The organism is Brevundimonas sp. UBA2503, from assembly GCF_002341485.1.
GTDB lineage: Bacteria > Pseudomonadota > Alphaproteobacteria > Caulobacterales > Caulobacteraceae > Brevundimonas > Brevundimonas halotolerans.
In genome coordinates, this window is the sequence record NZ_DDOD01000016.1 from 3,781 (window position 1) to 58,362 (window position 54,582).

General features: G+C 67.8%; 60 protein-coding genes (1 of these 60 only partly in view). 22 read left to right on the plus strand and 38 right to left on the minus strand.

The genetic code is table 11. The features are described 5' to 3' along the window. Nucleotides 1-54 precede the first annotated feature (54 nt). Together glyS and B4K74_RS07505 are read right to left on the minus strand one after the other, a co-directional pair. Nucleotides 55-2,364, minus strand: a complete 2,310-nt coding sequence (glyS, locus tag B4K74_RS07500; RefSeq protein ID WP_286692419.1) for a glycine--tRNA ligase subunit beta — start codon at nt 2,362-2,364, stop codon at nt 55-57. Beyond that, the gene (locus B4K74_RS07505; RefSeq protein WP_286692420.1) at nt 2,364-3,251 is read right to left on the minus strand and encodes a glycine--tRNA ligase subunit alpha; all 888 of its coding nucleotides are present in this window, start codon (nt 3,249-3,251) and stop codon (nt 2,364-2,366) included. The genes glyS and B4K74_RS07505 overlap by 1 nt, the downstream gene beginning before the upstream one ends. Nucleotides 3,252-3,357: 106 nt before the next feature. Between B4K74_RS07505 and B4K74_RS07510 the strand changes: the two genes are divergently transcribed. Continuing rightward, complete coding sequence (locus B4K74_RS07510) at nt 3,358-4,119, plus strand: polysaccharide deacetylase family protein (RefSeq protein WP_286692421.1); 762 nt, start codon at nt 3,358-3,360, stop codon at nt 4,117-4,119. Nucleotides 4,120-4,228: 109 nt separating this feature from the next. On the opposite strand, the gene B4K74_RS07515 is transcribed toward B4K74_RS07510, so the two are convergent. The 4 genes from B4K74_RS07515 to B4K74_RS07530 all read right to left on the minus strand — a co-directional run bounded on the left by B4K74_RS07515 (nt 4,229) and on the right by B4K74_RS07530 (nt 9,665). Beyond that, nucleotides 4,229-5,152, minus strand: a complete 924-nt coding sequence (locus B4K74_RS07515; protein WP_286692422.1) for a hypothetical protein — start codon at nt 5,150-5,152, stop codon at nt 4,229-4,231. Nucleotides 5,153-5,187: 35 nt separating this feature from the next. After that, entirely contained in the window at nt 5,188-6,066 is an 879-nt protein-coding gene (locus B4K74_RS07520; protein ID WP_286692423.1) for a 4-(cytidine 5'-diphospho)-2-C-methyl-D-erythritol kinase, read from the minus strand. Nucleotides 6,067-6,071: 5 nt separating this feature from the next. After that, nucleotides 6,072-7,790, minus strand: coding sequence for a tetratricopeptide repeat protein (locus tag B4K74_RS07525; RefSeq protein WP_286692424.1), 1,719 nt, complete (start codon nt 7,788-7,790; stop codon nt 6,072-6,074). 117 nt (nt 7,791-7,907) lie between these two features. Then, nucleotides 7,908-9,665, minus strand: coding sequence for an electron transfer flavoprotein-ubiquinone oxidoreductase (locus B4K74_RS07530; RefSeq protein WP_286692425.1), 1,758 nt, complete (start codon nt 9,663-9,665; stop codon nt 7,908-7,910). 126 nt (nt 9,666-9,791) lie between these two features. Between B4K74_RS07530 and B4K74_RS07535 the strand changes: the two genes are divergently transcribed. Beyond that, nucleotides 9,792-10,655 carry a uracil-DNA glycosylase gene (locus tag B4K74_RS07535; RefSeq protein ID WP_286692426.1) on the plus strand — a complete coding sequence of 288 codons (864 nt, stop codon included), beginning with the start codon at nt 9,792-9,794 and terminating at the stop codon, nt 10,653-10,655. A gap of 127 nt (nt 10,656-10,782) precedes the next feature. Continuing rightward, nucleotides 10,783-12,435: a lytic transglycosylase domain-containing protein gene (locus tag B4K74_RS07540; RefSeq protein WP_286692427.1), complete on the plus strand. Its 1,653-nt coding sequence runs from the start codon at nt 10,783-10,785 to the stop codon at nt 12,433-12,435. A gap of 183 nt (nt 12,436-12,618) precedes the next feature. Here B4K74_RS07540 and B4K74_RS07545 read toward each other — a convergent pair whose 3' ends face one another. After that, entirely contained in the window at nt 12,619-13,272 is a 654-nt protein-coding gene (locus tag B4K74_RS07545; RefSeq protein ID WP_286692428.1) for a glutathione S-transferase family protein, read from the minus strand. A gap of 92 nt (nt 13,273-13,364) precedes the next feature. Between B4K74_RS07545 and purB the strand changes: the two genes are divergently transcribed. Together purB and B4K74_RS07555 are read left to right on the plus strand one after the other, a co-directional pair. Continuing rightward, on the plus strand, nt 13,365-14,663 hold the full coding sequence (gene purB / locus B4K74_RS07550; protein WP_123287224.1) for an adenylosuccinate lyase: 1,299 nt from the start codon (nt 13,365-13,367) through the stop codon (nt 14,661-14,663). Nucleotides 14,664-14,816: 153 nt separating this feature from the next. Then, a complete protein-coding gene (locus B4K74_RS07555) occupies nt 14,817-15,404 on the plus strand; it encodes a fasciclin domain-containing protein (RefSeq protein WP_123287226.1) in 588 nt (195 codons plus the stop codon). 142 nt (nt 15,405-15,546) lie between these two features. On the opposite strand, the gene B4K74_RS07560 is transcribed toward B4K74_RS07555, so the two are convergent. Beyond that, on the minus strand, nt 15,547-15,870 hold the full coding sequence (locus B4K74_RS07560) for a DUF1476 domain-containing protein (protein WP_123287228.1): 324 nt from the start codon (nt 15,868-15,870) through the stop codon (nt 15,547-15,549). 281 nt (nt 15,871-16,151) lie between these two features. Between B4K74_RS07560 and purC the strand changes: the two genes are divergently transcribed. From purC to B4K74_RS07575, 3 genes are all read left to right on the plus strand, one after another. Continuing rightward, the gene (gene purC / locus B4K74_RS07565; protein ID WP_123287230.1) at nt 16,152-16,910 is read left to right on the plus strand and encodes a phosphoribosylaminoimidazolesuccinocarboxamide synthase; all 759 of its coding nucleotides are present in this window, start codon (nt 16,152-16,154) and stop codon (nt 16,908-16,910) included. Next, the gene (gene purS, locus B4K74_RS07570) at nt 16,910-17,143 is read left to right on the plus strand and encodes a phosphoribosylformylglycinamidine synthase subunit PurS (protein ID WP_123287232.1); all 234 of its coding nucleotides are present in this window, start codon (nt 16,910-16,912) and stop codon (nt 17,141-17,143) included. The genes purC and purS overlap by 1 nt, the downstream gene beginning before the upstream one ends. A 63-nt stretch (nt 17,144-17,206) precedes the next feature. After that, complete coding sequence (locus B4K74_RS07575) at nt 17,207-17,671, plus strand: YbhB/YbcL family Raf kinase inhibitor-like protein (RefSeq protein ID WP_286692429.1); 465 nt, start codon at nt 17,207-17,209, stop codon at nt 17,669-17,671. Nucleotides 17,672-17,679: 8 nt separating this feature from the next. Here the strand turns inward: B4K74_RS07575 and B4K74_RS07580 are convergent, their stop codons facing one another. Further along, nucleotides 17,680-18,048 (minus strand): hypothetical protein, encoded by a 369-nt coding sequence (locus tag B4K74_RS07580; protein ID WP_286692430.1) that lies wholly within the window; start codon nt 18,046-18,048, stop codon nt 17,680-17,682. A 143-nt stretch (nt 18,049-18,191) separates the two neighbouring features. Here B4K74_RS07580 and purQ point away from each other — a divergent pair, with 143 nt between their 5' ends. From purQ to B4K74_RS07605, 5 genes are all read left to right on the plus strand, one after another. Next, nucleotides 18,192-18,854: a phosphoribosylformylglycinamidine synthase subunit PurQ gene (gene purQ, locus B4K74_RS07585; protein WP_286692431.1), complete on the plus strand. Its 663-nt coding sequence runs from the start codon at nt 18,192-18,194 to the stop codon at nt 18,852-18,854. 44 nt (nt 18,855-18,898) lie between these two features. Further along, complete coding sequence (locus B4K74_RS07590) at nt 18,899-19,708, plus strand: hypothetical protein (RefSeq protein WP_286692432.1); 810 nt, start codon at nt 18,899-18,901, stop codon at nt 19,706-19,708. A gap of 33 nt (nt 19,709-19,741) precedes the next feature. Beyond that, nucleotides 19,742-21,937 carry a phosphoribosylformylglycinamidine synthase subunit PurL gene (gene purL, locus B4K74_RS07595; protein WP_286692433.1) on the plus strand — a complete coding sequence of 732 codons (2,196 nt, stop codon included), beginning with the start codon at nt 19,742-19,744 and terminating at the stop codon, nt 21,935-21,937. 4 nt (nt 21,938-21,941) lie between these two features. Then, a complete protein-coding gene (locus tag B4K74_RS07600; RefSeq protein ID WP_286692434.1) occupies nt 21,942-22,295 on the plus strand; it encodes a DUF305 domain-containing protein in 354 nt (117 codons plus the stop codon). 574 nt (nt 22,296-22,869) lie between these two features. Beyond that, nucleotides 22,870-24,438: an alkaline phosphatase D family protein gene (locus tag B4K74_RS07605; protein WP_286692435.1), complete on the plus strand. Its 1,569-nt coding sequence runs from the start codon at nt 22,870-22,872 to the stop codon at nt 24,436-24,438. A gap of 10 nt (nt 24,439-24,448) precedes the next feature. Here B4K74_RS07605 and B4K74_RS07610 read toward each other — a convergent pair whose 3' ends face one another. The 17 genes from B4K74_RS07610 to B4K74_RS07690 all read right to left on the minus strand — a co-directional run bounded on the left by B4K74_RS07610 (nt 24,449) and on the right by B4K74_RS07690 (nt 37,456). Further along, nucleotides 24,449-25,357 (minus strand): DMT family transporter, encoded by a 909-nt coding sequence (locus tag B4K74_RS07610; protein WP_286692436.1) that lies wholly within the window; start codon nt 25,355-25,357, stop codon nt 24,449-24,451. A gap of 72 nt (nt 25,358-25,429) precedes the next feature. Beyond that, nucleotides 25,430-25,921, minus strand: coding sequence for a single-stranded DNA-binding protein (gene ssb, locus B4K74_RS07615; protein ID WP_286692437.1), 492 nt, complete (start codon nt 25,919-25,921; stop codon nt 25,430-25,432). 90 nt (nt 25,922-26,011) lie between these two features. Next, entirely contained in the window at nt 26,012-26,455 is a 444-nt protein-coding gene (locus B4K74_RS07620) for a hypothetical protein (RefSeq protein WP_286692438.1), read from the minus strand. Further along, nucleotides 26,452-27,117: a hypothetical protein gene (locus tag B4K74_RS07625; RefSeq protein ID WP_123287253.1), complete on the minus strand. Its 666-nt coding sequence runs from the start codon at nt 27,115-27,117 to the stop codon at nt 26,452-26,454. Before B4K74_RS07625 ends, B4K74_RS07620 begins: the two co-directional genes overlap by 4 nt. 88 nt (nt 27,118-27,205) lie before the next feature. After that, complete coding sequence (locus tag B4K74_RS07630) at nt 27,206-29,929, minus strand: transcriptional regulator (protein WP_286692439.1); 2,724 nt, start codon at nt 29,927-29,929, stop codon at nt 27,206-27,208. Between the two features lie 267 nt (nt 29,930-30,196). Next, nucleotides 30,197-31,030: a flagellin gene (locus B4K74_RS07635; RefSeq protein WP_286692440.1), complete on the minus strand. Its 834-nt coding sequence runs from the start codon at nt 31,028-31,030 to the stop codon at nt 30,197-30,199. Between the two features lie 134 nt (nt 31,031-31,164). Continuing rightward, complete coding sequence (locus B4K74_RS07640; protein WP_123287258.1) at nt 31,165-31,446, minus strand: flagellar protein FlaG; 282 nt, start codon at nt 31,444-31,446, stop codon at nt 31,165-31,167. A gap of 92 nt (nt 31,447-31,538) precedes the next feature. Further along, nucleotides 31,539-32,369 (minus strand): flagellin, encoded by an 831-nt coding sequence (locus B4K74_RS07645; RefSeq protein WP_123287260.1) that lies wholly within the window; start codon nt 32,367-32,369, stop codon nt 31,539-31,541. A gap of 210 nt (nt 32,370-32,579) precedes the next feature. After that, the gene (locus tag B4K74_RS07650; protein WP_260155146.1) at nt 32,580-32,702 is read right to left on the minus strand and encodes a hypothetical protein; all 123 of its coding nucleotides are present in this window, start codon (nt 32,700-32,702) and stop codon (nt 32,580-32,582) included. Further along, a complete protein-coding gene (locus tag B4K74_RS07655; RefSeq protein WP_286692441.1) occupies nt 32,689-33,183 on the minus strand; it encodes a hypothetical protein in 495 nt (164 codons plus the stop codon). Before B4K74_RS07655 ends, B4K74_RS07650 begins: the two co-directional genes overlap by 14 nt. After that, nucleotides 33,180-33,566, minus strand: a complete 387-nt coding sequence (locus B4K74_RS07660) for a M15 family metallopeptidase (protein ID WP_286692442.1) — start codon at nt 33,564-33,566, stop codon at nt 33,180-33,182. The genes B4K74_RS07655 and B4K74_RS07660 overlap by 4 nt, the downstream gene beginning before the upstream one ends. Then, nucleotides 33,563-33,838: a hypothetical protein gene (locus tag B4K74_RS07665; RefSeq protein WP_286692443.1), complete on the minus strand. Its 276-nt coding sequence runs from the start codon at nt 33,836-33,838 to the stop codon at nt 33,563-33,565. The genes B4K74_RS07660 and B4K74_RS07665 overlap by 4 nt, the downstream gene beginning before the upstream one ends. Continuing rightward, the gene (locus B4K74_RS07670) at nt 33,835-33,999 is read right to left on the minus strand and encodes a hypothetical protein (protein WP_164461923.1); all 165 of its coding nucleotides are present in this window, start codon (nt 33,997-33,999) and stop codon (nt 33,835-33,837) included. The genes B4K74_RS07665 and B4K74_RS07670 overlap by 4 nt, the downstream gene beginning before the upstream one ends. Further along, a complete protein-coding gene (locus B4K74_RS07675; RefSeq protein ID WP_286692444.1) occupies nt 33,996-35,390 on the minus strand; it encodes a DUF2793 domain-containing protein in 1,395 nt (464 codons plus the stop codon). The genes B4K74_RS07670 and B4K74_RS07675 overlap by 4 nt, the downstream gene beginning before the upstream one ends. A 256-nt stretch (nt 35,391-35,646) precedes the next feature. Further along, nucleotides 35,647-36,363, minus strand: coding sequence for an anti-sigma factor domain-containing protein (locus B4K74_RS07680; protein WP_286692445.1), 717 nt, complete (start codon nt 36,361-36,363; stop codon nt 35,647-35,649). Beyond that, nucleotides 36,360-36,917 carry a sigma-70 family RNA polymerase sigma factor gene (locus B4K74_RS07685; RefSeq protein WP_123287266.1) on the minus strand — a complete coding sequence of 186 codons (558 nt, stop codon included), beginning with the start codon at nt 36,915-36,917 and terminating at the stop codon, nt 36,360-36,362. The genes B4K74_RS07680 and B4K74_RS07685 overlap by 4 nt, the downstream gene beginning before the upstream one ends. An 80-nt stretch (nt 36,918-36,997) precedes the next feature. Next, the gene (locus B4K74_RS07690; RefSeq protein ID WP_286692446.1) at nt 36,998-37,456 is read right to left on the minus strand and encodes a DUF4112 domain-containing protein; all 459 of its coding nucleotides are present in this window, start codon (nt 37,454-37,456) and stop codon (nt 36,998-37,000) included. A 51-nt stretch (nt 37,457-37,507) separates the two neighbouring features. On the opposite strand from B4K74_RS07690, the gene B4K74_RS07695 reads away from it, so the two are divergent. Further along, nucleotides 37,508-38,485, plus strand: coding sequence for an endonuclease/exonuclease/phosphatase family protein (locus B4K74_RS07695; RefSeq protein ID WP_286692447.1), 978 nt, complete (start codon nt 37,508-37,510; stop codon nt 38,483-38,485). Here B4K74_RS07695 and B4K74_RS07700 read toward each other — a convergent pair. From B4K74_RS07700 to B4K74_RS07725, 6 genes are read right to left on the minus strand one after another with little or no spacing between them, the layout of a single operon-like run. Further along, nucleotides 38,470-39,690: a CCA tRNA nucleotidyltransferase gene (locus tag B4K74_RS07700; protein ID WP_286692448.1), complete on the minus strand. Its 1,221-nt coding sequence runs from the start codon at nt 39,688-39,690 to the stop codon at nt 38,470-38,472. The two genes, B4K74_RS07695 and B4K74_RS07700, sit on opposite strands and share 16 nt — an antisense overlap. Further along, a complete protein-coding gene (locus B4K74_RS07705; RefSeq protein ID WP_286692449.1) occupies nt 39,687-40,310 on the minus strand; it encodes a CoA pyrophosphatase in 624 nt (207 codons plus the stop codon). Before B4K74_RS07705 ends, B4K74_RS07700 begins: the two co-directional genes overlap by 4 nt. Before the next feature lie 14 nt (nt 40,311-40,324). Next, entirely contained in the window at nt 40,325-40,885 is a 561-nt protein-coding gene (locus B4K74_RS07710) for a DUF1285 domain-containing protein (RefSeq protein ID WP_286692450.1), read from the minus strand. Nucleotides 40,886-40,926: 41 nt separating this feature from the next. Beyond that, nucleotides 40,927-41,439: a GNAT family N-acetyltransferase gene (locus tag B4K74_RS07715; RefSeq protein ID WP_123287276.1), complete on the minus strand. Its 513-nt coding sequence runs from the start codon at nt 41,437-41,439 to the stop codon at nt 40,927-40,929. Nucleotides 41,440-41,490: 51 nt separating this feature from the next. After that, nucleotides 41,491-42,255: an enoyl-CoA hydratase gene (locus B4K74_RS07720; protein ID WP_286692451.1), complete on the minus strand. Its 765-nt coding sequence runs from the start codon at nt 42,253-42,255 to the stop codon at nt 41,491-41,493. A 5-nt stretch (nt 42,256-42,260) separates the two neighbouring features. Beyond that, a complete protein-coding gene (locus B4K74_RS07725) occupies nt 42,261-43,382 on the minus strand; it encodes an MBL fold metallo-hydrolase (RefSeq protein WP_286692452.1) in 1,122 nt (373 codons plus the stop codon). A 142-nt stretch (nt 43,383-43,524) separates the two neighbouring features. Between B4K74_RS07725 and B4K74_RS07730 the strand changes: the two genes are divergently transcribed. From B4K74_RS07730 to B4K74_RS07745, 4 genes are all read left to right on the plus strand, one after another. Beyond that, complete coding sequence (locus B4K74_RS07730; RefSeq protein WP_123287282.1) at nt 43,525-44,508, plus strand: hypothetical protein; 984 nt, start codon at nt 43,525-43,527, stop codon at nt 44,506-44,508. Between the two features lie 103 nt (nt 44,509-44,611). Continuing rightward, entirely contained in the window at nt 44,612-45,391 is a 780-nt protein-coding gene (xth, locus tag B4K74_RS07735) for an exodeoxyribonuclease III (RefSeq protein ID WP_286692453.1), read from the plus strand. A gap of 2 nt (nt 45,392-45,393) precedes the next feature. Next, nucleotides 45,394-45,909 (plus strand): hypothetical protein, encoded by a 516-nt coding sequence (locus B4K74_RS07740; protein WP_123287286.1) that lies wholly within the window; start codon nt 45,394-45,396, stop codon nt 45,907-45,909. A 100-nt stretch (nt 45,910-46,009) separates the two neighbouring features. Beyond that, on the plus strand, nt 46,010-46,933 hold the full coding sequence (locus tag B4K74_RS07745) for a cobalamin biosynthesis protein CbiG (protein WP_286692454.1): 924 nt from the start codon (nt 46,010-46,012) through the stop codon (nt 46,931-46,933). Here the strand turns inward: B4K74_RS07745 and scpB are convergent. The 5 genes from scpB to B4K74_RS07770 all read right to left on the minus strand — a co-directional run bounded on the left by scpB (nt 46,930) and on the right by B4K74_RS07770 (nt 51,508). Continuing rightward, on the minus strand, nt 46,930-47,625 hold the full coding sequence (gene scpB / locus B4K74_RS07750) for an SMC-Scp complex subunit ScpB (protein WP_286692455.1): 696 nt from the start codon (nt 47,623-47,625) through the stop codon (nt 46,930-46,932). The two genes, B4K74_RS07745 and scpB, sit on opposite strands and share 4 nt — an antisense overlap. Continuing rightward, a complete protein-coding gene (locus B4K74_RS07755) occupies nt 47,622-48,461 on the minus strand; it encodes a segregation and condensation protein A (protein ID WP_286692456.1) in 840 nt (279 codons plus the stop codon). Before B4K74_RS07755 ends, scpB begins: the two co-directional genes overlap by 4 nt. Then, nucleotides 48,458-49,504, minus strand: coding sequence for a beta-N-acetylhexosaminidase (gene nagZ, locus B4K74_RS07760; RefSeq protein ID WP_286692457.1), 1,047 nt, complete (start codon nt 49,502-49,504; stop codon nt 48,458-48,460). Before nagZ ends, B4K74_RS07755 begins: the two co-directional genes overlap by 4 nt. Nucleotides 49,505-49,510: 6 nt before the next feature. Continuing rightward, on the minus strand, nt 49,511-50,221 hold the full coding sequence (locus B4K74_RS07765; protein ID WP_123287293.1) for an SPOR domain-containing protein: 711 nt from the start codon (nt 50,219-50,221) through the stop codon (nt 49,511-49,513). Between the two features lie 78 nt (nt 50,222-50,299). After that, nucleotides 50,300-51,508, minus strand: coding sequence for a deoxyguanosinetriphosphate triphosphohydrolase (locus B4K74_RS07770; RefSeq protein WP_286692458.1), 1,209 nt, complete (start codon nt 51,506-51,508; stop codon nt 50,300-50,302). Between the two features lie 34 nt (nt 51,509-51,542). On the opposite strand from B4K74_RS07770, the gene erpA reads away from it, so the two are divergent. The 4 genes from erpA (at nt 51,543) to B4K74_RS07790 (ending at nt 53,940) form a co-directional block, all read left to right on the plus strand. Beyond that, on the plus strand, nt 51,543-51,932 hold the full coding sequence (erpA, locus tag B4K74_RS07775; protein ID WP_123287297.1) for an iron-sulfur cluster insertion protein ErpA: 390 nt from the start codon (nt 51,543-51,545) through the stop codon (nt 51,930-51,932). 76 nt (nt 51,933-52,008) lie between these two features. Next, nucleotides 52,009-52,299 (plus strand): metalloregulator ArsR/SmtB family transcription factor, encoded by a 291-nt coding sequence (locus B4K74_RS07780; RefSeq protein ID WP_123287299.1) that lies wholly within the window; start codon nt 52,009-52,011, stop codon nt 52,297-52,299. Continuing rightward, entirely contained in the window at nt 52,292-52,975 is a 684-nt protein-coding gene (locus B4K74_RS07785) for an SdpI family protein (RefSeq protein ID WP_286692459.1), read from the plus strand. Before B4K74_RS07780 ends, B4K74_RS07785 begins: the two co-directional genes overlap by 8 nt. 29 nt (nt 52,976-53,004) lie before the next feature. Beyond that, complete coding sequence (locus tag B4K74_RS07790) at nt 53,005-53,940, plus strand: alpha/beta hydrolase (RefSeq protein WP_286692460.1); 936 nt, start codon at nt 53,005-53,007, stop codon at nt 53,938-53,940. Here B4K74_RS07790 and B4K74_RS07795 read toward each other — a convergent pair. After that, a protein-coding gene (locus B4K74_RS07795; protein ID WP_286692461.1) for a dihydroorotase crosses the window boundary here: on the minus strand, nt 53,937-54,582 show its end. The gene runs 692 nt beyond the window's last position; the window shows 646 of its 1,338 coding nt (coding positions 693-1,338); the start codon falls outside the window, past its right edge — the gene reads right to left on this strand; the stop codon is at nt 53,937-53,939. The genes B4K74_RS07790 and B4K74_RS07795 overlap by 4 nt on opposite strands.

Consider the following 54,582-nt stretch of genomic DNA (forward strand, 5'->3'; position numbering starts at 1 on the left):
GCCCCCTCATCCGTCTCGCTCCGCGAGCCACCTTCTCCCCCGAGGGGAGAAGGATCAGCCCCCCACCTTCCCGAAGTCGGCGACGCGGCCCATGACGGTGCGGACCTGGCCCAGCAGTTTCAGGCGATTGTCGCGCTCGGCGGGAACGTCGGAGTTGACCATGACGGCGGTGAAGAAGGCATCGACCGGCGCGCGCAGGTGGCTGAGCGCGGTCATGGCGGCGGCAAAGTCCTCGGTGGCCAGCGCCGCATCGACCTCGGTTCCGGCCTTCGACACGGCGGCGATCAGGGCGGTTTCCTCAGGCGAGGCACCGTCCAGCGCGACGGGTTCGCCCTCGGGCAGCGGGCCCTTCTTGGCCTCGGCCCGCAGGATGTTCGACGCCCGCTTGTAGCCCGCCAGCAGGTTCTCGCCGTCCTCGGTCTCGAGGAAGGCCCCCAGCGCCTCGACCCGCCGCACGATGCGGACCAGATCGTCGTCGCCCAGCGAGAACACCGCGTCCACCAGATCGTGCCGTTGGCCTTGGTCGCGGAGGAGGACCTTCAGGCGGTCGGCGAAGAAGGCGAGGAGTTCGGCCAAGCTTTCATCGGAAACCGGGGGAATGTGATCGTATCGAACCTCTACTGTCGGATCAAAGCCCGGTTTGCGCACGGCCAGCCCCCGCTCTCGCGCTTGATCAGCGGCAACATCGTCGCGTGCTTCTTCAGCGTATTCGGCAGCCATCCTAACCAGCACCGACGCCATCAGAACGACCCTTGTAATAGGAACCCGCACCCCATTCTCCAGCACCAGCCGGATCACGCCGAGCGCCGCCCGCCTCAGGGCGAAGGGATCCTTCGAGCCCGTCGGCTTTTCGTCGATGGCGAAGAAGCCGACCAGGGTGTCCAGCTTGTCAGCCAGCGCCACGGCCACGGTCAGGGGCGCGGTCGGCACCGCATCGTTCGGGCCCTGCGGCTTGTAATGGTCGCGGATGGCGTCGGCGACGGCGTCGCCCCACCCGTCCGCTTCGCGGCCACCCTCCCCATCAAGGGGAGGGAGATCGGCGCCGTCTCCCTCCCCCTTGTGGGGAGGGTCCGCCTGAAGGGCGGGGGTGGGGGCAAGGCGCGCATAATACCCGCCCATGATCCCCTGCAGCTCGGGGAACTCGCCCACCATGCCGCTGGCCAGATCGGCCTTGGCGAGGCGGGCGGCCTGTTCGGCCTGAACGGCGTCAGCGCCGACCAGCGGGGCGATCTCGCGGGCCAGGGCGGCGATGCGGTCGACCCGCTCGGCCAGCGTGCCCAGTTTGGCGTGGAAGGTGACGCCCTCCAGCTTCTTCGCCCAGACGTCAAAGCCGACCTTGCGGTCCTCGTCCCAGAAGAAGCGGGCGTCGTTCAGGCGGGCCGACAGCACGCGGGCATTGCCGGCGGCCAGCGCCGTTCCGCCATCGCTGGCCTCGACATTGGCGACGACGACGAAGTTCGGGGCGAGTCGCTGCGCGCGTCCGCCCCCCTCCCCGCCTTCGGCGGTACTCCCCCCGCTTTGCGAGGGGAGAGAAACCGCGAAATACTTCTGGTGCACCTTCATCGACAGGCGCACCACCTCGGGCGGGAGGTCGAGGAAGGCGGGGTCCATCTCGCCCAGGATCGGCGTCGGCCATTCGGCCAGCCCGGCGACCTCGTCCAGCAGGCCGTCGTCGTCGACCAGTTCCAGACCGCGGGCCTGGCACACCGCCCGCGCCGCCTCCAGAATCTTCAGCCGCCGGTCGGTAGCATCCAGCAGCACATGCTCGCGCTCCAGCCGGGCGCGATAGTCCGCGAAATCCTTGACCCCAAACGGCTGGCCCGAGCCCATGAAGCGGTGGCCTTCGGTCACATCGCCGCTCGCGATGCCGTCGATGGCGAACGGCACCACGGCCCCGTCGAACAGGCAGACGATCCGCTTCAGCGGCCGCACCCAGCGCAGCGTGCCGGTGCCCCAGCGCATCGACTTGGGCCAGGGGAAGTCGCGCACGATCCGCTCGACCATCTCGGGGATCAGGGCCGCAGTCGCCCGCCCCTGCTCCGAGATCACGGCAAACAGCACGCCGTCCCGCTCGACCAGCTGGTCGCGGGCGAGACCCGTCTTGCGCAGGAAGCCCTCCAGCGCCTGTTCGGGCGCGCTGGTCTTCGGGCCTTTGATCTCTTCCTCGCGGTCGGGCGTCGCCGCCGGCAGTCCCTCGACCACCAGCGTCAGCCGCCGCGGCCCGGCAAAGGTCGTCAGCGCCTCGAACGTCAGGCCCGCCGCCTTCAGCCGCTCGGTCGCCATCCGCTCCAGATCACGCGCCGCCCCGCCCTGCATGCGGGCCGGGATCTCTTCGGAAAACAGTTCAATGAGGAGTTGGGGCATTACGCACGTCCCCTTTCCTGCTCGACCCATTCGGTGGCGCAGGCCTTACAGAGATCCCGGATGCGGCCGATGTAGCTTTGTCGCTCGGCGACCGCGATGGCCCCGCGCGCATCCATCAGATTGAACAGGTGCGAGGCCTTCAGCACCTGATCATAGGCCGGGAGCACCAGCGCCTGACCCTGCGGGCCCTTCATGGCGAGGAACCGTTCGACTTCGGCCACCATGTCCTCGAACCGGCGCTTCAGCCCGTCGACGTCATAACCGTGGAAATTGGCCTCGGACTGCTGGCGCTCGTTCTCGAGGAAGACCTCGCCATAGGTCAGGCCGTCCTTGTTGAAGCGAAGGTCGTAAACATTATCAACGCCCTGCACATACATGGCCAGCCGCTCCAGCCCATAGGTCAGCTCGCCCGAGACCACATCGACCTCGATCCCGCCGACGCCCTGGAAATAGGTGAACTGCGTCACCTCCATGCCGTCGCACCAGACCTCCCAGCCCAGCCCCCAGGCCCCGACCGTCGGGTTCTCCCAGTCGTCCTCGACGAAGCGGATGTCGTGCAATTTCGGATCGATCCCGATCGCCTCCAGCGACCCCAGATAGAGCGCCTGCAGGTCCTCCGGATTGGGCTTCAGGATCACTTGATACTGATAATAGTGCTGTAATCTATTGGGATTTTCGCCATAGCGGCCATCGCCGGGCCGGCGGCTGGGCTGCACATAGGCCGCCTTCCACGGGCGCGGGCCCAGCGCGCGCAGCACGGTCGCGGGGTGCAGGGTGCCGGCCCCCACCTCGATGTCATAGGGCTGCAGGATCGCGCACCCCTGATCGCCCCAGTATTTGTGGAGGGTCAGGATCAGGTCCTGAAACGAAAGAGGTTCGGTGGTCACGTCAGGCATTTCGTCCGGGGAAGAAGGCGGCGGACCCTAGACGCGCCGGGCCGTGGCGACAAGGCGACTGCACCGTTCCTTAAGCGTCGGCGGGCAGGATGGCGCCATGAGACAGCTGGACCAATTCCGCAGGCGCGCCGCCCGCTATCTGGAGATCGAGGCCGTAACCGTGGCCCCCGCGCGCGGCCTGTTCAGCCTCAGCTTTGACGACTTCCCCGAGAGCGCCTGGAGCGTCGCCGGACCGATCCTGGCTGACCACGACGTGCGGGCCACCTATTATGTCTGCGGCGGGCTGGAGCGCGGCACCAATCTGGACCTGCCCCAGTTCACGACCGAACAGCTTCAGGCACTGCATGCGGCGGGCCACGAGATCGGATGTCATACCTTCGGCCACGACAGCGTGCTGCGGCTGGCCGGCCCGGCACTGATCGACAGTCTGGACCGCAACGCCCGCTGGGTGGCCGAGCGGCTGGACGGCTATCGGATGCAGACCTTTGCCTATCCGTTTGGGGATGCCTCCCTCAGTGCGAAACGCGTGCTGCGCGACCGGTTCGATCTGGCGCGCGGCGTTCGCGAAGGCCTGAGCCTCGGGCGCGAGGACCGGATGCTGATCAAGAGCTTCGGCATGGAGAGCCGCCGCCTGCCCGGCTACGACCTTGCGACCATGATGGCCGAGGCGGCGACGAACAAGGGCTGGCTGACCGCCTATGCCCACGATGTCTCCGACCACCCCACCCCCTATGGCTGCACGCCCGCCGACCTCGATCGGGTGCTGACGCTGGCGAAACAAGCTGGCCTGACGATCCTGCCCATGGGTCATGCGTGGGGGGAGTGTGTGGGTCGCCAGACCCAGCGAAACGCCGCCTGAAAGAGGCTCGTCATCCTCGGACTTGATCCGAGGATCGGTCCGGGCAGACCTTCCGACGTTCACGCCGACACCGATCTTCGGGTCAAGCCCGAAGATGACGATCTATGACTTACGCCGCCTTCACGTCTGGAGAAGCCTTCCGCGCATCGGCCCAGCGGATCAGGGCGGCGCGGGGCCAGGCGACAATCCACGAGCGGGCGGTGTATTTGCCCTCCTCGATCAGGGCCTTGCGGGTCGGAGAGCTGGTGGCGGCACGCTCGGTGTGGATCTCGCCCGGGCCCTGATGGACCATGAAGGCCCCGTGCTTCAGCGGGTTGAGCCGCAGATAGGCCAGCCGCGGGCTGATCTGCTCCAGCGGCGGGTCATAGAACCAGCTGGAGCCCAGCATCCCCGCCATCTCCGGACGGGTCTTGAGGATTTCGGCGGCCGTGGCCCAGGCCCGGTCCCAGCCGGCCTCGTTGAAATCGGACAGCTCGCGGCTCTCGGTATGCACCTCCAGCCAGGGCTTCCACGCCTGGGCGGCGGCATAGGCCGGGATCACCGACCAGCCCCAGCCCTCGCGCGCATGGCGCAGCACCTGTCCGGGGCCCATGGGCGAGCTGAGGTCGATCATCTGGGTGCGCGCGCCGGGCACGCTCAGCGCCAGCGACAACCGCACATCCTTGGCCCAGAAGTCGCGGTCATAGGGGTCAGCGGCCGCGGTCAGGAAGTCCGCCATCCGACCGATCCACTCGGGATAGAGCTCCAGACTGGCCTGCGGCAGGCGCTCGGCCGCGATCCGCTTCGGCAACTCCAGCGCATAGTGGGCGATCAGGGCCCGGCGGTGATCGACAGTAAGGCCGGTGCCGAAGGCCGCGCACAGCGCCTCTTCCACCCGATGTCCGGGCTGGTCGAAATCCCAGTGCGGGGCCGAGGCGGCGGCCGCAGCGGCGGCGTCATCCGCAAGGGCGGCCAGAAGGGCGCGATCCGCCTCCGACACGCGGGCACGGACGGCATCGAAGCGGGCGATCAGGTCGGGGCTGAGCGTTTTCATGACGCCATCCTACCGGACCACCGGTTTGCGGCCCGTTAAGCCCCCAGCCGAGCCTGCCGCACCCACCAGTCGGGATGAGCCCCCTCCAGCGCCCCGGCCGCCCGGGCTGCTGTTGCTGCATCGTCGTACAGACCGAATACTGTAGCGCCCGAACCGGACATCCGTACCAGCCGCGCCTGCCCCTCGGCCCGCACAGCGTCCAGTGCCGTGCCAATTGCGGGGGTGTTCAACAGGGCAGGCGCCTCAAGGTCGTTCCTCTGAGCGGCCAGCCAGCCGATCACGGCCTCGGCGTCCCAACTGGCCGGGCCTGCCGGACGGTCGGCGCCCCCCACGCCCAGCCTGTCATAGGCCCCGTAGACGGCACCCGTCGGCGACGGCACGCCCGGATTGACCAACACAGCATGAAGCGTCGGCAGGCGCGGCTCGGGCGTCAGAACCTCGCCCTTCCCCTCGGCCCAGGCGGGAGTAGATGCCAGACACATGAGCCCGTCCGCCCCCAGCCCACTGGCCACCTGGACCAGCACCGGATCCTCAAGGTCCGGCGCCAGATACCGCCGCGCCAGTCTCAGCGCCGCCCCTGCATCGGCCGAGCCCCCGCCCACCCCGGCGGCCACGGGCAACCGCTTGTCCAGCGTCAACGACAGGGAGGAGGTCTCAAGACCGGTGGCCGCGCCCAGTCCGGCAAGCGCCCGGAGCACCAGATTGCCCGCCTGCCCGGCCGGGTCCCTGATCAAGGCATCCGCAAACGGTCCGACCACCGACAGCCCCGGTGGCCCGTCCGGGTCGAGGATCAGCATGTCCCCGACGTCGGCGAACGCCACGAGACTGCTTAAGGGGTGATAGCCGTCAGCCTCAACCGGCCCGACATGCAGGAACAGATTGATCTTGGCCGGAGCCACCTCGACCCACTGCATGGGGCTCAGGACGCCCCGTTGGCCGAACCGGTCGGAGAGGCGGGCAGGCCCGACTCCAGCTTCTGCTCCACGGCGGTCCGCAGCTCGGCGTCCGGCTCAAGCGTCAGCACCCGGTTCCACTGGAACACCGCCTCGCGCTGCCGACCGACCTGCCAGTAGGCATCGCCCAGATGGTCATTGATCACGGCATTGGCGGGTTCACCGTCGACCGCACCTTCCAGAATGCCGACCGCCTGCTCGTAGCGGCCCTGCTGGTAACGCGCCCAGCCCAGCGAATCCTGGATATTGGCATTGCCCGGATCGATCTCGGCCGCCCGGGCGATCAGTTCGGCGCCCTGATCGACGCGGCGGCCGCTGTCGACCCAGATATAGCCCAGATAGTTCAGGATGTTGGGATCATCGGGCCGCGCCTGCAGGGCGGCCCACAGCTCGGCCTCGGCCTCATCCAGCCGGCCGAGGGCGTCATAGAGTCCCGCCCGGAGGAAACGCACGGAGAAATCCTGATCCGCCGTGTTCAGCAGCGGCCCTTCGGCCAGTTCCAGCGCCTCCTCATAGCGTTCCAGATCGGCCAGCTGCCCGGCCAGCAGATAGGCGACCCGCGGATCCTCGGGATTGGCAGCGAAGGCCCGGTTCAGCTCGGCGAGGGCGTCCTCTGGCCGGTCTTCCTCCTGATAACTGAGCGCCGACTGAATCCGCGCCTCGACATAATAGGGACCGGCGTCCGGGCCGATGCGCGCAAACGTATTGCGGGCCGCCACCTCCAGATTGCCTTCGGCCAGGCTGACCCCGACGTTCAGCAGGGTCTCCGGATTGGGCACCAGCGCATAGGCCAGCCGCAGATAGACGGCGGAGAACTCGTGCCCGCCCTCGATACTAGCCTGCAGGGCCGCATTCTCCAGCGCCATGGCCGTGCCTTCGCGCAGGGTCGGCAGGACTGGCGGACGACCCCGCCCCGCAGCGCGCGCCCGCGCGGCCTGAAGCGACGGATCGTCCCCCACCTCGGCCTGGGTTACGTCGTAAAGTTCCACGGCATCGGCCCGGCGACCGCGACGCTCCAGAAACTCGCCGTAAGCCAGAGTGAACAGCTGGCGTCCGCCCCGGCTGGCGATCAGCCGCTGATACTCGGCCTCCGCCTCGACATGATCCCCCCGGAGTTCGAGCAGGTGGGCGCGGTGCGACCGCTGGAACAGGCTGTTGATGTCACTGGCCCGGCCCTGAACCGGCGCCAGGGCCCGCTCCCAGTCGCCGGCCGCCGCCGCGATGAAGGGGGTGACATAGGTGCCCGGTCGCGCATGCGGGCGTCCGATCGGCCGGGTGGCCACCACCGCATAGGCAGCCGCCGCGTCACCGCGCACCAGATGCTGCACAGCCTCGACCAGCCTCCCGGCCTCGGCCAGCACCGGCGGCACCGTCTCGCCCTCGGGCGACAGACGACCCGCATAGGCCAGATCGCCGCCGATCAGCGATGAGGTAAAGGCCTGAAGCTGCAAGGTTTCGATATCCGGCACCAGCACCTGGGCCCGACGCAAATAGTCGGCCCCGATGCCCGCCTCGCCCTCGGTCGCCGCCAGCCGTCCGACCAGGAACAGGCCATAGACCGACCGCCCCTCGTCATCGACCGGCACCGCCTCCCAGATCTCGGGCATGCGCGAGGGCGGCGGCAGCTCCACCGACCGCCCGCTCGGAAGCGGCGGGGCCTCCTGCGCCAAGGCAGGCGCGGACATCAAACCCAACCCGAGGGCAAGGACAGAACAGGCGGCGAGGGGGGAGAGACGCTTCATACCATCAAGCCTTCACGGTTTACCGACGGTCCGCAAGAGCCCCCTCGCCCCGCGCGAAGCCTACATGTTCGGATAGTTCGGGCCGCCGCCGCCCTGCGGGGTCGTCCAGACGATGTTCTGCGACGGATCCTTGATGTCGCAGGTTTTGCAGTGGACGCAGTTCTGGGCGTTGATCTGGAAGCGCGGATTGGACTTGCCGTCCTCGTCGTACAGCACCTCATAGACCCCGGCCGGACAGTACAGCCGCGCAGGCTCGCCATATTTCGGCAGGTTCACCTGGATCGGCACCGACGGGTCCAGCAGCTTCAGGTGCGCCGGCTGATCCTCGTCGTGGTTGGTGTTCGACACGAACACCGAGCTCAGCTTGTCGAAGCTCAGCTTGCCGTCCGGCTTGGGATAGGTGATCGGCTTGTGCTTCGACGCCGGTTCGGTCGAGGCCGCATCCGTCTTGCCGTGGCCCAGCGTCCCGAACGGAGACCAGCCGCGGAACAGGCTGGTGATCTGCATATCGATCCCGCCCAGCAGGGTGCCGAAGAAGGCGCCGTATTTGGACAGCAGCGGCTTGACGTTGCGCACCAGCTTGAGCTCGCGCGCAATGTCCGAGGCCTCATAGGCGGCCTGGTATTCGACCAGTTCATCGCCCGACCGTCCGGCCCTCAGCGCGTCAAAGGCCGCATCGGCGGCGAGAATGCCGGACCGCACCGCATTGTGGCTGCCCTTGATGCGCGGCACGTTCACAAAGCCCGCCGAGCAGCCGATCAGCACCCCGCCCGGGAAGGCCAGCTTCGGCACCGACTGATAGCCGCCCTCGGTGATGGCCCGCGCGCCATACGAAATGCGCTCGCCGCCTTCCAGATGGTCGGCGATGGCCGGGTGGTGCTTGAAGCGCTGGAACTCGTCGAACGGCGACAGGAACGGGTTCCTGTAGTTCAGGTGCACCACAAACCCGACCGACACATAGCGATCGCCAAAGTGGTACAGGAATGACCCGCCGCCGGTCTTGTCGTCCAGCGGCCAGCCAAGCGTGTGCTGCACCAGGCCGGGTTGGTGTTTCTCGGCCGGCACCTGCCACAGCTCCTTGATGCCGATGCCGTATTTCTGCGGCTCGGCCATGTCGCACAGATTGTGGCGGGCCATGATGGTCTTGGCCAGCGAGCCACGCACGCCCTCGCCGATGAAGACATATTTGCCGCGCACCTCGATGCCGGGCTCGAAGTCGTCGGTCGGTTTGCCCTCGCGGTCCAGTCCGAACACGCCGGCGACCACGCCCGCGACCCGGCCTGACGGTTCGTCCCAGACGACGTGGCTGGCGGCCATTCCGGGATAGACCTCGACGCCCAGCGCCTCGGCCTGTTCACCCAGCCAGCGGGTCAGATTGGCCAGCGAGCCGACATAGCAGCCGTGGTTTTTCATATAGGCCGGCTGCGGCAGCAGGGTGATGTCCAGCTGCCCCTGCGGACCCAGCACCAGGAACCTGTCCTTGGTCACGGGCGTGTCCAGCGGCGCGCCCTTTTCCTTCCAGTCGGGGAACAGTTCGCTCAGACCCGCCGGGTCGATAACCGCGCCCGACAGGATATGCGCCCCGACTTCCGAGCCCTTCTCCAGCACGGCGACCGAGACCTCGTGCCCGTCTGAGGCGGCGTTCTGCTTCAGACGGATGGCGGCGGCCAGACCGGCCGGACCAGCCCCGACGATGACGACGTCGTATTCCATGGCCTCGCGCTCGGCCCCGGTCAGGGCCTCCACCGCGGGCAGTCGGTCGATGACGGCTTCCTGCCAGGCGTTCTTTGCTCCGCCTTCGGTGGCATCCTTGGCCATGTGGTCGGCTCCCCTTGCAATGTCTGTCCGAACCCGGTTCGGTTCGCTGTTGATCCCTTATCAGAAGGTGACGTGGGGGTGGTCAAGGCTTACACCCCCAATCATCAACCCTGTGACCCGGCCTGCATGAACGCTTCACCCGCCGCTTCGGATGCCCTGACCGCGCTTCTGGCCTTCTGGCACGATGCGGGCGTCGAGGACTGTTTCGGCGATGCGCCGGTGGATCGGACGCGCGAAACCGCCCCGCCGCCGCCCGCCAAGGCGACCCGCGCCCCGGCCGCCGCCCAGACCGGCACCGTCACCCCGCTCCGTGCTCCTGTTGCTTTGGCCAAGCTCTCAACCGACACGGTCGCCGAAGCCGTGGCCCTCGCCCGAACCGCAGCAAAAGCGGCGGATTCTCTGGAATCCCTGACCGAGGCGATTCGCGGGTTCGAGGCCTGTCCCCTCAGCGGCATGGGCGCACGGCAAGCCGTCGTCTGGCGCGGCGAGGCCACCGCCCCCGTCATGATCGTCGGCGAAGGCCCCGGCGCCGAGGAAGACGCCCAGGGTCTGCCCTTTGTCGGCAAGGCCGGGCGTCTGCTGGACCGCATGCTCAAGGCCGCGCAGCTTGAGGGCCGGGTGGTTATCACCAACACCGTCTTCTGGCGTCCCCCCGGCAACCGCACCCCCTCGCCCGAGGAACAGGCGATCTGCGCCCCGTTCGTTGCGCGGGCGCTCGAACTGGTGAAGCCGAAGCTGGTGCTGACCGTCGGCGCCGCCGCCGCCCGCGCCATCCTGCACACCAATGAGGGCATCACCCGCCTGCGCGGCACCTGGGGGGAATGGCACCTGCCCGAGGGCGGCACCTCTGCCCCCGTCATGCCGACGCTCCACCCCGCCTTCCTGCTGCGCCAGCCACAGGCCAAGGCCATGGTCTGGGCCGATCTGCTGGCCGTTGCCGCCCGTCTTGACGGTTCGTCTCAGACGACTGACTCAAAAACGCCCCATTGAGGCGACAGCTTTTGCCCCCGTCTAGGGGGCATTACGGGCTGGCATCGCCCTTGCCCCTTCGTCGATATCCGGCGGGCAGCTGACCGGATACGGGACACGGGGAGTGAGCGCGATTCAAAGGGGCGGCATGATCACGGGCACAGTCACACGGCCATTGCGGACGCTTCTGGCAGCCCTGCTGCTGGTGTGCGGCCTTGCCCTGCCCGGCCTGGCCATGGCCCAGCCTCGCGTGCTCAGCAACTCTGACCGGCTCAGCTACACCAATGCCTATGACGCCCTCAGGCGTGGCGACCTCGAGACCGCCCGCGCCTCGGCCCGCCAGGCCGACGACCGTGTCCTGCTGGGTCAGGTCGAGTTCGAACGCCTGTTCCACCCGGACTACGTCTCCAGCTTCGAAGAACTCAGCGCTTGGCTGGAGGACTATGCCGACCTGCCCGAGGCCCCGCGCGTCTATGCCCTGGCCCTCCGCCGACGCCCTGACGGCGCGCCCGAGCCGCGTCGCCCGCGCCGGGTCGATGGCCGCACCTGGGAAAGCCTGACCGAGTCCGAAGGGTCAAAGGCCGCCCGCATCGCCCTCAATGCCGACAACCTCGCCGACGCCCGGGCCACCGGCATGGCCATCGGCGACTGGTGGGTGGTGGGTCTGGCGTCCTGGCGGATGGGGGATTTCCCCGCCGCCTTCACCGCTTTCGAGCGCGTCGCCTGGGACCCGACCGAGGATGCCTGGGTGCGGGCCGGCGCCGCCTTCTGGGCCGCGCGGTCTGCCGCCCATTCGGGCCAGCTGGAGCAGATCGAGACCCTGCTGCGCCTGTCCGCCTCCTGGCCCGCGACCTTCTATGGCCAGATCGCCCTCTATCAGCTCGACATCGAGCCGACTCTCCGGAACTGGGGGCCTCAGGCCTATTCGGCGACCGAAGACGAGGGCCTGCGTGCCATCGCCTTCACCCCCGACATCCGCATCGACGACGACAGCCTGATCGCCTTCATCGACCGTGATCCCCAGGCCCGCCGCGTCGTCGCCTGGATCGAGGTGGGCCGGCTGGACGATGCCCGCGACCAGTTCCGCACCGGCCTGCGCGCGGCGACCACCGAAGAGGACCGCAAGCTGTGGTCCGCGCTGGGCCGGGCCTTTTCCCGCCAGCTGACGCCCCGCGCCCGCGACGCCGAGATCATCGACGCGGCCCGCTATCCGATGCCGCTGCTGGAGCCCGAGGGCGGCTTCGTCATCGAACAATCGCTGGTCTATGCCATCGCCCGCAAGGAGACCGACTTCAACCCGCGCGTCCGCTCCGGCGCCGGCGCCTATGGCCTGATGCAGGTCATGCCGACCACCGCCGCAGAACTCAGCGGCGATCGCGGCTTCGTCTCGGACCCCGAACGCCTCTATCAGCCCGGCGTGAACATGCGTCTGGGCCAGGCCTATGTGATCAAGATGTTGGGCCTGTCGGCCTTCAACGGCGACGTCCTGCGGACCGTGGCCTCCTACAATGCCGGACCCGGCCCAATGCTGGGCGCCCTGCGCAAGCTGGGGCCAGACCCCGACCCCCTTTTGCTGATCGAGACCATCGATGTCCCCCAGGCCCGCGACTATGTCGAAAAGGTCATGGCGGCCTACTGGATCTACCAGCGTCTGCAGGGCCGACCGCTGAACACGCTCAAGGCCCTGGCCACGGGCCAATCGGCGATTTCCATCTATCTGGATTACGTGCCGCCGCCGCCGCCCGCCCCTGAAGGTCAGGCTCCCGAAGCTGCCGCGTCAGATCAGGCTGCTGAGCAGTAGCGCGCACAGGCTGCAGGCCACCACAATACTGACCACCACGGTGACCCAGCCGGGCTGGGCGGTGCTGACGGGTCCGGGGGCGACGGGCGAGGACATGAGGGTCTCGGGGGGTTGGGGGTGCGTTCCTTGTCGAACGTGCCCGACCCTCTCATCGTTCCCCTAAAATGCGGTGTTCGGTGACGGTTAACCGATCTCTGCCAGACCCGCCGCGCTCCACTCCAGAAAATCGGCCTGGGACAGCAGGGTCCGACAGTATTCCGCCGCCGTGCCGTCATCGCCATGGGCGTCCAGATCGATGCGAAAATGACGGAATCGCGCCGCCACCGGCGTGAAGAAGGCGTCGGCGACCGACCACTCCCCGAACAGATAGGGCCCGCCCTCCCCGAACCGGGCCTTGGCATCCATCCACAGGCCGACCATCCGCCGAATCTCCGCCGACAAGGCGTCGGACGGCAGATGCACCTCGCCCGGATCGCCCACCATCGGATGATCCGGCCCCATGCCCAGATCATTGCGCAGGGTCCCGAACGCCGAATGCATCTCGCAGACCACCGAGCGCGCCACCCAGCGCGCGGGCGGATCAACCGGCCACAGCCGCGCGTGGGGGTAATGCTCCTCGGCCCACAGGGCGATGGCCAGACTGTCCCAGACGGTCACCCCCTCCACCTCCAGCGCCGGCACCTTGCCCGCCGGCGCGTGGCGGGCGATCTGGTCGGCCGTATCGGGCCGGTTCAGGGCGATCATTCCCTCCTCGAACTCGGCCCCGCACCGCTTCAGGATCAGCCACGGCCTCAGCGACCACGTGGAATAGGCCTTGTCTCCGAGGATCAGCTTCATGATGGGCTCCCTTGCTCTCGGCGACTGAATGGACCCGGTCCGGATTCGCCGCAACCTTGACTCCCCCGGCCCGGCAACCCAAACGCCAGCCCATGATCACGCGCTATTCCCGCCCCGCCGCCACAGACATCTGGTCGCAAGAGACCAAATACCGGATCTGGTTCGAGATCGAGGCCCATGCCGCTACGAAGATGGCCGAGCTGGGTACCATCCCGGCCAGCGCCGCCGAAGCCATCTGGGCCAAGGGCAAGGACGTCACCTTCGATGCCGACCGCATCGATGAGATCGAGCGCACCACCAAGCACGACGTCATCGCCTTCCTGACCCATGTGTCAGAGATCGTGGGCGACGAGGCCCGCTTCCTGCATCAGGGCATGACCTCATCCGACGTGCTGGACACCTGTTTCTCGGTCCAGCTGACGCGCGCCTCTGACCTGCTGATCGAGGGTGTCGACCGGGTGCTGGCGGCGCTGGAAACCCGAGCCAGGGAGCACAAATTCACCCCCTGCGTCGGCCGCAGCCACGGCATTCACGCCGAGCCAGTCACATTCGGCCTCAAGCTGGCCGGCTATCACGCCGAGTTCCAGCGCGCCCGTCGCCGTCTGGTCACGGCTCGCGAAGAGATTGCCACCTGCGCCATCTCCGGCGCCGTCGGCACCTTCGCCAATGTCGATCCGGCGGTCGAAGCCTATGTGGCGGAGAAGATGGGTCTGGCCGTCGAGCCGGTCTCGACCCAGGTGATCCCGCGCGACCGCCACGCGGCCTTCTTTGCCGCCCTTGGCGTGGTCGCCAGCTCCGTCGAGCGTCTGGCTGTGGAGATCCGCCACCTGCAGCGCACCGAGGTGCTGGAGGCCGAGGAATTCTTCGACAAGGGGCAGAAGGGCTCTTCGGCCATGCCGCACAAGCGCAACCCGATCCTGACCGAGAACCTGACCGGCCTCGCCCGGCTGGTCCGCTCAGCCGTGACCCCGGCCATGGAAAACGTCGCCCTCTGGCACGAGCGCGACATCAGCCACTCGTCGGTCGAGCGCGGCATCGGCCCGGACGCGACGATCCATCTGGACTTTGCCCTGCACCGGCTGGCAGGCGTGGTCGAGCGGCTGAACGTCTATCCCGCCAATATGGAAAAGAACCTCAACCTGCTGGGCGGCCTGGTGCACAGCCAGCGGGTCATGCTGGCCCTGACGCAGGCGGGCGTGTCGCGCGAGGACGCCTATGCCGCGGTGCAGGAAAACGCCATGAAGGTCTGGCGCGGCGAGGGGGTCTTCCTCGACTTCCTGAAAGCCGATGACCGGGTCATCCTGCCCGAGGCCGATCTCGAAGCCCTGTTCGACATCGGCTATCACACCAAGCACGTGGACACAGTGTTCGCCCGGGTGTTCGGCGCCTGAAGTGGCTTCGGGGGCAGATGCATCCCCGATCACGAAAAAGACAGGTGCGGTCACATGTCGCGCCGGAAAACGTGATCGCGACGCATCCTTTCGGCGGCTGAGCAGTAATTCTCCCGGTACCGCAATCCGCGGTTCGCCTCAGGAGAAGCGAAAATGAAGTTCACCCGCACCCGCGTCATGACTGCCGTATCGGCCGTCGCCATCCTCGGCCTGGCCGCCTGCAACAGCGAGCCGGAAGCCCCCGCCACCGACGCCATGGAACCGGCCGCGACCGACACCATGGCTCCTGCTGCTGACGGCACCGTTGTCGCCGTCGCTCAGAGCAACCCCGACTTCTCGACCCTGGTCAGCGCTGTCCAGGCGGCCGAACTGGTCGACACCCTGAACGGTGCCGGCCCCTTCACCGTCTTCGCCCCGACCAATGCCGCCTTCGAAAAGATTCCGGCCGACACCCTGAACGGCCTGCTGCAGCCGGAACAGCGTGACGCCCTGACCGGCGTGCTGACCTATCACGTCGTTCCCGGCCAGGTGGATGCTGCGGCCCTGACCCAGCAGATCGAAGAGGGCGGCGGTTCGGCCACCCTGACGACTGTCCAGGGCGGCACCCTGACCGCCTCCATCGTGGACGGTTCGGTCACCCTGACGGACGAAGCCGGCAACACCTCGCGCGTCGTCACTGCTGACGTCGCCGCCTCGAACGGCATCATCCACGCCATCGACACCGTGGTCATGCCCAACTGATCGAGCGACCCTCGTTCCCGCGCGGCCCCATCCTTCGTCGCGCGGGACCGAACCGGGTGATCCATGAAGTCACCCAAACGAAAATGGCCGCGTCCTCACGGGCGCGGCCATTGTCTTGTCCAGAGACTGAACTGGCAGGCGATCAGGCCTCGTTGCGGACCTGATCGCGGGCGATGGAGGACAGTTCGTCCATCTTGCTTCGGATTTCGCCTTCCGAAGCGGTCAGGCCGGCGCCCTTGAAGTCGCCGGCGATCTTGCGGAACACGTCTTCCTCGCCCGGCTGCTCAAAGTCGGCGCGGACCACGGCGGCGGCATATTGCTCGGCGCTTTCGGCGGACAGGCCCATCTTCTCGGCCGCCCACAGACCCAGCAGCTTGTTGCGCCGGGCCATGACCTTGAACTCCTGCTCCTGATCGAGGGCGTATTTGGACTCGAACCCTTTTTCCCGATCGTCGAAGGTGGTCATGGGCGTCAAATGCTCCTGTCGCGAGCCCCGTATTGGCGCGCAGGGCGGTCTATACCCCGCCCGTGACCGAACGCAACAAAAGTCGTTGTCGCAGGCAGGCTGATCGACGCCTGTCCAAGGTTTGTCACCCGCCCCGGCTTCCGCTAAGGAGGGCCACCATCCCTTCCCCCTCAACGGCTGGCCTTGCCCTTTGTGTTTCGCCCCGGATTGTCCCGGTCCGAACGGCAATTCCAGCCCGCGAGATCCTTCGTCCCGCCGGTGATCCGGCCTTCGGAATGCACATGAACGCCAAGCGCAAGAAGCTCTATGAAGGCAAGGCCAAGATCCTCTACGAGGGGCCCGAGCCCGGCACCCTGATCCAGTATTTCAAGGACGACGCCACCGCCTTCAACGGCGAGAAGAAGGCCCAGCTTGAGGGAAAGGGCGTCCTCAACAACCGCATCAGCGAATTCGTCATGTCGCGCCTGAACGGCATCGGTGTGACCAACCATTTCATCAAGCGGCTGAACCTGCGCGAGCAGCTGATCCGCGAGGTCGAGATCATCCCGCTCGAGGTCGTGTGCCGCAACGTCGTGGCCGGCTCGATGAGCCAGCGCCTCGGCATCGAGGAAGGCACCCCCCTGCCCCGCTCGATCATCGAATTCTACTACAAGAAGGATGAGCTCAACGACCCGATGGTCACCGAAGAGCACATCACTGCCTTCAACTGGGCCACCACCCAGGAGCTGGACGACATCCTGGCCATGACCGTCCGCGTGAATGACTATCTGTCGGGCATGTTCGGCGCCGTCGGCATCACCCTGATCGACTTCAAGATCGAGTTTGGCCGCATCTGGGAAAACGACTTCAGCCGCGTCATCCTTGCCGACGAGATCAGCCCCGACAGCTGCCGCCTGTGGGATTCCACCACCGGCGAAAAGCTGGACAAGGACCGCTTCCGCCGCGACCTGGGCAATGTCATTGAAAGCTATACCGAGGTGGCCCGCCGCCTCGGCATCATGAAGGATATGCCGACCGTGATTCAGGGGGGACTGCACTGATGGCGAAAGTAAAGGTTCACATTTTCCTGAAGCCCGGCGTGCTGGACGTGCAGGGCAAGGCCGTTGAGGGCGCCCTCAATGGTCTGGGCTGGACCGGCGTCAGCGAGGCCCGCGTCGGCAAGCTGATCCAGTTCGACTACGCCGGCGACGACGTCGAGGCCGAGGTCAAAAAGATGTGCGACACCCTGCTCGCCAACACCGTGATCGAAAGCTACCGCATCGAGGTGGAGTAGGCGTTCGGGAACCCCGCTGCCTTCCTCCCCTTTTCAATGGGACCCGTAGCGACAGGAGCCTCCATGACCTTCACCCTCACCTCCACCGACGTCACCGACGGCGGCCTTCTGCCCGACGCCCAGGTCCAGGCGAAGGGCAATACCTCGCCGCATCTGAAATGGTCGGGCGCGCCCGAGGGCACCAGGTCCTTCGCCATCACCTGCTATGATCCGGATGCGCCGACCGGCTCGGGCTTCTGGCACTGGACGGTCGCCAACATCCCCGCCGACGTCAGCGAAATCCCGGCGGGCGGTCCCCTGCCCTCCGGCGCGGTCGAGGGCCGCACCGATTTCGGCGAGCCCGGCTTTGGCGGTGCCGCCCCGCCCCCCGGCCACGGCCCGCACCGCTACATCTTCACCGTCTTCGCCGTCGACACCGACCGGCTGGACGTCACGCCCGACAATTCAGGCGCCGTATTCGGCTTCAACCTGCATTTCCACACCCTGGCCAAGGCGTCGATCACCGCGACCTACGAGAACGCGGGCTGAGGCCGGCCTCAGCGGCAGGGGTAGCGTTCGACCATCCAGGCTCTGACGGCCTGATTCAGGGTCTGGTTCTGCCGCGCCGCCGGAACCGCCTGCATGCGCGCCACGATTTCGTCCGGCGACAGGCGGATCCGCTCGGGCATACAGAACGGCGGCGCCCGGCCGGCGCGGCGGGCGGCGGCCTCCTCGGCCCGCGCCGCTTCGAAAGCGCCCTGCACGGCGTTGGCGGCGCGCCTGACGGACGGCCGCAGCAATGCCGACGGATCCCGGGGCGCATTGGCGGCGATCTGGTTGAACTCGCGCACCGTCATCTGCGCCTGGGCTATGGCTCCGCTGGCGACCATCAGGGTCAGAACACCGATCAGGGCAAGAAGGCGCATGGGAGGCTCGGAGGGAGTGAAAGGGGCAGACCGGGATAGAAGCAGGCTTCCGGCGCGTCCGCCACGGCTTTTCTGCATCGGCCTGTCGCGCGCCCCGGCTCGGCTCCTGACAACACCCGCGAACCCTGCTACACGCCCGCGCCATGAGCGCAGCCGTCATCGTCTTCCCCGGGTCCAACTGTGATCGTGACTGCAAGGTCGCCGTCGAGCGATCGACCGGCGCGCGCGTCGACATGATCTGGCACCAGGACACCTCCCTGCCGGAGGGGCTGGACCTGATCGTCCTGCCGGGCGGCTTTTCCTATGGCGACTATCTGCGCTGCGGGGCCATGGCGGCCCAGTCGCCGATCATGCAGGCGGTCAGGAAGGCCGCTGACGACGGCGTGGCCGTGGTCGGCATCTGCAACGGCTTCCAGATCCTGTGCGAGGCCGGCATGCTGCCCGGCGCCCTGCTGAAGAACGCCGGGCTGAAATATGTCTGCAAGCCGATCTCGCTCGAGATCGCCAACCGCAACACCCGCTTCACCGCCGGCTATCAGGACCAGTCCGAGGTCATCATGACCCAGGGCAATGGCGACGGAAACTTCTTCGCCGACGCCGAGACCCTGGCCCGGATCGAGGGCGAGGGCCAGGTCGTGTTCCGCTATGTCGACAACCCCAACGGCTCGGTCAATTCGATCGCCGGCATCCAGAATGCGCGCGGCAATGTGCTGGGCATGATGCCCCACCCCGACCGCGCCTTCGAGGCCGAGCTGGGCTCCGTCGACGGCGCCACCCTGTTCCGCAGCGTTCTGGACGCGGCATAGCGCCCCCCTATTGAACCTTTGCCGTTCCGGTGCGTAATGCCGTCATGCAAACGCCCGACGCTCTCTCGACCGCCCTCCTCCGCCGCCTGATCCTGCTGTCGGCGGTGATCTTCGCCATTGCCATCGGCTATTCCCAGACCGCCTTCGGCTGGGGCCAGAGCCCGGCGGAGTTCTCGGCTGACAGCGACGAGACCCTCAAGGTCGCCAGCTATGCCTTTGCCATCTGGGGCCTCATCTATCTCGGCCTGTTCGCCCATGCCGTGTTCCAGCTCCTGCCGCAGGGCCGGGACCGCCCCCTGACCGAGGCCATGGGCTGGCCCGCCGTCGGCGCCCTGCTGGGCATCGGCTGGTGGGTTGTCGCGGCGGCGCTGGATGCCGAGACCACCACCATCATCCTGATCTTCGCCTCCCTGCTGGTGATCCTGATCCCCCTGCTGCTCAAGGCCCGTCAGATCCGCGCGCTCGGACGCAAGAACCCCGAACTGTGGCTGACCGCCTGGCCGCTGATGATGCTGTCCGGCTGGCTGACCATAGCCGCCCCGGTCAATCTGCTGACCGTCGTGACCGGCAATCAGGCCCTTCCCGACGTCCTGCCGCCGACGCTGTGGGCCATTATCGCCGTCGTCGTCGTCAGCGTGACTGCCCTCGCGGTCACCGCCCGCCTGCGCCAGATCGCCTATGCCCTGCCCATAGCCTGGGGCCTGCTGGCGGTGTTCGTGGCCGAGCAGCCGCGCAATGACTTGCTGGCCTATGTCGCCCTGACCGCGGCCGTCGCCGTGCTGGTCGCTGCCGTCATCCTCAGCTTCCGCCTCCAGCCTGCCAGAAATACGCCGCCGGCCGATCCCCAAGGCTGACTCCGGCCAAGAACCTCGCTAGAAGCGCCAGCCATGAGCGCATCGAAATCCATGGCCGAACTGGCCGCCGAATACGGCCTGTCCCCCGCCGAGTATCAGGTGGTCCTCGACCGTCTGGGGCGCGAGCCCAATGACGTCGAACTGGGCGTCTTCTCGGTCATGTGGTCCGAGCACTGCTCCTACAAATCCTCGAAGGTCCACCTCGGCAAATTCCCGACCAAGGGCCCCCGCGTCATCTGCGGTCCGGGCGAGAACGCCGGCGTCATCGACATCGATGACGGCGATGCCTGCATCTTCAAGATGGAAAGCCATAACCACCCCTCCTACATCGAACCCTATCAAGGCGCGGCGACGGGCGTGGGCGGCATCATGCGCGACGTCTTCACCATGGGCGCGCGGCCCGTGGCCCTGCTCAACGCCCTGCGCTTCGGCGATCCCGAGCATGAAAAGACCCGGCGTCTGGTGTCGGGCGTCGTCTCGGGCATCGGCGGCTATGGCAATTGCGTGGGCGTGCCGACCGTGGCAGGCGAGACCAATTTCCACCGGGGCTACAACGGCAACATCCTCGTCAACGCCATGTGCGTGGGCCTGGCCAGGGCCGACAGCATCTTCTACTCCGCTGCCCCCGGGCCCGGCCTGTCGGTCGTCTATTTCGGGTCCAAGACCGGCCGCGACGGCATCCACGGCGCGACCATGTCCTCGGCCGAGTTCGACGATGAGTCCGAGTCGAAGCGCCCGACCGTCCAGGTCGGCGACCCCTTTGCCGAAAAGCTTCTGATCGAGGCGACCCTGGAACTGATGGCCTCCGGCGCCGTCGCCGCCATCCAGGACATGGGCGCCGCCGGCCTGACCTCCTCCTCGGTCGAGATGGCGGGCAAGGGCGGTGTCGGCATCGAGCTCGACATGGACGCCGTGCCCCAGCGCGAAACCGGCATGACCGCCTATGAGATGATGCTGTCCGAAAGCCAGGAGCGCATGCTGGCCGTGCTCAAGCCGGGCCGCGAGGAAGACGGCTACCGCATCTTCAAGAAGTGGGGCCTCGACGCCGCCGTCATCGGCCGCACCACCGACACCGGCCGTCTGGTCCTGAACCATCACGGCAAGGTCGTCTGCGACGTGCCACTGGCGCCCCTGTTCGACGACGCCCCCCTTTATGACCGGCCCTGGGTCCAGCCCGAGCTGCATCCCCGGATCGATCCCAAGGACGTGCCCGCCCCCGACAGCTGGCCCGACGCCGTGCTGAACGTGGTCTGCTGCCCCGACATGGCCTCCAAGCGCTGGCTGTGGGAGCAGTACGACCGCCACGTCATGGCCGACACCCTGCACGACTCGGCCACCGGCGCCGACGCGGGCGTAGTCCGCGTCCACGGCACGGACAAGGGGCTGGCCGTGACCAGCGACTGCACCCCCCGCTATGTCCAGAACGACCCCTACGAAGGCGGCAAACAGTGCGTGGCCGAGGCCTGGCGCAACCTGACCGCCGTGGGCAGCCGCCCGATCGCCATCACCGACAACCTCAACTTCGGCAATCCGCAGCGGCCCGAGATCATGGGCCAGATCGTCCGTGCCATCGACGGCATGGCCGAGGCCTGCCGCGTGCTCGACTTCCCGGTCGTGAGCGGCAATGTCAGCCTCTATAACGAGACCAATGGCGTCGCCATTCCGCCGACCCCGACCGTCGGCGCGGTCGGCCTGCTGCCCAACTATGACGTCACCGTCGGCTTTGGCGGCATGGCCGAGGGCGAGACCCTGGTCCTGATCGGCGAGACCCGCGGCGAGCTGGGCGCCTCCCTCTATCTCCGCGAAGTGCTGGGCCGCGAGGACGGCGCCCCCCCGCCCGTCGATCTGGCGCTGGAGCGCAAAACTGGCGACTTCGTGCGGGAGCGCATCGAGGCCGGCGCCCTGACCTGCGTCCACGACCTCTCCGACGGCGGCCTGATCGGCGCGGCGGCCGACATCGCGCTCGCCTCCGACTGCGGTATCGAGCTGGACGCCACCTCGGCCGAGCACGCCCACATCCTGCTGTTTGCCGAGGATCAGGCCCGCTATCTGGTCGCCGTCGCCGATCCCTCGACCCTGATTGCCGAAGCCCAAGCCGCCGGCCTGCACGCCTCGGTCGTCGGCCGCGCCAGGGGCCGCGACTTCATGTCCGGCGACCTGTTCCGCATTCCGCTCGACCACCTGCGCGAAATGCACGAAGGCTGGATGCCCAACTGGATTCAAGGATAGTCCGATGCGTCTGGCCCTGATCGCCCTCCCCGCCCTCGCCCTGGCCCTCTCCGCCTGCGACGGCGGCGGCGATCCGGTCCAGCAGGCCCTGCGCGACGCCTCGGCCGAACGGCACGCGGCGGCGCTCAAGACCACCGAGGAACAGCAGCGCCAGACCCCGGCCCCGGCCCCCGTCGCGCCCTCTGCCGAGCCGGCCCTCGCCTCGGCCCTGATCGCCGACCACGAAGCGGCCATCGCCACGGCCCGCAGTGTCCTCGATCAGTCGCAGGATCCGGACCTTCGCCGCCTCGCCCAGACCACCCTCGACACCCACACCACGGAACTCGCCGAGCTGCGCGCCTGGCAGGCGGGGCGGTAGGCAGCCCTCGTGCCCTTCTCCCGCAAGGGGAGAAGGGCCGGGAATGCTGGGCTCGGGCGTTCAACTATAAGGCCCGCCCCCGAATTCCCCCGCTCTTTCAACACCCCCACCGCCTCCCGCACCGTTCTGCGCGCCCTGGTCCCGAGGTCACCCATACTGTCCGGTTGCCATAGACCGGTCGACGGAGGCGCAGCCATTCCAGACCATTCAGACGGTTCAGACGGTGTTTCTTACCCCCTCTCCGTGGGGACCCGAAGGGCAGCGCGGAGCCTGAGAGGGGGCAGGGGGTGAGGGGTTCACCGTGTCCTTCGGCGTGAGCCGTCGCACTGGTCCTGCCACGGCGTTCGCCGACGGACAGCGCCACCCCTCATCCGGCGCTCACGCGCCACCTTCTCCCATCGGGAGAAGGAAAAACACCCGACCCGCTTCCCCAGTTTCAGACCCTTCAGACCATTCAGACGGTGTTTTTCCCCACCCCCACCCTCTGAATTCCCGCCCTCCCCCTCCCCCTGCCCCGCATCTGCCGTCACAATCGCGCTTTAGCCTGATCGCCTTACCCCTCCGGAGCTTCCCCATGCGCCTGCCGTCCCTGTCCCGTCGTCAGATGATGCTGTCCCTCGGCATGGGGGGCGTGGCGCTGTCGGGGGCCCAGCGGGTCATCGCCGATCCGATCTTCATCGACTATCCGTTCCAGCTGGGTGTGGCCTCGGGCGACCCGCTGCCGGATGGCTTTGTCATCTGGACGCGGCTGGCGCCCCACCCGCTCGAGATCGGCCACGGGATGCCCTCGGCCGCCGTCCCGGTGAAGTGGGAGGTCGCGACCGACACCGGCTTTTCCAGCCCGGTCCGCTCGGGTGAAGCCCTGGCCCGCCCGGAACTGGGCCACGCGGTCCATGTCGAGGTCGAGGGTCTCGAGCCCGGCCGTCCCTATTTCTACCGTTTCGTCGCGGGGCGTGAGCGCAGCGCCACGGGCCGCGCCGTAACCGCCCCTGCCGCCGGCGCCACCGTCGACCGCGCCCGTTTTGGCGTGCTCGGCTGTCAGGCCTATGAGCAGGGCTTCTACACCGCCCACCGCAAGGCCGCCGAAGAGCGCTTCGACTTCATCTATTGCTACGGCGACTACATCTATGAGGGCCGTTCCAGCCGCCTCTACAACGGCTCGGGCGGCACCTTCGAGAACCCCCGCCAGCATCTGGGCGGCGAGATCTACAGCCTCGACGACTACCGGCGCCGCTATGCCCAGTACAAGATGGACGCCGACCTTCAGGCCAGCCACGCCTCGACCGCCTGGTTCTGCACCTGGGACGACCACGAGATCGACAACAACTGGGTCTCGGCCCTCGACCAGGACGGCACCCCGCCCGAGGTCTTCCTGCTGCGTCAGCAGGCCGCCATGCAGGCCTGGTACGAGAATATGCCCGTCCGCCGCTCGGCCTTCCCCAGGGGCGCGTCGCTGCAGCTGTACCGTCAGGTCGGCTGGGGCAATCTGCTGGACCTCAACCTGCTGGACACCCGTCAGTACCGCTCGGACCAGCCCTGCGACGACCGCTGGGCCACCACCTGCGCCGGGGTGACCGACCGCAACGCCCAGGTGCTGGGCGAGGCCCAGGAGCAGTGGCTGTACCGCAACCTCGACCGCTCACAGGCCCGTTGGAAGGTGCTGGCCCAGCAGATCATGGTCATGGATCTGGAGCGTCGCGAAGGGCCCGAGCCCGGCTATAACCTCGACACCTGGGCCGGCTATGCCATCCCGCGCCGCCGCCTGCTGGAGCGCGTCCGCGACCGGCGTATCGACAACCTCGTCGTCCTGACCGGCGACGAGCATCAGAACTATGCCGGCGAGCTGCACATCGACGGCCGCGATCCGTCCGGGGCCCCGGTGGCCAGCGAGTTCGTCACCACCTCGATCAGCTCGTCCGGCGACGGCACCGACCAGCGCGCCGACGGCCGCCGCTATCTGGAGGACAACCCCTTCCTCAAGTTCAACAATGCCCAGCGGGGCTACGCCGTCTGCGACGTGACCGCCGAGCGTTGGCAGACCGAGTTCAAGGTGCTGGACAAGGTGTCGGACCGGTCGGGCACGCTGTCGACCCGGGCGACCTTCGCCGTCGCGTCGGGCGATCCCCGCGTGGTGCCGGCTTAAGGGATCAGGCCTAGGCCTTGGCCGCTCCGGCGCGCAGGCCGCGCTCGGCCAGGGCGACGATCGCCACCCCGCCCATGGTCAGGGCCGCCCCGGTCAGGATCTGGGGCGTCAACACATCGCCCATCAGGCCCCAGCCGATCAAGATCGAGACGACCGGCGTCGCCAGCAGATAGGGGGTCACCCGCCCGGCCTCGCGCCGCTGGACCAGCCAGAAGACCAGGGTGGTGGCCACGACAGACGAGGCCAGCCCGCCCCACAGCACCGAGGCCCAGGCGATCGGCGGCGCGGTCATCGCGGCGGCCATCTGGTCGCGCTCAAAGGCCAGCGAGGCCAGAGCCAGCACGGGCATCGTCACCATGGCCAGAAGGCCCTGCATCTTCAGCGGCGGGATCGAGGTCGTGCGCCGCGCGATCACCGTCGTCAGGGCCCAGGCCGCCGCCGCGCCGATGCCGACCAGGATGGCGTCCCAGTCCTGCAGCACATGGGGGTCGGCCGACATCCACACCACGCCGACGAAGGCCACCGCCAGCCCTGCCAGCGCCGGCCGCTTCAGCCGCTCGCCCAGCAGGAGGAAGGCGAACAGGGCCGTGAACGGGATCCACAGCTGGGCCGCCACCGACACCGGACTGACGTCATCCGCCAGCCAGAAGGCCACATAGATCAGCCCGTAGTGCAGCGGTCCGCCCACACCCACGATCAGCAGCAGGCTCTTCCAGTTCGGGAAGGGCGGACGGATGAAGGCGGTCAGGCACAGGGCCGTCAGGGCGAACCGCATCGACCCCGTCATCAACGGCGGCAGGGAGTCGGTCGCCACCTTGGCCGCCGCATTGTTCACGCCCCAGATGACGATCACGGCCACGATGGCCGCGATCTCCAGAAGGCTCAGATCATGGGGAATCAGGGGGCGGGTCTGGGTCACGCGCCGCTCTTGGCACAGTTCCGCCCCGTCCGCCCGTCAACAGCGGTGACGGACGGTTTCAGGACCTGTGACCTAGAAGGGGATGTCGTCGTTGAGGTCGTAGTTCTCCTTCGGACCCGACGGCCGCGACTGGCCCCCCGAGGAGAATCCCGAGCCGTAGTCATCGTCCCCGCGACCGCCGCCGCCGCCGCCGCCCGAACCGCCGCCGTCACCGCGACCGCCCAGCATGGTCAGATTGCCGTTGAAGCGCTGGATCACGACCTCGGTCGTGTACTTCTCGACGCCCTGCTGGTCGGTGTATTTGCGGGTGGTCAGCGAGCCCTCGATGTACACGGTCGAGCCCTTCTTCAGGTAGTTCTCGGCCACCTTGACGATGTTTTCGTTGAAGATGACCACCTGGTGCCACTCGGTCTTCTCCTTGCGCTCGCCGGAGGTCTTGTCGCGCCAGGACTCGGACGTCGCGATCCGCAGATTGCAGACCCGGTCGCCGCTGTTGAGGGTGCGGATCTCCGGATCCTTGCCCAGATTGCCGATCAGAATGACCTTGTTGACGCTGCCCGCCATCTTCCAACTCCGTTTCTCGGACCCTCTCGCGGGTCATTTGTTCTGTTAATGTTCTCGACCAACGGGGGCCCGGCGTCAAGCCACGCGGGACTATTGCGCGGGCGCGGTCGGGGGATTTTCGGCAACCGCCACGGGTCGCCCGTCCTCGTCGCGCACGATGGCGCCCGGAACGGCCAGCCGCCCGTCGCCGGTGCGGGCCAGGGCGAAGAAGCGCGCCCCGGTCAGGGTCTTGCCGAACTTCACGCCCTGCGGGTCGATGAAGATGAACTGCCCCTGATAGGCCCCGATGATCTCGCGGTTCGTGCCGCCCATCCGCAGGAACCGGACCCGCATCTCCTCGAGCCGCGCGGCGCACAGTTCGATCTGGGGCTGGTCGCGCGCCACGACATTCAACTTGGGGTCCTCGCCCTCGGTCTCGCCGGGGACGACATAGTAGCAGACCCCCGCGTCATAGGGCGCCTCGAACGCATTGGTGCAGGCCGCCAGACCGGCCGTCGCCGCACCCAGGATCATCGTTGAAAGAAGCGCTCTCATCCGCCCATCCCCGGGAAGGTGCAGGTCCTGCGGTCCTGCTCGGCCAGGGTGCGGAAGTTGGCGTTGTCCGAGGACTGTTCCACCCGCCCGGGCACCAGCCGCAGGGTCAGGTCACCCCACCGCCCGTACCGCGCCTCACCGGGGCGCACACAGGTGCCCGAATACAGAAGCTGCACACAGGCCTCCCGGCCCATGGAACTGGACAGCGAGCGCCAGTCCGATCCCGTGTGGCGCAGACAGGCCGCCGTCGGGCCCGAGGGGGCTTCGGCGCGCTCAACCGGCGTCTCGACGATCGGCGGGACGTCCTCGACCTCGATCGGGGGCAGGGTCGGCGGCGGCGCCAGCGACGCGGTCGGGGCCGCAACCAAGGCACCGGTTTCGTCGAGGCCGACATCCAGGGCCTCGGTCGCCAGACCATTGCGCTGGGCGCATTGATCCAGCGTCAGCATGCCGACGAACTGCCCCTCGACGAAGCAGCGCAGTTCGCGCGTCGGCTCCAGCGATTGAGGCTCGGCCACGTCGACCTGAAGGTTGCCCCTGGGGCCCTCCGGCGCCTCTTCGCCGCCGCCGCGTGTGAAGATCAGCGCCAGCACGATGGCCGCGATCACGGCCAGACCGGCACCGATCGCCAGGATGATACGGTTATCAGGAGGGGTGGCCATGCGGCGGGGCTCGACAGGAACTAGCGAAGGCGACCAATAACCCCGACCGGCCCTCTGGCGTCAACCGCCTTCGGCCCGATCCACCGTCTTAGCCACCCAGTCGGGCCAAGGCCGCCTGATAGTTTGCCAACTGAGCCGTAAGATAGGCAGGAACCGGCCCGGAGGTCGCATTGCTGGTCGATGCGGGGGCCAGCGACCGATAGGCGTCGCGGACCGCCTTCATTGCGGCCTGCAGGCGCTCTCCTGATGCGGTGCGGGCCTCCTCGGTCAGCAGGCTCAGCGCCTGGGGCAGATCCAGCCCGAAGGTCCTGGGACCATCCTTGGTCGCCGTCGGTCCGATGAAGCCTGCGGAAAGGCCCAGACCGGCAAGGGCATCGCGCCCTGGCTCACCCGACACCAGAACCGCGCCCTCGCGGCCATCGCGGGCAGTGATCGACAGACGCTGCACCCCCGCCAGCACCGCATTCAGCCCCTCGCGGGCATTCTCCGCCGTAGCACTCTCCGAGGCGACCGTGACCTTGAGGCGAGCACCGGATGCCAGCTCGATCTTGCGCGCCAGGGTCTGAAGGGTATCGCGGGCATCAATGGTCACCGCCACCGCCCGTCCGCCCGAGGCCGGCACCACCGAGAACCGGTCACCCACGCGCAGCGCGGTGGCATCGACCAGCTTCTTGGACTCGCTCTGCACAATCTCTCCGGAGGGCAGGCCCAGTCGGTCCAGCACACTGCTGGCCCCGCTGGCGACGGCCAGGGTGAGCGGCGCCGCCTGCTCATTCTGTCCGGCCCAGCTGCGGCTCCACTCGACGGCCCCGGTCAGCGGATCAACGCGACTGAGATAGCCCTGCACGGGATCGTCGTCCTCGGCCGTCACCGAGCGGGCAGACGTCCCGGTCATCCACAGCTTGCCGTCCAGCAGTTTGACGTCCGAGACCGCATCCTCATTCTCGGTGCCGATATAGGTCAGCCGCTCGGCGCCGGATGCCGTCAGATCCTCCGACAGCACGGCGACAAAGGCATCGAGCCCGCCGTTGTGCGCCTGATTGACGGTTCCGACGCCCAGCGCCGCATTGCGGGTGACACCCGCGACGATCACCTGCCCCTGATCGACCTGCAGACCCTTGACCGAACCGTTCATGACCCCGAGGTCGCGCGTTGACAGCAGCTGCGGCTCGCCCCCGGCTGTCAGCTGGAAACGGCGCACGATCAGACGTCCGTCTTCCTCCCCGGCGGTATAGAGGCTGTTGCCGTTGACCGCCGTCGCCTGGACGGCATCATCGCCCGTACTGCCGAACTGGACGGTCCCGTCGACCGTCGCGGTCCAGGCTGCGGTCGGATAGGGCTGGCTGCTGGTGAAGGCCTGCACATAGGAGTCCCAGCCCCCGATCCCGGCCGCGCCCGGCATGGCCGACTTCGCACGGCCCGTGACGATCACCTGGCCATCCGCGCTGAATTTCACTCCAGTGGCCTCGTCTGCGGCCCGTGCGCCGCGACGCTGGGTCCAGAGTTCCTGACCATTGGCGTCGTACATTGTGACGAAGCTGTCGACCTCCCCGGCCACATCGCCGCTCTGGCCAGGTATAAGGGAGCCGGTCACCGAGCCCGCGACGGCGACCCGTCCCGCATCGTCGACCGCCAGCGCATAGCCGGACGCCTGATCGGCAGCGCCCAGTGCCCGGGTGCTGACCACGCGGCCTGCGGAGTCCAGCTTGATCAGGGCGACATCGGACTGGCCCTTGATCGGCAGATTGCCCGGGCCCTCCTCCATATCGGCCACCAGCCACAGGGCGCCGTCCGGCCCGGTCGCGCTGGCCCGGACGGTCTTGATGCCCTCGGGCAGCGGCGTCTGGGACACGCGTCCGTCGACCCACTGGGTCTCGCCGATGCGCGCGCTGGCTTCGGTCGTGGCGGTGGCCGTATCGGCCTGGAACTTCAGCACTTCGTGCGCGCCGCCGGTCCCCGTTCCCTGCACCACATAGACGGCGTCCGACGGATCTGGCGCCGAGAAGGACACAGCCTCAGTCGACACCCCGCGTATGGCCAGCGACCACAGGTCCGGGCCCGCCGGCAGGGTCACGGTGCGGCCGCCGACCTGCAGGGTGCGGACCTCCGCCGCCTGCCGCTCTCGCCCGATCCGTGTCTCCAGACCGGCAGCCTGAAGCTTGTCGTTGATATGGGCCGTCACCGCCCCCAGGGTGCGCGGCGCGGTGCCCATCTCGGACAGGTCGATCCGAACCGTATGGGTGTCATTCAGCCGTTTGACGTTGATGTCGAAGACGACCGCGCCCTCGAACGCCGTCACCGGGCTCACGACATCGCCCTCGTGGATGGGCGAAGTGATCGAGATGGCAGAGTCCCGCCGTACACCGGCACTGGTCTTGCTGAGTGACTCGGTGACCCCGGCGACCAGCCGCACGTCCTGGAGCGGGGCCGAGGCGACATAGCTGCTGATTTCCTTGAGCCCCTGATCGAACCGCTTGGTGATCAGCGACAGTTCCGTGTTGCTGACGCCCTTGACTCCGGCGCGGTTGGCCAGAGCGTTCAGGCTTTCCAGCCCCTGATAGAGGGCGAACAGCCGGCGGTAATCCTCGGACGCCGAGGTCACATCCAGCTTGGCCGCATTCTCATCAATCAGGCGTCGACCGCCCAGCGCCGAGCGGACCAGCGTATCCGCCTCAGGGACGACGGCACCGGACGACCAGGGCGGTGTCGGCTGGGCCTTTTTCGGGGCGAGCGTGGACGCGCCAAGCGCTCCTCCAGAGGAGAAGGTCGAAGTGCCTCCGAACAGGCCCAGAAGATAGCTGTTGTCGATCATGGCGCGCTCTTCGCCACCCTGACGGCTGCGTCGCAATGAAGCGTTAACGTCCGTCCACGGAACCCCGAATCGTCCTAAGGGTTAATGGCACGTTCGCTGAAACGGCCCGATGGAGCTTACGTCCATGGTTGTGTTGAGTAGGCTGCTGTATTCATTCCTGTCCCTGTACGGCTTCACCAGCCGGACCGAGCGTCGGAGCCGGCCGGCCCCGATTCTGATCGGACGCTCCGGCCTGCCCTGACAAGGGTAATTAGCGGGGCTGATGCCCTAGCTGCGGAACAGCGACAGGATGACCTGCGGCGCCTGGTTGGCGATCGACAGGGCTTGGGCTCCCAGCTGCTGCTGGACCTGCAGGGCCTGAAGCCGGGCGCTCTCCTTGGCCAGATCGGCATCGACCAGATTGCCGACACCCGACTCCAGCGTATCGACCAGCTTGGTCACAAAGATGTTGTGCGCCTCGATCTGCTTGGCCTGCGCGCCAATCTCGCCCAGCGCCGAGTTCAGCGCCGTGATCGAGCTGTCGAGCGCCGTCAGGGCATTGGTCGCCCCGGTCAGGGTCAGAAGTGAATCCGACAGCGACAGACTGATGATCGAGCCGCTCAGGCTCAGATCCTTGCTGGACAGGGTGATCGACGAGCTGGCGTCCGCATTGGCCAGGAATTTGATGCCGTTCGTCAGGCTGCCGTCCAGAATATTGCCGCCATCGAAGCTGGCGTTCTGAACCGACGACTGCAGCGCACGCAGCAGGGCCTTGAAGTCGGCATCCAGAAGCTTGCGGGACTGGGTGCCCAGCGACTCATCCTTGGCCGCGACGACCTTTTCCTTGAGCTGGTTCAGCAGGTCGGAAACGGACTCACCGGCCGACAGGGCGACATCCGCGATCGAGGTCGCGCGATCCAGGCTCTGCTTGACGGCCGAGAGGGCGCCGATGTCGGCGCGCTGCCCCTGGGCGATGGCCCAGATGGCGGCATTGTCCTTGGCTCCCTGAACCTTCAGCCCGGTGCTGATCCGGCCCTGGACATCGCTCAACCGATTGTTGGTCGTGGTCAGGTTCTGCAGGGCGATTGCCGCTGAAGTGTTGGTGTGGACGCTGTTCGTCATCCGAATCGGGCCTCTCGCTGATGTGACGACAGGCTAGGGATGATTTCATTTGCACATGGTTAACGCGCGATAACCACGACGTTTAACCACGCTGGGCACCCCCTGCGTGGCCTGAGAACTGAATTGCTGACCCCTCAGGCGGTGGTGTCGATCACCGCGCCGGCCGCATAGCCGTTCTGGTCCTTCAACCGGATTACCTCTTCCCGGGGCAGCTGGCGCACCACTTCACCGGTCTCACGGTCGAGCACCTTGTAGATAAAGACGCCTTTGCGGGCGCCTTGCTCGATGACCAGTTTGTAGCGGGCCGCCCTGTCTGCCTCTTGAGAGGCGCGGGACTGGTTGAAATCACCCCCGGCGGCAGAACCCGCGGGGGCAACGGTCGCGTTGATGGGCCTTATCTTCGCATGTGTATCCATGTCTCCCTGCGTCGGAATTGAGCCGACGTCTCCGGTTCAAGGCTCGGACGACGGGGCGGGGACGCGAACGCCCCCGCCCCTGAGATCGCTCCTTAGCGGAACAGTCCGAGCAGGATGGAGGTCGAGGAGTTGGCGATCGACAGAGCCTGCACACCCAGCTGTTGCTTGGTTTGCAGCGCTTGCAGTCGGGCGCTTTCCTTGGCCAGATCGGCATCGACCAGGTTGCCCACGCCGGTTTCCAGGCTGTCCTGCAGCTTGCTCACGAACTTCAGGTGAGTGCTGAGGGAGTTGGAACCCGTGCCCAGACGCGCGAGAGCGCCGGAGACATTGTCGATCGAGGTGTTGATCACACCCAAAGCCGTGGCTGCGAGGGTCGAGGTGCCGATGGTTGCCGTGGCGGACAGGGTCACATTGGCGCCACCCAGGGACAGGTTTTCATCCTGCACCGTGATGGTCGACCCGGTCGCATTCGACAGAGCCTTGAAGCCCGCCGTCATCGAGTTGTCCAGCAGGTTGACGCCGTTGAACTTGGCATTGGAGACGACGGTCGTGATCTGGTCACGGATCGACTTGAAGTCCTCGTTCAGGGCGCTGCGGGCGGAGGTCGTCAGCGAGGTGTCGCTAGCGGCCAGAGCCTTTTCCTTCAGCTGGATCAGTAGCTCGGAGACCGACTCGCCGGCGGCAATGCCGACGTCAACTGCGGATTGGCCGCGTTGCAGGCTGTCCTTGACGGCGTTCAGAGCACCGATTTCCGAACGCTGGCCCTGGGCGATGGCCCAGATGGCGCCGTTGTCCTTGGCGTTCGACACCTTCTTGCCGGTGTTGATGCGCGACTGGACCACACCGAGTTCGGCATTGGTGGATTGCAGGTTCTGCAGGGCGATCATGGCGCCCGTGTTCGTGTTGACGCTGTTCAGCGGCATACCGATATTCCTTGTTTCTAAGGTGTCCGACGCCATTTTGGCTGCCGGGAGCATTTTGCTCGGTTCACTGACAAGCAAGACCAGCGCCACCGCCGCCTTTCGGGGCCAAATCCCAAGTCATTGTATTATATACGTTAGGTTGCCTTAACCACGCCTCTGACCCGGCAGTTTCTGCCGGGCTCGACCAAAAAACGGCAGAAACTGCCGGGCTCACGGCAATTTTTGCCGGTTCGAGCCTTCGGCCACGGCCTGTGCCGCCCGTTCGGCCATCAGGGTCGCGACCGCCAGTCGACGCGCCGCATCACAGGCCACCAGAGCCTCACCGCGCGCCATATAGGCCGTCTCCAGATCCGCGAGCGTGGGCGATGGTCCCAGCGTGACGAGGCGGCAGGGCCGCGTCGCCTCGACCGGCAGGGTCAGGCGTACCGGCTCCGGCACAGAGGGCGGGCGCGTGCCGGCACAGCTCGCGGTCATGGTCATCAAGACGGCGCACCCGATCGGGCGCCAGGGGCGTATCGGCATCATCGGCCTCTCTTGCCTGCTGGATGGCCGTGGCGGTCACGCGCCCGACCTCGATTTCGGTTTGACGGACAGCTTCGGTCTCGCGGCTGACCATGCGGTCGCCGTCCCGCTCGGCCCGACGGGCATGGGCGTCAGCCTCAGCTGCGACCGCCCGGGACCGGGCCGCCTCCAGCCTGCGCCCCTGCAGATCGAACGGGTCCCAGCGCAGGCCCAGCCCACGCCCCGCTGCCAGCACCAGCCCGACAGCGACCAGGCCGACGATGACCCAGCTCCACGACCGCAGCGCCCTCATGCTGGATAGACCTTCCGGTCCAGCTCGAAATGCGGACCGTCGCGCAGGCGCGGCCAGTCTCCACCCCAGACGATCTTCACGCCGCGCTCGCGCGCGGCCTGTTTGAAGGCGGCGGCAATCCGGGGATACAGCGGCCAGTCCCACCGCACCTGTCCATCAATGACCGCCGCGACGTCCACCGCGTGCCCGGTCAGATGGCGCGAGTTGAGCGTCCGGCTGGCCCCCGCCTTGACCAGCGCCGCCTGTCGCGCCGGGGACCGCAGGCCCTCGGTCACCATGAAGTCGACAGGCGACAGCGTCAGGGCCGCCTCGGCCACGGCAACCAGATCGGGGTGAACCCCCGCCAGCGCGCGGCGCGAGCGGGCGGAAAAGCGATAGCTCATGGCCGACCTCCCGCCCCGATCCGGAATCGCACGCTCAGCGCCACCAGCTGCTGGGCGGTCGGCGCCACCAGATACAGCAGGGTGATCAGGGCGATCAGCATCAACAGCCGTTCGACAATGTCTTGCAGGGCCTCAACCGGCGCCCGCTCGACTGCCCGGTGCACCAGCGCCCACAGCGCCAGACTGGTCAGAAAGACGAACAGCCGCCGCCACAGCCAACGTCCTTCAGCCAGCGATGCGTCCTGTGTGTTCAGGGTCGGGGTATCGTTCAAAGCTCGTCCTCCCTTTCTCTACGCTCCGGGCCACCCAACTCGCCGGCGATCTCGTCCAGACAGTCTTCCAGTGTCAGGTGGGCCGGGGCCTCCCACATCTCGGCATCCAGCAGGGGCAGGCCCCGATCCTGCGGTGCCCGGGTGTTCACGCGCCGGGTCATCCGACCGCCACCAGAACGATCAGGCCATCCGCCCCCGCCCCGCCCGTGCCGCCCGCCGTCACACCAGCGCCACCGCCTCCCCCGCCTGCGCCATAAAGACCGCCTGCACCGCCCGCATGGCCGACAGTCAGCGAGGCGTCGCCCCCGCCCCCACCGCCGCCACCTGGACCGTGAACCGGCTCGCTGACCGATGTGCCTGAACTGCCGGGAGCGTCACTTCCGCCCGCACCGCCCTCGGCCGGGCGCAGCAGGGCTGATCCCGCGTCTCCGTCGTCGGCCGCCGAGATGACATCGGCTGCGCTCAAGGCGCCTCCCGCGCCCCCGGAACCGCCCGAGACGCCGGACCAGAGACCGCCACCTGTCGCCCCGGCTTCGCCTCCCGCGCCCCCGGGCGCTCCGCCCTGACCGCCCCCGGCGGCGAGCAATTGCACCCCGTCCGACAGGATGCGAGAGAGTCCGCCGTCCATACCGGCGGCACCCCCGACCCCCACCGTCAGGTACAGCGCACCCGGCAGGCTGTCGGTGGCCCAGACCGTGTGGCTCACGCCCCCGCCGCCGCCGCCACCACCGCCCGGTCGCTCGGTCCCGCTCGCCCCCCAGCCACCGGCACCTCCGCCACCGCCGGCCGCCACGACCGTCGCCTCGATCCAGCGCGCCCACTCCGGCGGGGACCAGCTGGCATCCTCGGTGACCACCGTCGCCTCGCGTCGGGTCGCGCCTCGCGGAAAACTGACCCGGCCCGTCCCCGGATCGACCTTCATCGCCTCGGTCCAGGCCGAGCCGTCGGCGCTGACCTTCAGGCCAAAGGCATCCTCGCCGATCAGGCCCAGCTCGGCCCGCCCCGACCAACCGCTCTGCAGGATCAGCGACAGCACCTCGGCCGGACCGGCCTTGTTCAGCACCAGCCTCAGGTCACCCGTGCCACCGTCGCCGGTCTCGCGAGCCGTCCACAGCGCCGAGTTCAGCTTTGCCAGAAAGGGATTGGCCGCATCCGCTGTGGCACCGATGCCCAGCCGCTCAAGGTTCTGAAGTTCGCCGAGAAAGGCCGCGAGCGGCGTCCAGTCCGCCGCGTGCCGGACCACGATCTCGCCCGTATCGACGATCACGGCGATCAGCCCGGCTGGAGCGGTCACCCGGATCCAGCCGCCGCCTTCCCTCCGCATCAGACTGCCCGCTGGATGCAACGACCACGCCGCCCCCTCGGCCCCGTCCGGCAGGATGTAGAGGGCGCCATCCGCGGGCTCGGTCGGCTGGGTCACCAGACTGCGGCTCGTGACGCAGCACTGCACCAGACCATCCAGCCGGGTCAGCGCCTCGTTCAGGGTCACATGTTTCTGCATCTGCCCGGCCGCCAGATAGGGCAGGCCCAGCCGTGCGCTCGTATCGCTCATCACCAATCTCCCGAAAAATCCTCGGAAGCAGTGTGATCAACCTGGCGACCCGGTCGGGAAGATCGCTGCGCCAAAAGACGAGCGCGTTGTTTTGGTGAAATGTCTGGAGCGCAGCACGCACATTCAACCGTCCCGGGGCAGCGAGGAGGCAATGGAAGGGACGGGAGCCTCCCCGCTGGACGACAGTCAAACAAAGGAGGCCATGCCCGTCTGTCGTCACCCACAGCTACGGCGATCCGCCGCGGACGGATGCGATCTACAGCGGCTGGAACTCGCCTTCGGCAACCACCGGGCCATCGGGACGATCCGGATTGGGCGTATGACCCGGCTCTTCCATGGACACGGCGACCGCAATGGCCTCTGTGGCCTGACCCACGATCACGCCCTCGAGATTGTGCCGCGAGGTGTCATGACCGTCGATGGCGCCGACCAGTTGCACGCCGCCCTCGTTCGGCAGGACCAGCCACAGGTGCGGGATCCGCGTGTCGCCTTCCATCTCGCGCGTCGGGGCCAGATACAGCTCACCCGTGGCGCTGTCATAAGCCAGGGTCAGGGCGGTGACGCCGTTGTCCAGCTTGAGCGTTGCGACCCTCGTAATCGACCCGGCGACCGGCGTGGTGGCCGGATCGGGCGCAGGCGCAGGCGTGGCGATCATGATGGCGACGGCCGCCAGACTGGCGGCCAGCAGGCCTGTCGAGCCGATGGCCCAGCGGCGCCAGAAGGTGACAGCATTGTCGTTCGCCGCCCCGCCCGTCGCCGCGAGGATGCGCGGCCACAGGCTTGCCGACGGTTGCACCGGGGCAATACCGTCCGCCATATGGCTCAGCTGGTCATTCCAGCGGTCTACTTCGGCCCCAAAGACGGGGTCCCGCGCAGCCTCGGCGTGCGCTGCGGCCTCCTCCGCCGGGCTCAGAACCCGCAGGGCATATTCGCCGGCCCGCGCGATGCGATCGTCGTCGTTCGAAGCGGTCATTGTTCCAGACAGCTCCTCAGTTTCAGCAGCCCCCTGCGAATCCAGCTTTTCATCGTGCCGAGCGGCGTCTCTTCGCGCTGGGCCAGAACCTCATAGGTGACGCCCTCGAAAAAGGCGGTGCGGATAACGCGGCTGACCTTTTCGTCGAGTTCATCGAGGCATACGCCCAGACGCCCGGCGTCATCCGCCAGTTCGATGTGGTCCAGGGCCGAGGGCGCGCCATCGGCCAGGTCATAGGCCGCATCCACCGGCACGCTGTTGCGCGCGATGGCCCCCGAGCGCAGCCGGTCGATCGACCGGTTCCGTGCGATCGTCACCAGCCACGTGATGGGACTGGCGCGGCCGGGGTCAAAACTGGCGGCCTTGTTCCACACGGTCAGATAAATCTCCTGCATCACGTCCTCGGCCAACTGCCGGTCAGACAAGATACGCAGGCATACGCCCATCAGCTTCGCAGAGGTCGCTTCATACACACGGCGAAACGCCGCACGGTCCCCCTGACCGGTCTGTCCGAGCGCTTCGGACAGGGCATCACGATCGAATACAGCGGTCATTCGGTCTCCTGCCGACCCCAAGGGCGCCAATAGGCGGAGGGGAGCCTGCTTCGTCAATCCCTTCGGCGGCAAAGCCGGTCTCAGTCGCCCAGATAAACGACCCGCTTCAGCTTGCGGTCCTGCTTCATTTCCTCGCGGTGGGTGTCAAAGACCCCCTGATCCCGGGCCTCGCGTTCCGACATCTCGACCCAGTGAGTCGATTCAATGTGCTTTTGCAGAGCTTTGGCCGCCAGCAGGTGACCCGGGAACAGGGCGTCGATGGCATCGCCCGCAATCGGCACGGTTCCCGTGATCGTATCGACGGTCAGATAACCCAGCATGCGGGCAAGGGTCCCGGGCCCTGCCTTGACCCGCAGGCCCAGGATGATCAGCCAGCCGCCCGCCCCGACGGTGTAGATGGTGCCCAGACCCGGGATCCATGTCAGAAGCGCGTCCAGCCCCAGACCGAACGGTCCGATACCGATCACCCGGTCGGAAATCTTCTTGATGCGCTCAACACTGAGCCAGACGTTCTCGACGTCAGCGACCGATTTGACCATGGTGCCCTCCTGCCCCGCTCCCCCAACGCACCACGGAGACCGACGTTCATCATGATGGCAAGACTCAAGGCGATATTTCTTTCTGTCTGGCCAGTTCTGGTGTGCCTGATCCTGATCGGGCCCTGGTTGATCCCGGGGCTGGCGCATTTCAGCGGCATCGGCCACCGCTGGGTCGATATCGTCGCCCAGTTCACGGCCCCCGCCATGGTGGGGTGTGTCGCCGCTGTCGTTCTGGTGGCCTTCCTCAAGCGCCCGCCGCTCATGCTGGTGGCCCTCGCAGGGCTGTTGATCTGCGTCGCTGCCGTCCTGCCCCAGGCCGAACCGCGCCACGGCCAGCCTGACCGGGCTGCCCCCGTCCTCACCGTTTACTCGGCCAATCTGAATGCGGACAACAGCGACGTGGAGGCGATAGCCGCCAGCGTGCGACAGGCCCGGGCCGACATCGTCATCCTGATCGAGGTCAGCCCCGCCGCCTTCGCGGCCCGTGACCTCATCCTCGCGGACCACCCCCACCAAAGGGCTTCGGAGACTGTGGTCCCCCCGGGCGCGCGGGGCAGCGTCATCATCGCCTCGCGCTATCCCCTGTCGCCCGTCCAAATGCCTCGCGACCAGCTTTCGGCCCTGCACGCACGGGCCGAAACCCCGCTGGGGCCGCTGCATCTGGTGGGCGTGCACCTGACCCGGCCCTGGCCGTTCCAGTATCAATGGGGACAGATAATTCAGGCCGAACTACTTGCGGATCGCCTCGAGGGTGTGACCGACCCCATTCTTGTCGCGGGGGACTTCAACACCGTCTCCAGCGCCCGCATCGGTCGCCTGATCAAGGCGCAGACCGGCCTGACCCCCGCCGGCGCCTGGCCCGGCACCTGGCCGACGGAACTGCCCTCGTGGCTGGGGATCGGAATCGATCACCAGTGGCGATCCGACGATCTGGTCTTCCTGTCACGTCGCATTGGCAAGCGGATGGGCTCGGATCACTACCCCGTCGTCACCCGCATCACCCGGGCCCGCCCTCAGCCCTCGCGCTGATCCCGCAGGGCCTTCAGCCGCTCTACATGGCCCGTTTCCGGGAAGTCCTCGGCGACCCAGTCGGCCTCGAACGCCTTCAGCAGGGCGCCGGTTTCGGGACCCGGCGCCACGCCCAGCGCCGCGACCTCGCGCCCCCCCACGGGCAGGCGCGGCACCGACCATGTCTGGACCAGATCGACCAGCGCGTCATAGCGGCCTCTCTGCTCCGGCTTTCGCGAGAGTGCCTGAACCAGCCGATCGCCCGCCGCCTGCCGCCCCTCCCCATAGACCAGCGCCCGTACCTGCCGGTCCGCCAAGGTCTCCAGATCCAGCTTTGGCCCGATCAGGCCCTGCAGCCGCGCCATCTCGCGATTGGACAGGCGCAGGCCTCTCGCCGCGGCGTCCAGCGCCTCTGCCGAAGCTGGCAGCAGGGACGACAGGCGCTGCAAGGGATCGCCGGTCACCGCCGCCATGGCCCGGAACGCCTCCAGCGTCCTGGCCTCGGGCAACAGGTGCGCGAGGATGCCTGTATGCGCCATCACCTCGACCGTCGGCACGGGGTCGGATGCTGCCAGTAGTTTCAGCAACTCCTTCGACACCCGCTCGGCCGACAGTTCGCTCAGCCCACCCGCCTCTTCGACACAGGCCGCCAGACCGGCCGCATCCGGATCACCAGCGCCATACCAGGCATGAAACCGGAAAAAGCGCAGAATCCGCAGCCGATCCTCGCGGATACGGCGTCCGGCATCCCCGACGAACACCACGCGCCGGGCGGCGATGTCGGCCAGCCCCTGTCCGGTCGGATCGAACACCCGTCCTTCGCCATCGGCATAGAGGGCGTTGATGTGGAAATCCCGGCGCCCGGCATCCTCGGCCCAGTCTGGGGTGAAGACGACCGTGGCCCGCCGTCCGTCGGTCGTCACATCGCGCCGCAGGGTGGTGATCTCAAACGGCTGGCTGTCGGCCACAGCCGTCACCGTGCCGTGGTCCAGCCCCGTCGGCACTGCCTTCAGTCCCGCAGCCTTCAGCGCCGCCATCACCGCCTCGGGCTGCAGCCGCGTGGCGATGTCCACATCATCGACCGGTCGCCCCATCAGGCTGTTCCGAACACAGCCGCCGACGAAGCGCGCCACATCGGGCCCGCCTTCAGCTTCCAGCGCGGCTATGACCTTGCGGGTGGCTGCCGCCGTCAGCCAGGGCGCATCAGCCAGCGAGGGGGCACTCATGCCGCCGCCTCGTCTTTCCCGCCATCCAGCCGGTCGTGCAGGGCCCTCAGAATGCCCGCCGTCACGCCCCAGATGTAGCGTTCGCCATAGGGCATGGCCCAGAAATAGCGGCGCGGCTGTCCCTCCAGCTCATAGTGATCCTGCCGGTGATTGGCGGAGTCCATCAGGAAGGCCCACGGCACTTCGAACACCTCGGCCACCTCCTCAGGATTTGGCTCGGTCCGGGGCGCGGCCGTCACCCAGGCGACCACCGGCGTGACCAGAAACCCCGTCCCGGTTTCATAGCGGTCGGCCAGCCCCAGAACCTCGATACCCTCTAACGACAGTGCGACTTCCTCGCGCGCCTCGCGGAGCGCCGCTTCGACCGTCGTCTCGCCGGGGTCCAGCCGACCGCCGGGAAAGGCGATCTGGCCGGTATGGCTGGCCAGACTGTCCGACCGCCGGGTCATCAGTACGCGCGGCTCCTCCCCCTCTGCGATGATCAGGATCAGCACCGCCGCTGGGCGCAGCTGTCGTGCCGGGCGCTCGGCCCCCGGGTTGAGATCAAAGTCGGACCGCGCAGCCACCTCGGCACCGGCCCCTCCCGCGGGGTCCAGCGCCTTCACCAGACGGGCCTTCAATCTCGCCGCGTCCGTCATTCCACCCCCGCCCCGACGCGTCCCAGCGCAAACACCGCCTCGCCGGACCGCACCGACAGCCGCCCCTCGACCGGGCGGGCGCGCTCGACCAGCTCATAGAACAGCGACCGGCTGATCCGCGCCCACAGGTCCGCCCGCACATGCAGGCGCGGCGCGGGCTCCTCGGTCGCCGGATCGGTCTCGACCACAATCGGATGCTCCGCCCCGGCGATCACCGTGTCACCCTGATCGGTGTCGAACACCAGATGCCCCTCGACGTCCTTCAGCGTGATCGCCCGGAACGGCAGGTCCTCGACCGTGATCTTCAGCTTTTCGACCGGCGTGACCAGATGATAGCCGTCCGGGTCCTTCCTCAGCACCGTCGAGAACAGCCGCGTCAGTTCGGGCCGGCCGATGGGCGTGCCCTCATGCATCCAGATGCCATCGGCCTGGATGACAATGTCGATGTCACCGCAATGCTCGGGATGCCACAGATGCACCGGCGGCAGGCCGCGACCGCCCTGTTCCTCGGCCAGCTGCGCCAGCGCGTCCAGACCCTTTGTCTTCTTGTCTGTCATCCCCCAGACTTAGGACCTGCGACGCCGGTCGCAAAGTCGCTTCAGCCGATCGTCACCGAACCGGCGACTGTCTCGGCCATCACCGGCAACCACAACAGCCGCGCCGGATCGACCGGTCCGGGCATGGTCACCCCCCCGGTCCGGGCAAAGCCGAACCGCCCGAAATAGGGCGCATCCCCGACCAGCAATATGCCCGCTGACCCGCCGGCCCGGGCCTGATCGATACAGGCCTGCACCAGCGCCGCGCCCAGCCCCTCGCTGCGCTCTGACCGCTGAACGGCGATGGGCCCCAGAAACAGACAGGGCGTCTCCCCTACCCGGATCCGCCACAGCCGCACACTGCCGACCACCCGCCCGTCCAGACAAGCGACGAAGCCGGCTTCGATCCCGGCGCCTTCGCGCAGACGCTCGGCTGTCTTGGCGAACCGTCCGGGGCCAAAGGCCTCCAGCACGATCCGGTCGATGATCCCGGCATCTCCGGCCTGCTCGGCGCGCACGACCGCAGCCCCCGAAAGGGGCGCGTCATCCGGGATCAGGGTGCGGGGCTCGGCCATAGGCGCGCGCTGCTACAGGGCACAGGCCACGGACGCAATCGCCGATTTATGTCAGCCGAAATTCGGGGCGCGCTTTTGCGTGAAGGCCATGAAGGCCTCCATGGCCTCGGGGCTTGTCATCTGGCTGCCAAAGGCCTCGCCCTCGCGCTGCATCAGCGACCACATGTCCTCGGCGTCCCGCATCAGGGCCTTGGTCTTGCGGATCGAATTGGGCGCCCGCGCCGCCAGCTGACGAGCCAGATCCCGCGCCGTCTCGTCCACGGCATCGGCAGCAACGGCACGGTTGGCCAGCCCCCAGGCCAGGGCCGTGCGTCCATCGACCGGCTGGCCCAGCGCGAACATCTCGAAGGCCCTCTGGTGACCGATCACACGGGGCAGCAGCAGGCTGGACGCCGCCTCGGGCGCCAGCGCCAGATTGATGAAGGGCACCGACAGCAGGGCATCCTCGGCCACCACCACCATGTCACAGTGCAGCAGCAGGGTGGTGCCGATGCCGACCGCCCGGCCCTTGACCGCCGCGACCAGCGGTTTGTCCAGATCGGCCAGCGCCTTCAGGAAGCGGAACACCGCCATGTCCGACGGCGAAGACGCCTGCGAGCCCAGGGCGATGAAGTCGGCAATGTCATTGCCCGCCGAAAAGCTGTCGCCCTCGGCCCGGATCAACATCACCCGGATCGCGTCGTCGGTGCGGCAGCGCTCGGTCGCCGCGGCCAGCGCCTCATACATGGCCTGGGTGATCGCGTTCTTCTTTTCCGGACGGTTCAGCGTCACCGTCAGGACACCGTCGGACAGGTCTGTTTGGATGCTCTCGGACACGACGCTTATTCTCCGTTGTCGTCATTCGTTTCTGAAACCGGGGTGCCCGTGGCCTGCCACCAGTCGACGCCGTCGGCATCGCGCTGGCGGGTCGTCCGGCCCTGGCGCTCCAGATAGTTCAGATGCGCCACGGCCTCGCCGGTCGCCATTCCGCGCAGGCCGTCGCCCACGGGACGGGCAAACAGGCTGGCAAAGGTGTCGACCGCCCGCATCGGGGTCTCGAGCCGGCGCTCCAGCCGCGCCAGCGCCTGACCATGACCTCGCTTGAGGGCCGCCAGCCGCGTCTGCACGCCTCGGAACGGTTCGCCATGTGACGGCAGCACCAGCAGATCCTGGGGCAGCAGCTCCGCCAGCCGGTCAAGCGAGGCCATCCAGTCGCCCAGCGGGTCCGAAAGGGGCTCGGTCGGCCACACCGACACGTTCGACGAAATCTTCGGCAGGATCTGGTCGCCGCCGAGGAACACGCCATCGGACCTGCGCCACAGACAGACATGCTCCGGGCTGTGGCCCTGACCGACAACCACCTCCCAGTCATCCCCGCCGATGGACAGCACATCGCCCTCGGTCAGGCGGTGATAGGCGTCGGGCATGGGGCTGACCACCCGCCCGAACGAGCCATAGTCCCGGCCCCATCCGGCCAGTTGCTCCTCGGTCCAGCCCGCCGCGCGATAGAAGGTCCGCCCCGATTCCGGCGCCGGTCGGCCGGTGTCCGCGACCAGCATTCGTGCCGTCACATACTCCAGCCGCGACATCAGCAGGGGGACCTGAAACCGCTCGCACATCCAGCCGGCCATACCGATGTGGTCCGGGTGCATGTGGGTGCAGATCACGCGCTTGATCGGTCGGCCCCGCAGCGCCCCGGTCAGCAGACCGTCCCAGATCTCGACCGAAGCGGGGGTGAACAGGCCGGTGTCGACCAGCGTCCAGCCGTCTCCGTCCTCGAGGGCGTAGAGATTGATGTGGTTGAGCGCCATCGGCAGCGGCAGGCGGAACCACACCACGCCTGGAGCGACCTCGATCCCCTCGCCCGCCTCCGGCACACGCGCAAACGGATAGGTCAGGCCCCGAGCCCCGTCAGCCCGGGCTGCGTCCCCTTCCGCATCGTCGCGTCTCACGCCGTCGGCCAAGTGCGTCTCCAATCGAAACCTTCGATAGACCATTTTCCGCGCACGCGTCCACCGGCAGCGGACTGCCCTGATCCTGCCTTGACCCTGTCACATCCGCACGCCAAGGATTGCCCAAGTTCAAGTTGTTTCAGGAGCCTCCTCCGTGTCCCACGCCAAAATCGCCACCCTCGCGGGGTCGGCCCTCGCCCTCGCCTTTCTGACCGCCACCCCGGCCCTGGCCCAGGACAATCGCGGCAATGATCGCAGCGAGGAATCCTCCGAGGCCTCCGGCCAGGTCACGGGTGAGGTCGTCCTGCCGGGTCGCATCGGCGGCGGGCGTCAGGACCGTGAGCAGCAGCGTCAGCGCGGTCGCCAGCCCGCGCCGCCTTCCGCCGAGGAAGTTCAGGCCGCTGCCAGCGCCGTCGCGGCTGTCGCCGTGCCGACCTGTCAGGTGACCGAATCCTCGCTGCTCGGCATGCGCGAGGGCGGCGCCAAACTGTACGAAGTCGCCTGCGCCACCGGTCCCGGCTATATCCTTGAGGCCGTCGAGGGCGCCCCGACCGCCGCCGACTGCGTGCTGCAGTCCAGCCTCGCCTGGCAGCTGCGTCGGGAGAATCCCGAGGCCGAGGTCGGCCTGCAGTGTGCCCTGCCCGGCAACCAGAACCGCGTCGAAGTGATCAGCGGCTATGCCCAGCAGGCCGGTGTGTCGTGCAATGCCGACGAAGCCATCGCCTGGAACACCCGCGTCTATGAACTGGGCTGCGCCGGCACCGACGGCTACCGTCTGGAGAAATCCGAAGCGGGTGCCTGGAGCGCCACGCCCTGCTGGCGCTACGCCCTGATCTCGACCGGCACCTGCCAGCTGACCACGGCTGAGGAGACCCGCACCGAATGGCCGAAACTGGTCGCCAATACCGAGATCGCCGCCTGTAACGTCGAGGACGTATCCTGGATGGGGGACAACCCCCAGCGCGGCGCCTTCTATGAGCTGAAATGCTCCACGGGCGAGGGCGTCATCGTCCGCTTCCACGAAGGCGCGACCCAACAGGTCTATTCCTGCGTCGACGCCGTGCAGATCTTCAGCAAGCCCTGCGAGCTGACGGCTGCCCCCGCCTCGACCGAGCCGGAGGCCTCCCCGGCCGAGTAATCGTCCGGTCCTTTCCGATCCCGGCCCGGGGTGCCTTGCGGCGCCCCGGGCCGCTTCGTTTGTGGCCCTCGCCTCGCGTGGAAAATCGCTTTAGCGTCGTGCCATGCGCATCGCCACCTGGAACGTCAATTCCGTCAACGCCCGCTTGGAAACCGTGCTCGCCTGGCTGGGCGAGCATCAGCCCGACGTCGCCTGCTTCCAGGAGATCAAATGCGTCGACGAGAAATTCCCGCGCGAGCCGTTCGAGTCGCTCGGCTACAATGTCGAGACCCACGGCCAGAAGAGCTACAACGGCGTCGCCCTGCTCTCGAAACTGCCGATCTCGGATGTCCGCAAGGGCCTGCCGGGCGATCCGTCCGACGAACAGGCCCGCTATATCGAGGCGGTGATCGAGGCGCCTCGCCCCGTCCGCGTCGGCGGCCTGTACCTGCCCAACGGCAATCCACTCGGCACCGAGAAGTTCGCCTACAAGCTCGGCTGGTTCGACCGCCTGAACGCCCATGCGCGCGACCTGCTGGCGCTGGAAGAAGCCTTCGTCCTGTGCGGCGACTACAATGTCATCCCGACACCCGACGACGCCCGCGACCCGTCGGCCTGGGTTGATGACGCCCTGTTCCAGCCGGAAAGCCGCGCCGCCTTCCGCGCCCTGTGCAACCTCGGCCTGTCGGACAGCCACGAACTGGGCCACGAGCCCGACGGCACCTATACCTTCTGGGACTATCAAGCCGGGGCCTGGCAGCGCGACCACGGCATCCGCATCGATTTTCACCTGCTATCCCCCCAGGCTGCCGACCGCTTTGGCGGCATCCAGACCCATCGTCAGGCGCGCGAGATGGACAAGCCCAGCGATCACGTTCCCGTGGTCGTGACGCTGGAGGACTGAGGGTGAGCGAGGCCGTGCGGTTCCTGCTGCTGGTTGCCCTCGCCGCTGCGGCCCTCACCACCCTCATGCTCGCGCTTGCCTGGTGGATGGAGAGCGAACGCCGCCTCCGGCGCACCATGCTCAAGACGCTGGGCGTCGCCCCGGAGGTCGAGGCCTTCTCCCCCGCCGAGGGCAAGGCTGCCGGCCTCGACTTCGACGAGGGCCAGATCGCCGTCCTCTGGGCCCGGGGCGGCCATGGTTTGGTCTATGGCTTTGAGGAGATCGAGGGGGCCGAGATCATCGTTGACGGCCACGTGGTCGCCCGCGTGCGGCGGGGCGAACCCCGCAAGGCCCTCGACATCCTCGCGCCCGAGGCCGAACTGGTGGTGCTGCGCCTGATGTTCATGGACGCCCGCTATCCAGAGTTCGAGCTGAACCTGTGGAATGCCACGGCCCCCACGCTCGAAGGCTCTCCGTCCGAGGCGCTGCGTCTGGGGCGCCGCTGGCTGTCGCATCTGGACGCCCTGCTGCGCGCGTGACGCCTCGGGCCTGAACCGCGCCTTTGGGCTTTGCGTTCCGTCCCTGCGGGTCTAGAAGCCCGCCCATTCCTGTTTCGCCTTTCTCCGGGGAGTGCCCGCCGTGGCCCGCCTGTTTGACGCCTATCTGATCGCCGACTGGACCGCCGCCGAGACGCGCAAGCTGGGCGACCAGTCCCTGTGGGTCGGCGTAGCCAAGCGCGACGTGCGTTTCCGCCTCTATACCGAGACCCACAATGTCGCCTCGCGGGCCGAGGGTGAGGCCCTGATCGCCTCCCTGCTGGCTGACCACAGGAAGCGCGGCGACCGGGTGCTGGTCGGCTTCGACTTCAACCTCGGCTATCCGGCGGGCACCGGCCAGCGTCTGGGTCTCAAGGACACCAGCTGGCGCGGTCTGTGGGATTTCATTGCCTCGAACGTCGTCGACAAGGCCGACAACACCAACAACCGCTATCAGGTCGCAGCCAAGATGAACCGGCTGATGACCGATCAGGCCTGGCCGTTCTGGGGTGCGCCCGCCAAACAGACCCAGCGCTGGCTGACGGCGACCAAGCCGCCGGAGGGCGCCGGCGCCGACATCCCCGAGTTCCGGGCCACCGAACGCGCGGCGCGCGAAGGCCGCCTTCAGCCGAAAAGCGTCTGGCAAATGCATGGCGCCGGCGCCGTCGGCGGCCAGACCCTGGTCGGCATCGCTGCCGTCAATCGCCTGCTGAAAAAGCTCGACCCGTCGGCCGCCGTCTGGCCGTTCGGCACCGGCTGGCGTGCGCTGGACCCCTCTGACATCGAGCCCCTGTCGGCCCTCGTCGTCGAGGTCTGGCCGTCGCTGTTCAACGCCCAGCCGAAAGAAGGCGAGTTCAAGGATCAGGCCCAGGTCCGCGTCACCGCCGAGACCTTTGCCAATATGGATGAGCGCGGCGACCTGGCTGCGGCCTTCGCGCCGCCCAAGGGCGCCTCCGACGACCTGATGCGTCAGGTCGAGACGGAGGAGGGCTGGATCCTCGGCGTCACCCGCCTGCCGCCGGTCTAGGCGTCGCGCTCGCCCACAAAGTCCTGCGCGAACTCGGGGGCGTCCTCGGGGTCCAGCAGGTCCAGCTCGTCGTCACCGTCCGAGGCCCGGCCCGGGTCCGGCACCTCGAAGCCGCTGGGCATGGACATGTCCAGCAGGCCCGCCGCCTTCATCTCCTGCACGCCCGGCATGTCGCTCAGGCTGGCCAGGCCGAAATGCTCCAGGAACCGGTCGGCCGTGCCATAGGTCACCGGTCGGCCCGGTGTCCGCCGCCGCCCGCGCAGCCGCACGAACCCCATCTCCAGCAGCTGGTCCAGCGTACCCTTCGACAGCGACACACCCCGCACGCTCTCGATCTCGGCCCGGGTGACCGGCTGGTGATAGGCGACGATGGCCAGGGTCTCGAGCGCGGCCTTCGACAGCCGTCGCGGCTCCTCGCGCTCCTCCGTCATCAGGAAGCCGAGGTCCGGCGCGGTACGAAAACTCCAGCGGTCGGCCACGATCTGCAGGGTCACGCCCCGGTCGCGATACCGCTCGACCAGTCGCGACAATGCCCGCCCCACATCGGCATCTTCCGGCAGGCGCCGCGCGATGTCCGCCGCTGATAGCGGCCCCGCCGCCGCGAACAGCAGGGCCTCGACCCGCCGTTCGATCTCGGTGTCGTCGGGGCGGAAGGCCAGTCCCGCCTTGGACCCTGTCGCCTCATCGCTCATGGCGTCAGCTCCAGCGGCTGGCCGTGCGCGCGCCGGCGCAAATAGACATCGGCAAAGGCCTCGGCCTGGGTCACGTCCAGCGCCCCTTCCTTGACCAGTTCCAGACTGGCCGACAGGGTCGAGGCGACATAGCTGGCCGGGCTGGGGCCCTCGCGCTCGCCCGTCTCACTGACCGCCTCGGCCCGCGGCGCGATCTCGTCCAGCGCTGTCCACGCGTCCATCCCGGGCAGGCGATCGCGCAGCCAGTCGCGCGCCGCCTCCAGCGGAAAGGCCTCGACCCGCAGACCGGGATTATAGGCCCGCCGCTCGGCCCGCCGCCGCTGGCTGACATAGGCGGTCATCAGCTCGTAGAGACTGGCATCGATCTGGTCGGACGGCACGATCACCGTCGCCTCGGGATCGCCCCGGGTGAACACATCGCGCTTCAGGATCGGCTGGCGCATCAGGGCCTCGCCCGCCGTACGCATGGCCTCCAGCTTGCGCAGCCGGAACGCCAGAGCCGCCGCCATCTCCTCGGCCGGGATCTCGGCATCGGGCGCCGCTTCCGTGCGCGGCAACAGCAGGCGCGACTTCAGATAGGCCAGCCACGACGCCATCACGAGGTAATCCGCCGCCAGCGCAAAATTCCGCCGCCGCGCCTCATGGACAAAGGCCAGATACTGTTCCGCCAGCCGCGTGATCGACAGGGTCAGCAGGTCGACCTTCTGGTTTCGCGCCAGCGCCAGCAGCACATGCAGCGGCCCCTCATAGCCGTCCAGATCGACGACGAACGCCTCCTCCGGCTCGACCGCCTCGACCGCCGCAAAGTTCAGATTGGGCTGAAAGGTGCGGCTCACCCCTGCGCCTCCCCGACGTCCGGCCCGGCCTGCGCCTCCAGATACGGCGCCATCATCCGGTCGAAGCGCGCACGGCCTTCCATGACATCCAGCGGCTCGGCCAGCTGCACCCGCCGCGCCATCGCCGCCTCGGCACGCTTGCGCCGCTTGCCCTTCAGCGCCTTCGATCCGGCCAGCACGGCCTGCATCTCGGCCATGTCGCCATTGCAGTGCAGGACCACATCGCAACCCGCCTTCAGCGCCCGTTTCGCCCGCTGTTCCAGATCGCCCTTCAGCGCCTTCATCGACAGATCGTCCGAGACGATCAGTCCCTGATAGCCCAGCTCGTCGCGAACCATGTCCAGCACAATGCGCGAGGTCGTGGCGGGCTCTTCGGGGTCCAGCGCCGTGTAAACGACGTGAGCCGTCATCGCGATCGGCATATCCGAAAGCGCCTTGAACGGCATGAAGTCCCAGGCCTCCAGATGGGCCCGGTCGGCATTGACCACCGGCAGGTCGTGGTGGCTGTCGGCCAGCGCCCGCCCGTGCCCGGGAATATGCTTGATCACCGGCAGAACCCCGCCCGCCATCAGCCCCTCGGCCGCCGCCCGGCCCAGCACGGCGACCTGTTCCGGATCGGCCGCATAGGCCCGGTCGCCGATGATGTCGTGCGCCCCCGGTATCGGCACATCCAGCACCGGCAGGCAGTCGACGTCGATCCCCACGGCGCGCAGGTCGTGCGCCATCAGTCGCGCTCCCAGCCTCGCCGTCTCGCGCGCGCCCGCCAGATCGTTGCTGGACTTCAGATAGGCCGCGCCCGGCGGATAGCGGGTCCAGTGCGGCGGGATCATCCGCTGCACCCGCCCGCCTTCCTGATCGATCAGCACCGGCGCCTTGTGCTCGACACAGGCCCTTAGCGACGCCACCAGCTCAGCCAGTTGCGCCGGGTCCTCGACGTTTCGCCGGAACAGGATGAAGCCGAACGGCTGGGCTTCGGCAAAGAAGTCTGCCTCCGCCTGCGTCAACCGGGGGCCGGAACAGCCCAGGATGATGGCCCGCGTCACGTCAGGTCAGCGCACGATACAGTCGCCGCCCGAGGCCTTGATGGCGTCGCACAGCCCCTGGGCCTGCTCGCGGCTCAGGCCCGAGACCATGGTCCGGTACAGGGTCGATCCGCTGGACGAGGTCACCTCCTGCACCCGCTTGACCGCACCCTGGGTGTACTGGCTGTAGCGTCCGACCACCCGGCTGTATTCGCTGTCGGCCAGACCCGGCGTCGAAAAGGCCCCGATCTGCACTGCCGAATTGCCGCCTGCCGCGACCGTCGGGCGTTCGGCAGGCCTTGTCGGAGCGGGTGCGGGAGTTGTCGCTTCCGCTGGCCGCGCATTGGGCTGGATCGCCTCGGGCGGCGGCACATAGGTCGGCGCGGTGACGATCGGCGCGGCCTCGTCATAGACGTCGATTCCCGCCGCCGGATCGATCGGCTGGGCATCCTCGGCCGCCTCGACCTTCAGCTCACCCACAGGCGTGCCGATGGCCGGCGGCGCATCCTCGGACCCACGGGCCCCGGCCCGATAATAGATGACCACCACGACGATCAGCAGCAGCAGAACGGCGGCACTGATGATCAGGGTGACCGGCGGGCCGCCGACGCCACTGCGGCGGGCGTCATACCCACCCCCGCCCCGGCGGAACGGCAGTTCCTCGTCGGTCGGCGGCGTATAGGCACCCCGGTCACGACCGGCGCCCGGATCCTGGCGATAGGGGTCTTCGTGCGACATGGAGGGCCTCAATGCATGTGCGTCCGCGAATCGCGCGGCTGAGCGCCTATCCTAGCGCTCCCGGCGGGCGCATTCGAATCACAGATCGAGCGCCAGATCGAGTGTGAACAGCTTTCTGTGTTCCTCGATCGCATAACGGTCGGTCATTCCGGCGATATAGTCGCAAACCGCCCGCGCCCGGCGGGCCGGATCGCCGCTTGAGGCCCGCTCCGCCCATTCGGGGGGCAGGATGTCCGGCTCGGCCAGGAACAGATGGAACATCTCCGACAGAATGCGCCGCGCCTGGCTGCGTGTGCGGTTGACCCGATAGTGGCGATACATGCGCGTGAACAGGAACCGCCGCAGCGCCCCCAGATCGGCCAGCATGTCCGGCGAAAAGACGACCAGCATCCGCTTCGCCGTCCGCACATCCTCGACCGTTTCGATCCCGTCCGCCTTCAGGCGGCGCCCGGTCTCGGCCAACACGTCCTCGATCATGGCGCCGATCATGCGCCGCACGGCTTCCAGCCGGATCATCCGGGCATCCAGATCAGGCCAGTCGTCGCGGGTGCCCTTCAGGATCGGCCCGATTAGCGGCACCTCCATCAGGTCCTCCAGAGTGAACAGGCCCGCCTGCACGCCGTCGTCCACATCGTGATTGTTGTAGGCAATGTCGTCGGCGATGGCCGCGACCTGCGCCTCCAGCGAGGCGAAACTGTCCAGCCTCAGGTCCCAGTCCTTCGAGAACTCCGCGACCGGCTTCCACGAGGGGCGATCCAGCATGCCGTCGACCGGGCCGTTGTGCTTGATGACCGCTTCCAGCGTCTCCCAGCTCAGGTTCAGCCCCAGAAAATCCGGATAGCGCTCCTCCAGCCGGGTGATCACGCGAAACGTCTGGACGTTGTGATCGAACCCGCCCCACGGCTCCATACAGGCCTGCAGTTCGTCCTCGCCCGCATGGCCGAACGGCGGATGGCCCAGGTCATGGGCCAGCGCCACGGCCTCGGCCAGATCGGTATCCAGCCGCAGCGCATGGGCCAGCGACCGGGCGATCTGGGCCACTTCCAGACTGTGGGTCAGGCGGGTGCGATAGTGGTCGCCCTCATGCGCCACAAACACCTGCGTCTTTTCCTTCAGCCGGCGAAAGGCCGTCGAATGGATGATGCGGTCGCGGTCGCGGGCAAAGGCCGTGCGCGTCCGGCTGGCGGGCTCGGACACACGCCGTCCCAGCGTGTTTGCGGCATCCAGGGCATAGGGGGCGAGGCGACGATCGGTCAGCGGAGTTGATCCCGATGGGGTGACAGGCATTGCGGTAGCCCGTGGCGGCCTCATATAGGGCGGTATGACCGAACGATCCACAGACTTCCGGGTCGAGACCACCGGCGACGCCGGCGCCCGCGCTGCGGCCCATGGTCTGACGCTGTCCGCGTCTGCTGCGGCCCGTCTGCGCCACCTGTCCGAGGCAAGGGGCACCCCGCTGATGCTGCGGGTCGCGGTCGATGGCGGCGGGTGTTCGGGCTTTCAGTACCGGTTCGATCTGGTCGGGTCCGCCGATGATGAAGACATCCGCATCCGCAACGACGACCACACCGCCCTTGTCGATCCCGTCTCCCTGCCCTTCCTCAGCGGCTCGGTGATCGATTTCGTCGACGACCTCGCCGGCGCCCAGTTCGTCATCCGCAACCCCAACGCCGCCTCAAGCTGCGGCTGCGGCGTCAGCTTTTCCATTTAAGCCTCTGATCCTCCCCCGGTAACCGGGGGAGGATCCACCCCTTGCATTTAGGGGATTTCCTAATTAGGCATATCCCATGAACACCCTGTTCAAGGCCCTGTCGCATCCCGTGCGGCGCCGGATCATCGAAATGCTCAGGAAAGGTCCCATGGCGTCGGGCGACATCGCGGCGGCCTTTGACATGACCTGGCCGACCGTCACCGGTCACCTGAACGCCCTCAAGGAGGCCGGCCTGGTCAGCCCCGAGCGCGACGGCACCACCATCCGCTATCGCCTCGACATTTCCGCTGTGGAGGAGGCGCTGGCCTTCCTCCTGTCGATCACCGGGGCCCGCAGCCCGTCTGATGGAGACAAGGACCGTGACTGATACCCGCCCATCCGCCCCCGCCTCGGCCATCGACGTGGCCACTCTCGGCATTTCGGCCATCCTGCTGGGCCTCGGGCTATGGATCTTCTTCGCCGGCCCCACCGGTCTGATGCCCATTCATTTCAACGTCTATGGCGACGCTGACGATTGGGCCGGGCGCGAGACCGTCGGCGCATTGATCCTGGCGCTCGGCTTCGCCACCCTCGTCCTCAGTGGCGGCCTCGGACATTTTGCCCGCAAGGCTGGCGATGCGGCCCGCAGCCGCGCCCTTCGCTTTGCCCAGCTGGTGACGCTCATCTCTCTTACCGGCGCCACCCTGTTCGCCGCCGCCCTCAGCCTGTCGGGCGCCACCTCGATCGGCACCCTCGCGCCCATGCTGGCCATCAGCGTCCTGATGATGGCGACCGGAGCCTTCCTCGGCCGCGTCGGTCCCAACCCCATCGTCGGTGTGCGCACCCCCTGGGCCTTCAAGAGCAAGCTGGCGTGGGAACGGTCCAACCGCCTCGCCGGACGCCTGTTGTTCCTGATCGGCCTGTTCGGTCTGGTCAGCGCCCCCTTCATGCCCCAGCCGTTCGGCGTCATCGCGGTGGTCGTCGCCGTGCTGGTCGCCGTTGTCCTCGCGGCAGTCGAAAGCTGGCGCGTCTGGCGCAACGACCCCGACCGCCAACCCTTCTGATCCTGTTCCTTCAAGACGGAGACACCCCCATGCTGTCCGCCCTGATCGCCGCCGCCGCCCTGACCCTGACCGCCCAAGATCCCGGCACAGCCGTGACCCTGCAAACCGAGGTCGGCCCCCTGCACGGCACCTGGCTGGCCCCGGCCGAGGCGCCCCGCGCGGTCGGCGTCATCATCGCCGGTTCGGGGCCGACCGACCGCGACGGCAACAGCACCCAGGGCATCCGCGCCTCCACCTACCGCCTGCTGGCGGGCGGTCTGGCCGATCAGGGCATCGCCACCGTCCGCTACGACAAGCGCGGCGTCGGTGAGAGCCTGTTCACCGGCATGGCCGAACAGGATCTGCGTTTCTCCCACCTCGTCGATGACGCCATCGGTTGGGCCGAGCAGGCTGCAGAACAGGCCGGCCTGCCCTGCGCCTGGCTGATCGGCCATAGCGAGGGGGCGCTGGTCGCCCTGGCCGCCACCGAACGCGACACCTCGGCCATCTGCGGTCTGGTGCTGGTGGCCGGAGCAGGTCGCCCGGCCCGGATCGTTCTGGAGGAACAGCTGGGCCCGCAGCTGCCCGAACCGATGCGGACCCAGGCCTTCACCGCGCTGGCCGAGCTCGAGGCCGGGCGCGAGGTCGAATCTGTCCCGGGCATCGAGGCCCTGTTCCGGCCTTCGGTCCAGCCCTATCTGATCTCGTGGCTGGCGCTCGATCCCCGCGAACTGGTCACCGCGTATGACGGCCCGGTCCTGGTCGCCCAGGGCACGACCGACATCCAGGTCACCACCGTCGACTCCGATGCCATGAAGGCGGCGCAGCCCGACGCCACCCTCGTCGTCTGGGAGGGCGTCAATCACGTGCTCAAGGTCGCCCCCGCCGAGCGCGCCGCCAACATCCGCGCCTATGCCGACCCGGACCTGCCACTGGCCGCCCCCGTCGTACCCGACATCGCCGGCTTCATCCTCGCGCCGCGCTAGCCTGCCGCCAGCGTCTCCTGGAAGCGCACCGGGCGACCGTGGGCGCTGCCCTGCAGTTCGCCGTCGCGCATCACCACCCGGCCGCGCACGATCGTCGCCATCGGCAGGCCCTGCACCTCCATGCCGTCGAACGGGGTCCAGCCCGACCGCGTGGCCATGTCGGCGTGCTTCAGCACGGTCTTCGCCTTCAGATCGACCAGCGTCAGATCGGCGTCATAGCCCTCGGCCATCCGCCCCTTGCCGGCGATGTTGAAGATGCGCTGGGCCCCGGCCGAGGTCAGGTCGATGAACCGCTCCAGCGTCATCCGCCCCTTCGCCACATGATCCAGCATGACCGGCACCAGCGTCTGCACGCCCGGCATGCCCGAGGGTGACGCCGGATAGGGCCGCGCCTTTTCCTCCAGCGTGTGCGGTGCGTGGTCCGAGCCCAGCACATCCACCACCCCTTGGGCGATGCCGCGCCACAGGCCCTCTATATGCGGCCGGTTGCGGATCGGCGGGTTCATCTGGGCCAGCGCCTTGAGCCGCTCGTAAGCCTCGTCGCCGTCCAGAGTCAGATGCTGGGGCGTGACCTCGACGGTGGCCACATCCTTCGCCCCCGCCAGGAATTCGATCTCCTCGGCGGTCGTCACGTGCAGCACA

What these genes read in the sequence shown, in the direction of transcription:
- glyS (WP_286692419.1), bottom strand. Translation starts at nt 2,364, where the DNA reads ATGCCCCAACTCCTCATTGAACTGTTTTCCGAAGAGATCCCGGCCCGC.
- B4K74_RS07510 (WP_286692421.1), top strand. Translation starts at nt 3,358, where the DNA reads ATGAGACAGCTGGACCAATTCCGCAGGCGCGCCGCCCGCTATCTGGAG.
- B4K74_RS07515 (WP_286692422.1), bottom strand. Translation starts at nt 5,152, where the DNA reads ATGAAAACGCTCAGCCCCGACCTGATCGCCCGCTTCGATGCCGTCCGT.
- B4K74_RS07520 (WP_286692423.1), bottom strand. Translation starts at nt 6,066, where the DNA reads ATGCAGTGGGTCGAGGTGGCTCCGGCCAAGATCAATCTGTTCCTGCAT.
- B4K74_RS07525 (WP_286692424.1), bottom strand. Translation starts at nt 7,790, where the DNA reads ATGTCCGCGCCTGCCTTGGCGCAGGAGGCCCCGCCGCTTCCGAGCGGG.
- B4K74_RS07530 (WP_286692425.1), bottom strand. Translation starts at nt 9,665, where the DNA reads ATGGCCAAGGATGCCACCGAAGGCGGAGCAAAGAACGCCTGGCAGGAA.
- B4K74_RS07535 (WP_286692426.1), top strand. Translation starts at nt 9,792, where the DNA reads ATGAACGCTTCACCCGCCGCTTCGGATGCCCTGACCGCGCTTCTGGCC.
- B4K74_RS07540 (WP_286692427.1), top strand. Translation starts at nt 10,783, where the DNA reads ATGATCACGGGCACAGTCACACGGCCATTGCGGACGCTTCTGGCAGCC.
- B4K74_RS07545 (WP_286692428.1), bottom strand. Translation starts at nt 13,272, where the DNA reads ATGAAGCTGATCCTCGGAGACAAGGCCTATTCCACGTGGTCGCTGAGG.
- purB (WP_123287224.1), top strand. Translation starts at nt 13,365, where the DNA reads ATGATCACGCGCTATTCCCGCCCCGCCGCCACAGACATCTGGTCGCAA.
- B4K74_RS07555 (WP_123287226.1), top strand. Translation starts at nt 14,817, where the DNA reads ATGAAGTTCACCCGCACCCGCGTCATGACTGCCGTATCGGCCGTCGCC.
- B4K74_RS07560 (WP_123287228.1), bottom strand. Translation starts at nt 15,870, where the DNA reads ATGACCACCTTCGACGATCGGGAAAAAGGGTTCGAGTCCAAATACGCC.
- purC (WP_123287230.1), top strand. Translation starts at nt 16,152, where the DNA reads ATGAACGCCAAGCGCAAGAAGCTCTATGAAGGCAAGGCCAAGATCCTC.
- purS (WP_123287232.1), top strand. Translation starts at nt 16,910, where the DNA reads ATGGCGAAAGTAAAGGTTCACATTTTCCTGAAGCCCGGCGTGCTGGAC.
- B4K74_RS07575 (WP_286692429.1), top strand. Translation starts at nt 17,207, where the DNA reads ATGACCTTCACCCTCACCTCCACCGACGTCACCGACGGCGGCCTTCTG.
- B4K74_RS07580 (WP_286692430.1), bottom strand. Translation starts at nt 18,048, where the DNA reads ATGCGCCTTCTTGCCCTGATCGGTGTTCTGACCCTGATGGTCGCCAGC.
- purQ (WP_286692431.1), top strand. Translation starts at nt 18,192, where the DNA reads ATGAGCGCAGCCGTCATCGTCTTCCCCGGGTCCAACTGTGATCGTGAC.
- B4K74_RS07590 (WP_286692432.1), top strand. Translation starts at nt 18,899, where the DNA reads ATGCAAACGCCCGACGCTCTCTCGACCGCCCTCCTCCGCCGCCTGATC.
- purL (WP_286692433.1), top strand. Translation starts at nt 19,742, where the DNA reads ATGAGCGCATCGAAATCCATGGCCGAACTGGCCGCCGAATACGGCCTG.
- B4K74_RS07600 (WP_286692434.1), top strand. Translation starts at nt 21,942, where the DNA reads ATGCGTCTGGCCCTGATCGCCCTCCCCGCCCTCGCCCTGGCCCTCTCC.
- B4K74_RS07605 (WP_286692435.1), top strand. Translation starts at nt 22,870, where the DNA reads ATGCGCCTGCCGTCCCTGTCCCGTCGTCAGATGATGCTGTCCCTCGGC.
- ssb (WP_286692437.1), bottom strand. Translation starts at nt 25,921, where the DNA reads ATGGCGGGCAGCGTCAACAAGGTCATTCTGATCGGCAATCTGGGCAAG.
- B4K74_RS07620 (WP_286692438.1), bottom strand. Translation starts at nt 26,455, where the DNA reads ATGAGAGCGCTTCTTTCAACGATGATCCTGGGTGCGGCGACGGCCGGT.
- B4K74_RS07625 (WP_123287253.1), bottom strand. Translation starts at nt 27,117, where the DNA reads ATGGCCACCCCTCCTGATAACCGTATCATCCTGGCGATCGGTGCCGGT.
- B4K74_RS07630 (WP_286692439.1), bottom strand. Translation starts at nt 29,929, where the DNA reads ATGATCGACAACAGCTATCTTCTGGGCCTGTTCGGAGGCACTTCGACC.
- B4K74_RS07635 (WP_286692440.1), bottom strand. Translation starts at nt 31,030, where the DNA reads ATGACGAACAGCGTCCACACCAACACTTCAGCGGCAATCGCCCTGCAG.
- B4K74_RS07640 (WP_123287258.1), bottom strand. Translation starts at nt 31,446, where the DNA reads ATGGATACACATGCGAAGATAAGGCCCATCAACGCGACCGTTGCCCCC.
- B4K74_RS07645 (WP_123287260.1), bottom strand. Translation starts at nt 32,369, where the DNA reads ATGCCGCTGAACAGCGTCAACACGAACACGGGCGCCATGATCGCCCTG.
- B4K74_RS07650 (WP_260155146.1), bottom strand. Translation starts at nt 32,702, where the DNA reads ATGGCGCGCGGTGAGGCTCTGGTGGCCTGTGATGCGGCGCGTCGACTG.
- B4K74_RS07655 (WP_286692441.1), bottom strand. Translation starts at nt 33,183, where the DNA reads ATGAGGGCGCTGCGGTCGTGGAGCTGGGTCATCGTCGGCCTGGTCGCT.
- B4K74_RS07660 (WP_286692442.1), bottom strand. Translation starts at nt 33,566, where the DNA reads ATGAGCTATCGCTTTTCCGCCCGCTCGCGCCGCGCGCTGGCGGGGGTT.
- B4K74_RS07670 (WP_164461923.1), bottom strand. Translation starts at nt 33,999, where the DNA reads ATGACCCGGCGCGTGAACACCCGGGCACCGCAGGATCGGGGCCTGCCC.
- B4K74_RS07675 (WP_286692444.1), bottom strand. Translation starts at nt 35,390, where the DNA reads ATGAGCGATACGAGCGCACGGCTGGGCCTGCCCTATCTGGCGGCCGGG.
- B4K74_RS07680 (WP_286692445.1), bottom strand. Translation starts at nt 36,363, where the DNA reads ATGACCGCTTCGAACGACGACGATCGCATCGCGCGGGCCGGCGAATAT.
- B4K74_RS07685 (WP_123287266.1), bottom strand. Translation starts at nt 36,917, where the DNA reads ATGACCGCTGTATTCGATCGTGATGCCCTGTCCGAAGCGCTCGGACAG.
- B4K74_RS07690 (WP_286692446.1), bottom strand. Translation starts at nt 37,456, where the DNA reads ATGGTCAAATCGGTCGCTGACGTCGAGAACGTCTGGCTCAGTGTTGAG.
- B4K74_RS07695 (WP_286692447.1), top strand. Translation starts at nt 37,508, where the DNA reads ATGATGGCAAGACTCAAGGCGATATTTCTTTCTGTCTGGCCAGTTCTG.
- B4K74_RS07700 (WP_286692448.1), bottom strand. Translation starts at nt 39,690, where the DNA reads ATGAGTGCCCCCTCGCTGGCTGATGCGCCCTGGCTGACGGCGGCAGCC.
- B4K74_RS07710 (WP_286692450.1), bottom strand. Translation starts at nt 40,885, where the DNA reads ATGACAGACAAGAAGACAAAGGGTCTGGACGCGCTGGCGCAGCTGGCC.
- B4K74_RS07715 (WP_123287276.1), bottom strand. Translation starts at nt 41,439, where the DNA reads ATGGCCGAGCCCCGCACCCTGATCCCGGATGACGCGCCCCTTTCGGGG.
- xth (WP_286692453.1), top strand. Translation starts at nt 44,612, where the DNA reads ATGCGCATCGCCACCTGGAACGTCAATTCCGTCAACGCCCGCTTGGAA.
- scpB (WP_286692455.1), bottom strand. Translation starts at nt 47,625, where the DNA reads ATGAGCGATGAGGCGACAGGGTCCAAGGCGGGACTGGCCTTCCGCCCC.
- B4K74_RS07765 (WP_123287293.1), bottom strand. Translation starts at nt 50,221, where the DNA reads ATGTCGCACGAAGACCCCTATCGCCAGGATCCGGGCGCCGGTCGTGAC.
- B4K74_RS07770 (WP_286692458.1), bottom strand. Translation starts at nt 51,508, where the DNA reads ATGCCTGTCACCCCATCGGGATCAACTCCGCTGACCGATCGTCGCCTC.
- erpA (WP_123287297.1), top strand. Translation starts at nt 51,543, where the DNA reads ATGACCGAACGATCCACAGACTTCCGGGTCGAGACCACCGGCGACGCC.
- B4K74_RS07780 (WP_123287299.1), top strand. Translation starts at nt 52,009, where the DNA reads ATGAACACCCTGTTCAAGGCCCTGTCGCATCCCGTGCGGCGCCGGATC.
- B4K74_RS07790 (WP_286692460.1), top strand. Translation starts at nt 53,005, where the DNA reads ATGCTGTCCGCCCTGATCGCCGCCGCCGCCCTGACCCTGACCGCCCAA.